The sequence below is a fragment of the Aequorivita marisscotiae genome, from assembly GCF_029814825.1.
Taxonomy (GTDB): Bacteria; Bacteroidota; Bacteroidia; order Flavobacteriales; family Flavobacteriaceae; genus Aequorivita; species Aequorivita marisscotiae.
The window spans coordinates 2,825,903-2,883,573 of sequence record NZ_CP122379.1; the positions used below are offsets into that span (position 1 = coordinate 2,825,903).

At 36.7% G+C, this 57,671-nt stretch carries 58 protein-coding genes and 1 other RNA gene (2 of these 59 running past the window's edge); 27 read left to right on the forward strand and 32 right to left on the reverse strand.

Annotated elements, in window-relative coordinates; all coding sequences use genetic code 11:
* The 7 genes from QCQ61_RS12655 to QCQ61_RS12685 form a co-directional block, all read right to left on the reverse strand.
* A protein-coding gene (locus tag QCQ61_RS12655; protein WP_279448017.1) for a nuclear transport factor 2 family protein crosses the window boundary here: on the reverse strand, positions 1-231 show its 5' portion. The gene continues 183 nt to the left of window position 1, outside the view; 231 of the gene's 414 nt are visible here — the first part of the coding sequence; the start codon lies at positions 229-231; its stop codon lies off the left edge, out of view.
* Positions 228-1,166, reverse strand: a complete 939-nt coding sequence (locus QCQ61_RS12660; protein ID WP_279448018.1) for a UDP-3-O-(3-hydroxymyristoyl)glucosamine N-acyltransferase — start codon at positions 1,164-1,166, stop codon at positions 228-230. Before QCQ61_RS12660 ends, QCQ61_RS12655 begins: the two co-directional genes overlap by 4 nt.
* 67 nt (positions 1,167-1,233) lie before the next feature.
* Complete coding sequence (gene efp / locus QCQ61_RS12665) at positions 1,234-1,800, reverse strand: elongation factor P (RefSeq protein WP_279448019.1); 567 nt, start codon at positions 1,798-1,800, stop codon at positions 1,234-1,236.
* Positions 1,801-1,833: 33 nt separating this feature from the next.
* Positions 1,834-2,619, reverse strand: a complete 786-nt coding sequence (gene lpxA / locus QCQ61_RS12670; protein WP_279448020.1) for an acyl-ACP--UDP-N-acetylglucosamine O-acyltransferase — start codon at positions 2,617-2,619, stop codon at positions 1,834-1,836.
* A gap of 84 nt (positions 2,620-2,703) precedes the next feature.
* Positions 2,704-4,110, reverse strand: a complete 1,407-nt coding sequence (locus QCQ61_RS12675) for a bifunctional UDP-3-O-[3-hydroxymyristoyl] N-acetylglucosamine deacetylase/3-hydroxyacyl-ACP dehydratase (protein WP_279448021.1) — start codon at positions 4,108-4,110, stop codon at positions 2,704-2,706.
* Entirely contained in the window at positions 4,103-5,128 is a 1,026-nt protein-coding gene (gene lpxD / locus QCQ61_RS12680) for a UDP-3-O-(3-hydroxymyristoyl)glucosamine N-acyltransferase (RefSeq protein WP_279448022.1), read from the reverse strand. Before lpxD ends, QCQ61_RS12675 begins: the two co-directional genes overlap by 8 nt.
* Before the next feature lie 120 nt (positions 5,129-5,248).
* A complete protein-coding gene (locus QCQ61_RS12685; RefSeq protein WP_279448023.1) occupies positions 5,249-6,493 on the reverse strand; it encodes an HD domain-containing protein in 1,245 nt (414 codons plus the stop codon).
* A gap of 155 nt (positions 6,494-6,648) precedes the next feature.
* Between QCQ61_RS12685 and porX the strand changes: the two genes are divergently transcribed.
* From porX to QCQ61_RS12720, 7 genes are all read left to right on the forward strand, one after another.
* Entirely contained in the window at positions 6,649-8,199 is a 1,551-nt protein-coding gene (porX, locus tag QCQ61_RS12690; RefSeq protein WP_279448024.1) for a T9SS response regulator signal transducer PorX, read from the forward strand.
* Positions 8,200-8,293: 94 nt separating this feature from the next.
* Positions 8,294-8,707, forward strand: coding sequence for a tRNA (adenosine(37)-N6)-threonylcarbamoyltransferase complex ATPase subunit type 1 TsaE (gene tsaE / locus QCQ61_RS12695; protein ID WP_279448025.1), 414 nt, complete (start codon positions 8,294-8,296; stop codon positions 8,705-8,707).
* 265 nt (positions 8,708-8,972) lie between these two features.
* Entirely contained in the window at positions 8,973-9,485 is a 513-nt protein-coding gene (locus QCQ61_RS12700; protein ID WP_279448026.1) for a hypothetical protein, read from the forward strand.
* Between the two features lie 374 nt (positions 9,486-9,859).
* Positions 9,860-10,000, forward strand: coding sequence for a hypothetical protein (locus tag QCQ61_RS12705; RefSeq protein WP_279448027.1), 141 nt, complete (start codon positions 9,860-9,862; stop codon positions 9,998-10,000).
* Positions 9,963-10,475, forward strand: coding sequence for a hypothetical protein (locus QCQ61_RS12710; protein WP_279448028.1), 513 nt, complete (start codon positions 9,963-9,965; stop codon positions 10,473-10,475). Before QCQ61_RS12705 ends, QCQ61_RS12710 begins: the two co-directional genes overlap by 38 nt.
* A 57-nt stretch (positions 10,476-10,532) precedes the next feature.
* Positions 10,533-11,732, forward strand: a complete 1,200-nt coding sequence (locus tag QCQ61_RS12715) for an alanine dehydrogenase (protein ID WP_279448029.1) — start codon at positions 10,533-10,535, stop codon at positions 11,730-11,732.
* 46 nt (positions 11,733-11,778) lie between these two features.
* The gene (locus tag QCQ61_RS12720; RefSeq protein WP_279448030.1) at positions 11,779-12,156 is read left to right on the forward strand and encodes a hypothetical protein; all 378 of its coding nucleotides are present in this window, start codon (positions 11,779-11,781) and stop codon (positions 12,154-12,156) included.
* Positions 12,157-12,161: 5 nt separating this feature from the next.
* Here QCQ61_RS12720 and QCQ61_RS12725 read toward each other — a convergent pair whose 3' ends face one another.
* The gene (locus QCQ61_RS12725) at positions 12,162-13,340 is read right to left on the reverse strand and encodes a proline dehydrogenase family protein (protein WP_279448031.1); all 1,179 of its coding nucleotides are present in this window, start codon (positions 13,338-13,340) and stop codon (positions 12,162-12,164) included.
* Between the two features lie 69 nt (positions 13,341-13,409).
* On the opposite strand from QCQ61_RS12725, the gene aroB reads away from it, so the two are divergent.
* On the forward strand, positions 13,410-14,480 hold the full coding sequence (gene aroB / locus QCQ61_RS12730; RefSeq protein ID WP_279448032.1) for a 3-dehydroquinate synthase: 1,071 nt from the start codon (positions 13,410-13,412) through the stop codon (positions 14,478-14,480).
* 77 nt (positions 14,481-14,557) lie between these two features.
* Positions 14,558-14,851, forward strand: a complete 294-nt coding sequence (locus QCQ61_RS12735) for a hypothetical protein (protein WP_279448033.1) — start codon at positions 14,558-14,560, stop codon at positions 14,849-14,851.
* A gap of 61 nt (positions 14,852-14,912) precedes the next feature.
* Here the strand turns inward: QCQ61_RS12735 and QCQ61_RS12740 are convergent, their stop codons facing one another.
* The 5 genes from QCQ61_RS12740 to QCQ61_RS12760 all read right to left on the reverse strand — a co-directional run bounded on the left by QCQ61_RS12740 (position 14,913) and on the right by QCQ61_RS12760 (position 18,795).
* On the reverse strand, positions 14,913-15,461 hold the full coding sequence (locus tag QCQ61_RS12740; RefSeq protein ID WP_279448034.1) for a type 1 glutamine amidotransferase domain-containing protein: 549 nt from the start codon (positions 15,459-15,461) through the stop codon (positions 14,913-14,915).
* A 108-nt stretch (positions 15,462-15,569) separates the two neighbouring features.
* The gene (locus QCQ61_RS12745) at positions 15,570-16,526 is read right to left on the reverse strand and encodes a YihY/virulence factor BrkB family protein (protein WP_279448035.1); all 957 of its coding nucleotides are present in this window, start codon (positions 16,524-16,526) and stop codon (positions 15,570-15,572) included.
* The gene (locus tag QCQ61_RS12750) at positions 16,527-17,042 is read right to left on the reverse strand and encodes a DinB family protein (RefSeq protein ID WP_279448036.1); all 516 of its coding nucleotides are present in this window, start codon (positions 17,040-17,042) and stop codon (positions 16,527-16,529) included. It abuts the gene before it with no gap.
* Between the two features lie 73 nt (positions 17,043-17,115).
* Positions 17,116-17,595: an Lrp/AsnC family transcriptional regulator gene (locus QCQ61_RS12755; protein WP_279448037.1), complete on the reverse strand. Its 480-nt coding sequence runs from the start codon at positions 17,593-17,595 to the stop codon at positions 17,116-17,118.
* A 33-nt stretch (positions 17,596-17,628) separates the two neighbouring features.
* Positions 17,629-18,795: a M14 family zinc carboxypeptidase gene (locus tag QCQ61_RS12760; RefSeq protein WP_279448038.1), complete on the reverse strand. Its 1,167-nt coding sequence runs from the start codon at positions 18,793-18,795 to the stop codon at positions 17,629-17,631.
* A gap of 292 nt (positions 18,796-19,087) precedes the next feature.
* On the opposite strand from QCQ61_RS12760, the gene QCQ61_RS12765 reads away from it, so the two are divergent.
* Together QCQ61_RS12765 and QCQ61_RS12770 are read left to right on the forward strand one after the other, a co-directional pair.
* The gene (locus tag QCQ61_RS12765; protein ID WP_279448039.1) at positions 19,088-19,504 is read left to right on the forward strand and encodes a helix-turn-helix transcriptional regulator; all 417 of its coding nucleotides are present in this window, start codon (positions 19,088-19,090) and stop codon (positions 19,502-19,504) included.
* Between the two features lie 43 nt (positions 19,505-19,547).
* Entirely contained in the window at positions 19,548-19,919 is a 372-nt protein-coding gene (locus QCQ61_RS12770) for a PH domain-containing protein (RefSeq protein ID WP_279448040.1), read from the forward strand.
* Between the two features lie 41 nt (positions 19,920-19,960).
* On the opposite strand, the gene QCQ61_RS12775 is transcribed toward QCQ61_RS12770, so the two are convergent.
* The 8 genes from QCQ61_RS12775 to QCQ61_RS12810 all read right to left on the reverse strand — a co-directional run bounded on the left by QCQ61_RS12775 (position 19,961) and on the right by QCQ61_RS12810 (position 31,032).
* Positions 19,961-22,018, reverse strand: coding sequence for a response regulator (locus QCQ61_RS12775; RefSeq protein WP_279448041.1), 2,058 nt, complete (start codon positions 22,016-22,018; stop codon positions 19,961-19,963).
* 47 nt (positions 22,019-22,065) lie between these two features.
* Positions 22,066-22,506, reverse strand: a complete 441-nt coding sequence (gene mscL, locus QCQ61_RS12780) for a large-conductance mechanosensitive channel protein MscL (RefSeq protein WP_279448042.1) — start codon at positions 22,504-22,506, stop codon at positions 22,066-22,068.
* 80 nt (positions 22,507-22,586) lie between these two features.
* Entirely contained in the window at positions 22,587-23,282 is a 696-nt protein-coding gene (cmk, locus tag QCQ61_RS12785) for a (d)CMP kinase (protein ID WP_279448043.1), read from the reverse strand.
* Complete coding sequence (gene porQ / locus QCQ61_RS12790) at positions 23,282-24,301, reverse strand: type IX secretion system protein PorQ (protein WP_279448044.1); 1,020 nt, start codon at positions 24,299-24,301, stop codon at positions 23,282-23,284. The genes cmk and porQ overlap by 1 nt, the downstream gene beginning before the upstream one ends.
* A 219-nt stretch (positions 24,302-24,520) precedes the next feature.
* Complete coding sequence (gene lon, locus QCQ61_RS12795) at positions 24,521-26,971, reverse strand: endopeptidase La (protein ID WP_279448045.1); 2,451 nt, start codon at positions 26,969-26,971, stop codon at positions 24,521-24,523.
* Between the two features lie 294 nt (positions 26,972-27,265).
* Positions 27,266-28,663 (reverse strand): DUF6252 domain-containing protein, encoded by a 1,398-nt coding sequence (locus QCQ61_RS12800; protein ID WP_279448046.1) that lies wholly within the window; start codon positions 28,661-28,663, stop codon positions 27,266-27,268.
* A gap of 135 nt (positions 28,664-28,798) precedes the next feature.
* Positions 28,799-30,118, reverse strand: a complete 1,320-nt coding sequence (locus tag QCQ61_RS12805; RefSeq protein ID WP_279448047.1) for an MFS transporter — start codon at positions 30,116-30,118, stop codon at positions 28,799-28,801.
* 95 nt (positions 30,119-30,213) lie between these two features.
* Positions 30,214-31,032, reverse strand: coding sequence for a M48 family metallopeptidase (locus QCQ61_RS12810; protein WP_279448048.1), 819 nt, complete (start codon positions 31,030-31,032; stop codon positions 30,214-30,216).
* Between the two features lie 216 nt (positions 31,033-31,248).
* Here QCQ61_RS12810 and QCQ61_RS12815 point away from each other — a divergent pair, with 216 nt between their 5' ends.
* From QCQ61_RS12815 to lpdA, 4 genes are all read left to right on the forward strand, one after another.
* Entirely contained in the window at positions 31,249-31,782 is a 534-nt protein-coding gene (locus tag QCQ61_RS12815) for a collagen-like protein (RefSeq protein WP_279448049.1), read from the forward strand.
* A gap of 1 nt (position 31,783) precedes the next feature.
* Positions 31,784-32,281, forward strand: coding sequence for a peptide-methionine (R)-S-oxide reductase MsrB (gene msrB / locus QCQ61_RS12820; RefSeq protein ID WP_279448050.1), 498 nt, complete (start codon positions 31,784-31,786; stop codon positions 32,279-32,281).
* A complete protein-coding gene (msrB, locus tag QCQ61_RS12825; RefSeq protein WP_279448051.1) occupies positions 32,265-32,669 on the forward strand; it encodes a peptide-methionine (R)-S-oxide reductase MsrB in 405 nt (134 codons plus the stop codon). The genes msrB (QCQ61_RS12820) and msrB (QCQ61_RS12825) overlap by 17 nt, the downstream gene beginning before the upstream one ends.
* A 190-nt stretch (positions 32,670-32,859) precedes the next feature.
* The gene (gene lpdA, locus QCQ61_RS12830; RefSeq protein WP_279448052.1) at positions 32,860-34,236 is read left to right on the forward strand and encodes a dihydrolipoyl dehydrogenase; all 1,377 of its coding nucleotides are present in this window, start codon (positions 32,860-32,862) and stop codon (positions 34,234-34,236) included.
* A 125-nt stretch (positions 34,237-34,361) separates the two neighbouring features.
* Here the strand turns inward: lpdA and aroQ are convergent, their stop codons facing one another.
* From aroQ to QCQ61_RS12845, 3 genes are all read right to left on the reverse strand, one after another.
* The gene (aroQ, locus tag QCQ61_RS12835; RefSeq protein ID WP_279448053.1) at positions 34,362-34,778 is read right to left on the reverse strand and encodes a type II 3-dehydroquinate dehydratase; all 417 of its coding nucleotides are present in this window, start codon (positions 34,776-34,778) and stop codon (positions 34,362-34,364) included.
* 70 nt (positions 34,779-34,848) lie between these two features.
* Positions 34,849-35,340 (reverse strand): hypothetical protein, encoded by a 492-nt coding sequence (locus QCQ61_RS12840; RefSeq protein ID WP_279448054.1) that lies wholly within the window; start codon positions 35,338-35,340, stop codon positions 34,849-34,851.
* Positions 35,341-35,536: 196 nt separating this feature from the next.
* Positions 35,537-36,079, reverse strand: a complete 543-nt coding sequence (locus QCQ61_RS12845; RefSeq protein ID WP_279448055.1) for a porin family protein — start codon at positions 36,077-36,079, stop codon at positions 35,537-35,539.
* A 112-nt stretch (positions 36,080-36,191) separates the two neighbouring features.
* On the opposite strand from QCQ61_RS12845, the gene xerD reads away from it, so the two are divergent.
* Both xerD and QCQ61_RS12855 read left to right on the forward strand, forming a co-directional pair.
* Entirely contained in the window at positions 36,192-37,088 is an 897-nt protein-coding gene (xerD, locus tag QCQ61_RS12850) for a site-specific tyrosine recombinase XerD (protein WP_279448056.1), read from the forward strand.
* A gap of 186 nt (positions 37,089-37,274) precedes the next feature.
* Positions 37,275-38,228: an aldo/keto reductase gene (locus QCQ61_RS12855; protein WP_279448057.1), complete on the forward strand. Its 954-nt coding sequence runs from the start codon at positions 37,275-37,277 to the stop codon at positions 38,226-38,228.
* Between the two features lie 127 nt (positions 38,229-38,355).
* On the opposite strand, the gene rny is transcribed toward QCQ61_RS12855, so the two are convergent.
* The 4 genes from rny to QCQ61_RS12875 form a co-directional block, all read right to left on the reverse strand.
* Complete coding sequence (gene rny, locus QCQ61_RS12860) at positions 38,356-39,918, reverse strand: ribonuclease Y (RefSeq protein ID WP_279448058.1); 1,563 nt, start codon at positions 39,916-39,918, stop codon at positions 38,356-38,358.
* A gap of 56 nt (positions 39,919-39,974) precedes the next feature.
* Positions 39,975-40,082, reverse strand: a non-coding RNA gene (gene ssrS / locus QCQ61_RS12865) — 6S RNA.
* A gap of 53 nt (positions 40,083-40,135) precedes the next feature.
* On the reverse strand, positions 40,136-40,426 hold the full coding sequence (locus QCQ61_RS12870) for a cell division protein ZapA (RefSeq protein ID WP_279448059.1): 291 nt from the start codon (positions 40,424-40,426) through the stop codon (positions 40,136-40,138).
* A 9-nt stretch (positions 40,427-40,435) separates the two neighbouring features.
* Entirely contained in the window at positions 40,436-40,726 is a 291-nt protein-coding gene (locus QCQ61_RS12875) for a hypothetical protein (protein WP_279448060.1), read from the reverse strand.
* A gap of 150 nt (positions 40,727-40,876) precedes the next feature.
* Between QCQ61_RS12875 and QCQ61_RS12880 the strand changes: the two genes are divergently transcribed.
* Both QCQ61_RS12880 and QCQ61_RS12885 read left to right on the forward strand, forming a co-directional pair.
* Entirely contained in the window at positions 40,877-42,568 is a 1,692-nt protein-coding gene (locus QCQ61_RS12880; protein ID WP_279448061.1) for a M23 family metallopeptidase, read from the forward strand.
* A gap of 9 nt (positions 42,569-42,577) precedes the next feature.
* Positions 42,578-45,037: a TonB-dependent receptor gene (locus QCQ61_RS12885; RefSeq protein WP_279448062.1), complete on the forward strand. Its 2,460-nt coding sequence runs from the start codon at positions 42,578-42,580 to the stop codon at positions 45,035-45,037.
* A gap of 64 nt (positions 45,038-45,101) precedes the next feature.
* On the opposite strand, the gene QCQ61_RS12890 is transcribed toward QCQ61_RS12885, so the two are convergent.
* The gene (locus QCQ61_RS12890; RefSeq protein ID WP_279448063.1) at positions 45,102-46,256 is read right to left on the reverse strand and encodes a cysteine desulfurase family protein; all 1,155 of its coding nucleotides are present in this window, start codon (positions 46,254-46,256) and stop codon (positions 45,102-45,104) included.
* A gap of 241 nt (positions 46,257-46,497) precedes the next feature.
* Between QCQ61_RS12890 and QCQ61_RS12895 the strand changes: the two genes are divergently transcribed.
* Positions 46,498-47,388: a hypothetical protein gene (locus tag QCQ61_RS12895; protein ID WP_279448064.1), complete on the forward strand. Its 891-nt coding sequence runs from the start codon at positions 46,498-46,500 to the stop codon at positions 47,386-47,388.
* A gap of 61 nt (positions 47,389-47,449) precedes the next feature.
* Positions 47,450-47,980, forward strand: a complete 531-nt coding sequence (locus QCQ61_RS12900) for a DUF6933 domain-containing protein (RefSeq protein WP_279448065.1) — start codon at positions 47,450-47,452, stop codon at positions 47,978-47,980.
* Between the two features lie 58 nt (positions 47,981-48,038).
* Here the strand turns inward: QCQ61_RS12900 and QCQ61_RS12905 are convergent, their stop codons facing one another.
* Positions 48,039-48,584, reverse strand: coding sequence for a DUF8465 domain-containing protein (locus QCQ61_RS12905; protein WP_279448066.1), 546 nt, complete (start codon positions 48,582-48,584; stop codon positions 48,039-48,041).
* Positions 48,585-48,764: 180 nt separating this feature from the next.
* On the opposite strand from QCQ61_RS12905, the gene QCQ61_RS12910 reads away from it, so the two are divergent.
* Positions 48,765-50,777, forward strand: coding sequence for a DUF8693 domain-containing protein (locus tag QCQ61_RS12910; protein WP_279448067.1), 2,013 nt, complete (start codon positions 48,765-48,767; stop codon positions 50,775-50,777).
* 118 nt (positions 50,778-50,895) lie between these two features.
* On the opposite strand, the gene rocD is transcribed toward QCQ61_RS12910, so the two are convergent.
* Complete coding sequence (rocD, locus tag QCQ61_RS12915) at positions 50,896-52,140, reverse strand: ornithine--oxo-acid transaminase (RefSeq protein WP_279448068.1); 1,245 nt, start codon at positions 52,138-52,140, stop codon at positions 50,896-50,898.
* Between the two features lie 232 nt (positions 52,141-52,372).
* On the opposite strand from rocD, the gene QCQ61_RS12920 reads away from it, so the two are divergent.
* From QCQ61_RS12920 to QCQ61_RS12940, 5 genes are all read left to right on the forward strand, one after another.
* Positions 52,373-54,229 carry a PAS domain-containing sensor histidine kinase gene (locus QCQ61_RS12920; RefSeq protein WP_279448069.1) on the forward strand — a complete coding sequence of 619 codons (1,857 nt, stop codon included), beginning with the start codon at positions 52,373-52,375 and terminating at the stop codon, positions 54,227-54,229.
* A gap of 11 nt (positions 54,230-54,240) precedes the next feature.
* The gene (locus tag QCQ61_RS12925) at positions 54,241-54,633 is read left to right on the forward strand and encodes a response regulator (protein ID WP_279448070.1); all 393 of its coding nucleotides are present in this window, start codon (positions 54,241-54,243) and stop codon (positions 54,631-54,633) included.
* Between the two features lie 77 nt (positions 54,634-54,710).
* Complete coding sequence (rlmD, locus tag QCQ61_RS12930) at positions 54,711-56,120, forward strand: 23S rRNA (uracil(1939)-C(5))-methyltransferase RlmD (protein ID WP_279448071.1); 1,410 nt, start codon at positions 54,711-54,713, stop codon at positions 56,118-56,120.
* Positions 56,121-56,147: 27 nt separating this feature from the next.
* On the forward strand, positions 56,148-56,645 hold the full coding sequence (locus QCQ61_RS12935) for a DUF6452 family protein (protein ID WP_279448072.1): 498 nt from the start codon (positions 56,148-56,150) through the stop codon (positions 56,643-56,645).
* Positions 56,608-57,348 (forward strand): DUF6048 family protein, encoded by a 741-nt coding sequence (locus tag QCQ61_RS12940; protein ID WP_279448073.1) that lies wholly within the window; start codon positions 56,608-56,610, stop codon positions 57,346-57,348. Before QCQ61_RS12935 ends, QCQ61_RS12940 begins: the two co-directional genes overlap by 38 nt.
* A gap of 19 nt (positions 57,349-57,367) precedes the next feature.
* Here the strand turns inward: QCQ61_RS12940 and QCQ61_RS12945 are convergent, their stop codons facing one another.
* Positions 57,368-57,671, reverse strand: the end of a protein-coding gene (locus tag QCQ61_RS12945) for a THUMP domain-containing class I SAM-dependent RNA methyltransferase (protein ID WP_279448074.1). The gene runs 854 nt beyond the window's last position; the window shows 304 of its 1,158 coding nt (coding positions 855-1,158); the start codon falls outside the window, past its right edge — the gene reads right to left on this strand; it ends in the stop codon at positions 57,368-57,370.

Consider the following 57,671-nt stretch of genomic DNA (forward strand, 5'->3'; position numbering starts at 1 on the left):
ATGATTGCCATCAGCGAGCAAATGGCTTATCTCTACCCGTAAGTCGTTATAAGATCGCCGCACTTCGCCAAAGAAATTTACAATATCGTCATAATTCATGATCGTAAGTCCGTTGGCACTGTTCCAGATTAGGGTTAATTCTGGATGAAAAAATCGCTCCATCACAGTTTCATCCCTCAATATATCTGACCTGTAGAAGTTTCTGACTATTTCTTTTGCTTTATTCTTCATGATAATTTATTCAATTTTTCTATAATTTCTGGAATAAGCCTAATTGAAGCCAATTCCTTATACTTTTTTCTGAATTCATCTGCCGGTGTTCCAAAATAAGACTGGTTGCCTGGCAAGGATTTACTTACGCCACTTTTGGCCGAAATAACTGCTTTTTCGCCAATTGTAATACCACTGGTTATACCCACCTGCCCCCAAATTGTTACAAAATCTTCAATCACCACACAACCGGCAATACCTACTTGTGAAGCAATTAAACAACGTTTACCAATAACCGTATCGTGACCAACCTGAACTTGATTGTCCAGCTTGGAACCTTCACCAATTGTGGTTGCGGCAGTAACTCCTTTATCTATGGTGCAAAGCGCGCCAAGATCTACATTGTCCTGAATTACAACATTGCCACCGCTTAAAAGTTTATCAAATTTTTCAGGCCGATTTTTATAATAAAATGCATCGCTACCCAATATTGTTCCGGCGTGTATGGTTACATTATTGCCAATTACGGTATTGTCGTAAATACAAACATTGGAATGAATTAAGCAATTATTTCCAATTTTTACATTATTCCCGATAAAAACATTGGGCTGAATAATGGTATCTACACCTATTTTGGCAGATTCTGAAATTGCACTCTTTGCACTTTCAAATGGTTTAAAATGTTGGGTTAATTTATTGAAATCACGAAAAGGATCATCAGAAATAAGCAAAGCCTTGCCAGCGGGACAATCAACTTTTTTATTGATTAGGATAACCGTTGCCTGCGATTGTAGGGCTTTATCATAATACTTCGGATGGTCCACAAATACTATATCTCCCGGTTGCACTACATGAATTTCATTCATCCCCAAAACAGGAAATGCAGGTTCCCCTACATAATCGGAACCGATTATAACAGCTATATTTTCAAGGGTTTGGGGAGCAGGAAATTTCAAAATAAATAGTAAATATTAAGTGATTTTTTAAGACTTATAAACCCGAATTGGCAGGGCTACGCTTTTGTTATTCTTTAATTCTTTCTTGATACTGACCTTTATCGGTATCTATTCTAATTTTATCGCCTTCGTTTATAAACAGCGGGACGTTAATTTCGGCTCCTGTTTCTACAATGGCGGGTTTTGTGGCATTTGTAGCAGTATTGCCCTTTACACCTGGTTCGGTTGAAGTTACCTCCAAGATTACGTGAGCTGGCATTTCAACAGAAAGAGGGGCATTGTCTTCGGTATTTATAAGTACGGTAACTATTTCGCCTTCTTTCATTAACTCTGGTGTGTCAAGAATATCCTTCATTAACTGAATCTGTGAATAATCCTCGGTATTCATAAAATGATACATTTGGCCCTCGCTGTACAAATATTGGAATTTATGGGTTTCAACACGTACATCGTCTATTTTATGACCTGCCGAAAAGGTATTATCAATGGTTTTTCCAGTAGTAACACTTTTCATTTTTGTACGGACAAATGCCGGCCCCTTACCTGGTTTTACGTGAAGGAATTCAATAATTTTATAAATGTCGTTGTTATAGCGGATACAAAGTCCTTTTCTAATATCTGATGAAGTGGCCATTATTTATGTTTACGTTGAATTAATAATTAGTTTTTAATTTGAATTGAAATAGCCTTTCATAATTCCTCTTTTGGAATTTTTGATAAACTGAAGTATTTCATCGCGCTCAGGAGTGGCTTCCATTTCGGCCTCGATAATTTCAGTGGCTTGTGTAGTATTGTAATTTTTTTGATAGAGGAGTCTGTAAATATTCTGTATTTCGGTAATTTTTTGCGAACTGAAACCTCTTCTTCTTAACCCAATAGAATTTATCCCTACATAACTTAGGGGCTCGCGAGCGGCTTTTACAAATGGAGGAACATCTTTCCGCACTAAGGAGCCACCAGTAACGAAGGCGTGGTTACCAATCATACAAAACTGGTGAACCGCCGTCATACCGGCCAAGATAACAAAATCTCCAACAGTTACATGGCCTGCCAAGGTACTGTTATTGCTAAAAATACAGTTATCACCAACGATGCAATCGTGGGCTATATGACAATAAGCCATAATCCAACAGTTTTTACCAATAACCGTTTTGCCTCTATCTACCGTACCGCGGTTTATGGTTACATATTCTCGAATAGTTGTTCCATCACCTATTTCTGCTGTAGTTTCTTCATCCTTAAATTTTAAATCTTGTGGAATGGCCGAAATAACAGCACCGGGAAAAATGTTACAATTTTTACCAATGCGAGCTCCTTCCATAATTGTAACATTGCTCCCGATCCAAGTTCCTTCCCCAATAACAACATTATTGTGAATGGTTGTAAAAGGTTCAATAACAACGTTTTTGGCTATTTTTGCGCCCGGATGGACGTATGCAAGTGGTTGATTCATTTCTCTCGTTTAATGTTTTTTACAGTTAAAAAATTGCGGTATCGGTTTTTGAATTAAAAACGAATATTTCACGCTAACTTTTAACTATAAATTTTTTGTTTTTACCATTTGGGCCATTAATTCGGCCTCAGTCACCAATTTGCCATTCGCGTATGCATTTCCGTGCATGTGAACAATTCCACGACGAATAGGTGACATTAATTCAAGTTTAAAAATAAGGGTATCGCCCGGATTTACTTGTTGTTTAAATTTAACGTTGTTTATTTTCATAAAGTACGTTAAATAATTTTCGGGATCGGGAACGGTACTCAATGCGAGGATTCCTCCCGTTTGCGCCATTGCTTCAACAATTAAAACCCCAGGCATTACCGGTGCTCCTGGAAAGTGACCAACAAAAAATGGTTCGTTCATGGTAACGTTTTTAAGTCCCACGACACTTGTATCGGTCATTTCCATAATTTTATCTACCAGTAAGAAAGGCGGTCTATGCGGTAGCATTGCCATAATTTCGTTTACATCCTTTACTGGTGGAAGGTTAATATCGAATTTTGGAATATTGTTACGTGCCTCCATCTTAATAATACGCGAAAGTTTTTTCGCGAATTGCGTATTTACGTGATGGCCGGGTTTATTGGCAATTACTCTACCGCGAATCCGTGTTCCAACCAAAGCCAAATCGCCAATTACATCCAGTAACTTGTGTCTTGCCGCTTCGTTTGGATAATGAAGGGTTAAATTGTCTAGAATCCCATTGGGTTTTACCGAAATAGAATCTTTTCCGAAAGCAGTACGAAGTTTATCCATTGTGCTTTGCGAAAGTTCTTTATCTACATAAACTATTGCGTTGTTTAAATCGCCTCCCTTTATAAGGCCGTGCTCCAACAGCATTTCAATTTCGTGCAAAAAGCTAAAGGTACGCGCATTGGCTATTTCATCTTTAAAATTTGAAATACGATTTAAAGAGGCATTTTGCGTTCCTAAAACCTTGGTGCCAAAATCTACCATGGTAGTTACTTGGTATTCGTCAGCAGGCATAACAATAATTTCACTTCCAGAATCTTCATCTGTGTATGAAATAACTTCCTTTACTATGTATTCTGTTCTTTCAGCATCTTGTTCTACAATACCAGCTTTTTCGAGCGCTTCAACAAAAAATTTTGAGGAACCATCCATAATTGGAGGTTCTGAAGCATTTAATTCCATTAAGCAGTTGTCTATCTCTAGACCCACCAATGCGGCCAGCACGTGTTCGGAAGTTTGAATTTTAACTCCGTTTTTCTCCAGGTTAGTACCACGTTGGGTGTTTACCACATAGATTGCGTCTGCCTCTACTTCGGGACTCCCCTCCAAATCTATTCTCACGAATTTATATCCGTGATTTTCCGGTGCTGGTTTAAAGGTAATTGTAACTTCTTTGCCCGTGTGCAAACCTACTCCTGTAAGCGATATATCCTTACCAATAGTGCGCTGTTTTACCAAACTTTCATTCATTATCAAGCTTTTTTTCAACTACATTAAACCTCTCCATAATTTTGGGAAGGTTTTTAAAATAAACATAACTTTTATTAAAATCACTATAACTTAAAGCTGGAGACCCTTGTAGGGTTTCATTGTCTTTTACGTTTCTGCCAATACCACTTTGGGCCTGAATTTTTACGTTATCGCCAATTATAATATGTCCGGCAATGCCCACTTGCCCGCCGATCATACAATTTTTACCTATTTTGGTTGAACCCGCAACTCCTGTTTGAGCGGCAATAACGGTGTTTTCGCCAATTGTAACATTATGTGCAATCTGAATTTGATTGTCTAATTTCACTCCCTTTTTAATTAAGGTTGATCCCAAGGTTGCTCGATCTATAGTTGTGCCTGGCCCTACATCAACATTGTCTTCCAAAATTACATTTCCAGTTTGGGGCACTTTAATATACTCGCCATCTTTATTGGGAGTAAAACCAAAACCATCGGCGCCAATAACAGCCCCACTATTTATAACACAAGATTTCCCTATTACAGTTTCGGAATAAATTTTTGCTCCGGTGAATAAAATGGAATTATCATCAATCGTTACATTATCACCAATGTAAACATTGGGATAAATTTTTACATTATCGCCAATTTTTACGTTTTCACCTATATATGAAAAAGCGCCTAAATACATATTTTCACCGTATTGGGCACTTTTTGAAATAAAGACCGGCTCTTCAATTCCGGTCTTGTTCATTTTTACCTGATTGTAATATTCCAGCAATTGTGAAAATGCATTGTAAGCATTATCTACCCGAATCAACGTGGTATTAAAAGTATGTTCCGGAACAAAATCATTATTTACAATTGTAATAGACGCCTTTGTGGTATATATGTGCGGCGTATATTTTGGATTGGACAAAAAAGTAAGTGTACCACCATCTGCCTCTTCAATTTTTGCCAGTTGCGAAACCTCTGCGCCCTCATCACCCTCTACGGTGCCATTGAGTAATCCTGCTATTTGGGCTGCTGTAAATTTCATTATAGGTTTCGAATTTTAATAACTAACGACCATATTTGTACCGCCTGCAAAGTAGCACATTTTAATTGAATGGATTTTTGGACGTTCAATTTCATTCTTGCAAAAATAGAAAAAAAGGACTTAGTTGCTATAGCTATCTTTATTGTTTTTTGGATAGCACATATAGTATTTTACTACAGATTTGGAAAGCGCTTCTAAATTTAACTGGTCGCTCGCTTTTGCAACTTCTATTGTCCTACCGTTTTTCTTCAATAAATTAATGGTATCTTTTTCCATGCTGTACGCTTGATTTTCTAGCTTTCCTGTGAAAACAAAATACGCCGCTTCTTCTTCCGAAATACGGAAAGCATCCATTAAAAACTTTTGCTTTTGCTTTAATTTTTGAAGTGGAAAAACCTGCGATTTTACTTTAATTTTCAGTAAATCCCGATTTAAAAGCATTTTTGAAAGGTTCTTCAAAACAAAATCCTCGTTATTTACCCACATTTTCATAGCCGAAATAATATCGTAATCGTCCAATTTTGAAAACGTATTGAGCACTTCATCCGAAAAGTCGTTAGAATTTATAGTATGCGTTAAAAAAAACTTTAGCCCATCGCTCGCCGGAAGATCTTTACCGCTGGCCGCAAGCTGTTTGGCGCGTTTTAGAACACGAACCAGTAACTGCTCTGCAACGATTCCAGTTTTATGAAGATATACCTGCCAATACATTAACCGGCGGGCAACGAGAAAGTTTTCTACCGAATAAATACCTTTTTCTTCCACCACCAAGGAATCGTTTTTTACATTCAGCATTGCTATTAAACGTTGGGCGTTTACGGTTCCCTCTGGCACGCCGGTGTAAAAGCTGTCGCGTTTTAGGTAGTCCAACCTATCCATATCTAGCTGCCCCGAAACTAACTGGTGAAGGAACTTTCGCGGGTACTGGTCTTTAAAAATTTCAATGGCAAGCGTTAATTGCTTGTTAAACTTCCTATTTAAAGCTTCCATAAAAAATAGTGAAATTTGCTCATGGCTAACGTTTTCAACAATGCTATTTTCCATAGCATGCGAAAAAGGACCGTGGCCAATATCGTGCAAAAGTATGGCCATATAAAGGGCTTCTTCCTCCTTTGCAGAAATTTTAACTCCCTTATATTTAAGCACCTGCACAGCTTTTTGCATTAAAAACATAGCGCCTAAGGCATGGTGAAAACGGGTGTGGTGCGCACCAGGATAAACAATGTACGAAAAGCCCATTTGCGAAATTCTCCGAAGTCTTTGGAAATATTTATGCTCCATTAAATCGAAAACCAGCTGGCTGGGTATGGTAATAAAACCATAGATAGGATCGTTTATAGTTTTGTGCTTGGGAAGGGTTTTCAAACTTTAACTTTAAATTAGTAGCTTCAATAATTGTTTGCGAAAATTCAGCTTTATTTTTGAAGAAGATTCTTCTAAGCGATTAGAATTATTCACAAATTTAAAAATAACCAAACTCCAATACCAAAGGTAGGGAGTAGAAAGACAAATATACATATATGAGCAACATAAAAGTACTTTGGGTAGATGACGAAATAGATTTGCTTAAACCACACATCCTTTTTCTTGAAAATAAAAATTATAGTGTTACTACAGCACAAAGTGGATCGGAGGCTTTAGACGAAATAAAAAAAGAAAATTTCGATATTGTTTTTTTGGATGAGAACATGCCAGGCCTCACAGGGCTCGAAACGCTTGCCGAGATTAAGGAATTTCAAGCCTCTATTCCAGTAGTAATGATAACTAAGAGTGAAGAGGAATATATAATGGAAGAAGCCATAGGCTCTAAAATTGCCGATTATCTTATTAAACCGGTGAATCCAAATCAAATTCTATTGAGTTTAAAAAAGAATTTGGACCACAGCAGATTGATTTCGGAAAAAACAACGTCAAATTACCAGCAGGAATTCCGAAAAATAGCAATGGATCTATCTATGGTAAATAGCTTTGAGGAATGGAAAGATCTGTACACAAAATTGGTTTATTGGGAGCTGGAGTTGGAAGACATTGAAGATTCAGGAATGTTCGAGATTTTGGAATCTCAAAAAACCGAGGCAAATAGCCAGTTTTGTAAATTTATAGATAAAAATTATCCACAGTGGTTTGAGGATGTTACCGAAGCGCCAATCATGTCGCACACCCTGTTTAAAGAAAAAATCCAGCCGCAGCTACAACAAGGCACTCCTACCCTATTGGTGGTAATAGATAATTTACGTTTTGATCAATGGAAGGCATTTGAGCCCACGGTGGCCAATATTTATAAAAAAACCAACGAAGAGCTTTTCTGCAGTATTCTGCCTACGGCAACCCAATACGCTCGAAATGCAATTTTTTCGGGCCTAATGCCAAGCGATATGGAAAAATTACACCCCGATCTTTGGTTGAACGATACCGAAGAGGGCGGAAAAAACATGAAGGAACAAGAATTTATGGAAGCACAACTCAAGCGCCTGGGATTAAGGCTAAACTGGAGTTACCATAAAATTTCAAGCTTAAAACAAGGAAAAAAACTTGTTGAAAATTTTAAAAGCCACAAGGACGAAGATTTAACGGTGGTGGTTTACAATTTTGTAGATATGTTATCGCATTCAAAAACCGAAATGGAAGTTATAAAAGAATTAGCCTCTAACGATAAATCGTACCGATCGCTTACACAAAGTTGGTTTAAAAATTCGCCTTTGTTAGAAATTATTCAGCAGGCTGCCCGATTAGGATTTAAATTAATTATAACAACGGACCACGGAACAATTAATGTGAAAAATCCTTCAAAAGTAATTGGCGATAAAAACACAAGTTTAAACCTTCGTTACAAAACTGGAAAGAGTTTAACCTATGAAGATAAAGAGGTTTTAGCCGCAAAAGACCCAAAATCCATCCACCTGCCAACCATTAATATGAGCAGCTCCTTTATTTTTGCAAAAGGCGATTACTTTTTTGCCTACCCAAACAATTACAATCACTACGTTAGTTATTACCGAAATACGTACCAGCACGGGGGCGTTTCGTTAGAAGAAATGATAATTCCTTTTTCAGTTTTTACACCCAAGTAAAATATTTTTTAACAAAGGTGTTATAATACTTTCTAGATTTTAGGGATAATTTCTATAATAGGCTATAATTGGCTATATTCGCATTTCTTATTATATGGAATTGACATATACCGAAAATGAAATTAGTGAAGTTGCTACCAAGGTTTTAAAACATTCAGCATCAAAAATATTTCTTTTTTATGGTGAAATGGGAGTTGGTAAAACAACTTTAATTAATGAAATTGTAAAGCAACTTGGAGTTTTACAACCTGCAAGCAGCCCTTCCTTTGCTATCGTAAATGAATACGATTTGCGAGAAGGCACAGCATATCATTTTGATTTTTACAGAATAAACAACTTAACCGAAGCTTTCGATATTGGTTTTGAAGACTATTTATACAGCGGCAATTATATTTTTATAGAATGGCCCGAGAAGATAGACCCGCTCTTGCCAAAAGACGCCACAAAAATTTATATTAAAACAAACCCTAACAGAAGTAGAAACATAAAAATTATGCCTATGAGATAAAATTGTAACGAGATATTAAATATTTTAAATTACTTTTTAGTTGTTTGCCCCAAATCGCAAAAATTATAGAGCTGGGATATTAATGAAGAAAAAATTTATAAATATAGGGGAAAAATAGTTGGATTTTTTAGCTTTTTTCGTGGTAGGTTTGAAGTATTAAGAGCCTCACAAAAACTATATATTATGAAAACTCTAAAGTATTTATTTATCGCAACAATTTTCTCTCTTGGAACCTTAGCTTCTTGTACCCCAGAAAGCATTCAAGATGAACAAACACCACAACAAATCAAAAAAAGCGACATCATCATACCTAGTAACGGGTAGTATAATTGCCCTAATCATAGCGGCAAGTCCTTATATCTTTTATTCATACACAAGTTTCCCACAAGTTAAAACGTGGGAAACTTTTTTGTTTACTTACGAGGCCAATTGGTATCAAAAAGTTCAAGTATCGGCATGGACAATGATGGGAAAATTTGTTCCTCTTTTTTTGTTAGCGATTTGGTTTATAACTTGTAAACATTGGTGGTATCACGTGATTTTAATACCCATTGGCATGTTTGCTTTTCAATTATTTAGCGTTATAAATGATGATGTAGGTATTACCGATGAGGTAGAAATATGGTGGCTCTTTCCTATTATGCTCATAATAATTCCCTTTGTATATTTAATTAGAGCTCAGTTGGCTAACAACCTAGTTCATAAAGACCTGAAAACATTTGAAGAGGAACTAAGTCAAAAGAAATCTTTTTGGGATCAGATCAAAGATCTCTTTTAATAGGGAGGTTAATTATACCATCAAATTTTATATCTTAGCGTTCGTATTTACTATTCTATTTGGAGTATCTCTCACTAAATACTGATAAGTGATAGTTTTAAAACACAAGTTTAGGACAATTTTTCAATATTATTAAACCAAAATTTAGTTTTTCATTTTCAATAAATATCTATAAAAGCTACTGTTAGCCACAGAAATATTAAATTTATAGATTTTAACATTTATCGCTAAATATACCTTATTATGCACCTTTAAACGTATTTTGTTGAATTTAAGCGTGATAAAACTTGTAAATATACAATTAACATAGTTATTAAAAATAAGTTTTTTGGGTGTAGGTTTGTTACATATTAACCTCACAAAAACTTATTATTATGAAAAACTTAAAACTTATTTTTGTAGCCGCAATTTTTGCCGCAGGATTATTTGCCTCATGTACCCCAGAAGGAATTCAAGATGAACAAACCACACAACAAATTGACGCGAGAACGGTTAAGGTTCCGCCAGCCGGATAAAAAAAGCTTAATACAAGGCGGCATTATTGTATTTATAATAGGGTGTACTCCCTTACTATATTATGCCTATGAAAGTTTTCCAAGCGATACTCAAGTTTGGAAAACTTTCTTATTTACATTCACAACCGAATTTCCTTCAATATATCAATACGCTTGGTTTTTAACTGGAAAAATAATACCAGTTATTCTCTTACTCATTTGGTTCTTTACCTGCAAACATTGGTGGCACTGGATTATACTAGTACCGCTTTCTATGTATGTTTTTCAATTGTTCAATCTTATAAAACAAAATTTTGGAGTAGATGAAGTTGAAATTATCTATGTCATTCCCATTATGATGGTTGTAATCCCCTTTGTCTATTTAATAAGAGCCAAACTCTTTAGCCAAATGCGACAAGACGACCTAAAATCTTTTGAAAAGGAATTGCTGGAAAAACAATCCATCTGGCAGCAGATTAAAGAACTCTTTCGTTAAATCATTCATTAGGATTCTAAAAATTATTCCGTAAATTGAGACTGCCAAATTAGTGCCATGTCAAAACCAAAATCACCCTTCACCAGGGCTCAATTACTTCCGCAGGAGGAAACGCTCGAAATATCCAAACAAAAAGGAGAACTATTTATCGGTATTCCTAAAGAAGCGTATTTTCAAGAAAAACGAATTTGCTTAACCCCAGATGCTGTTAATGCCATAGTGAATAATGGCCATCGGGTGCTTATTGAAAATGGTGCAGGTATTGAAGCCGGTTTTGCCGATACCGAATATTCGGAAGCCGGCGCCGAAATGACCACCGATAAAAAGAAGGTATTTGGATGCCCTATGGTTTTAAAAGTAGAGCCCCCCACTCTCGACGAATTAGAATTAATTAATCCCAAAACGGTTCTTATTTCTGCCCTTCAATTAAAAACAAGGCAGAAATCATATTTTGAGGCACTGGCTAAAAAGAAAATTACGGCCTTAGCTTTTGAGTTTATTAAAGATGAAGACCACAGCTACCCCGCCGTAAAGGCATTAAGTGAAATTGCAGGAACGGCCTCTGTGCTTATCGCTGCCGAATTAATGGTAAACGCAAAAAAAGGAAACGGCTTGCTTTTTGGCAATATTAGTGGAGTTCCACCGGTAGAGGTAGTTGTAATTGGTGCTGGTACCGTGGGTGAGTTTGCCACACGATCTGCATTGGGCCTGGGAGCAAATGTAAAAGTTTTTGATAGTTCAATAACCAAACTAAGAACAATTCAGACGCACGTGGGTAGGATTTTATACACTTCTACAATCCAGCCTAAAAATCTTATGAAAGCATTACGACGCTGTGATGTTGCAATTGGTGCTGTTCGCGGTCATAACCGCGCTCCCATTATTGTAACTGAAGAAATGGTGCGCAATATGAAAAAAGGCGCTGTGGTTATTGATGTTTGTGTAGACATGGGCGGCTGTTTTGAAACCACCGAAATGACCAGTCATGACCAACCAACTTTTAAAAAACACGACGTTATCCATTACGGGGTACCAAATATTCCAGCGCGATATCCTAAAACGGCATCTATTTCTATCAGTAATATCTTCACTCCCTATATTTTAGAAATTGCCGAAGGTGGCGGACTCGAAAACGCCATTCGCTTTGACAATGGTTTAAAAAATGGTTTGTACTTTTACCGCGGAATTTTAACAAGCAAAGCAGTTGCAGATTGGTTCGATATGCCATATAGCGATATTAACTTGTTAATTTTTTAAAAATTAGTTCGAATTTGTTTCGAATTAATAACCAAATTTCCTAAAAATGAGATTAGCTTATAGATTGGTTTATTTTTCCGGTGGTTTTTTAATAGGAATAGCTCTGCTGTTTTTTATTCTCAGCGGAAAAAAAACATCCTGCGCTTACGGCCCCGAATCAAGAACCCTAAAAAATATTCGTTTAAAGGAACGCGCCTTTTCCGAAGAAACCCTCCGAGCATTACAGGAAAATAGTTTGGATACTTCGGCGATTTCAACACTTTTGGTAGAAGGCGATGTGCTTTTTTCAGAAAGTAACACCCAATTAGATTCTTGTAGAATTTATGTTATTGAAGGTGAAATTTCAGAAAAAAACCTAAAGTTAACTATTGAAAACTGTGAGGAACTGGCAACTGTATTAAAGGCAAATATTAGTACTCAATAATCTTTTTAATTACTCAACTTTCTTCGCTCCCGCTCTTTTTTCAGAAGTGTGAGCTCGCGGCTTGTTTGTCCCGCCACAGACGTGTTTTCCTCTGCCCGACGAATTAAATAGGGCATTACATCTTTAACCGGACCAAAAGGAATGTATTTAGACACATTATATCCTTCCGCACCAAGATTAAAGGTTATATGGTCGCTCATCCCGAAAAGTTGTCCGAACCAAATACGTTCATCACTTCGCGAAATTCCCTTCGCTTCCATCATATCCATAGCCAAATATGTGCTCAGTTCGTTATGGGTACCAATGTACAACTCAATATCGTCTAAGTTGTCCATTATGTATTTCATGATTTCGTTAAAATTATCGTCAGTGGCTTTTTTGCTTTCGCAGATTGGAGATTTATAATTACCGGCTACAGCGCGCTCATTTTCCTTTTCCAAATAGGCACCACGAACAATTTTAAACCCTAATTTATATCCTTTATCAAGCGCCTTTTTGTGTTGCTGTTTTAAATAATCTAAACGGTCCCATCTATAACATTGCAAGGTATTAAATATTATGGGGCGTTCTTTGTTATACTTTTCCATCATCCGTTCGCATAATTCGTCGGCGGCACCTTGCATCCAATATTCTTCGGCATCTATCAATAAACTAATGCCACAATCATAAGCCGTTTTTGAAACGCTCTCGTAACGGGCTTCAATATTGCGCCATTGCTGCATTTCAACATCGGTTAAAGTTTGTTTGTTTGTTACCTTTTTAAAAACAGAATATCTGCCAAACCCAGTTGGTTTAAATACTGAAAATGGCATCGCTTTTTTATTCTTTGCAAATTCCGTTAGCTCGTTTACTTTGGCTGCAGTGGCATCAAATTGTGCGTCTTCTTCCTTTCCTTCAACCGAAAAATCTAAAATGGAGCATACCCCAACATCAGACAGCCTATCAACCGTAGTCATACAGTCAGTTTCGCTTACACCTCCACAAAAATGGTCAAACACTGTTGATCGTATTAGTCCCTCCACCGGCAGATTTACGTTTAACGCAAATTTTGTTACAGCAGTTCCTATTTTCACCAATGGCTCCTTTGAAATCATTTTAAAAAGGAAATAAGCTCTTTCCAGTTCAGAATCGCTCTTTAGCCGAAAAGCTGTTTCAGTATTATCAAAAAGAGAATTTGAATTCATAAAGTTTATTATAAAGTGCACAAATATAGTTAGATTTGACTTCTGATTATATGATAAAATCAATATTTAATGGAAATTAATTTACCTGAAAAAGGACAAGTTTACCACGACCATCAATCGTGGAACGCTGTATCAAAATACATTGACAATCAAGTAGATGCAAAAATATTTGTATTAGTAGATAAAAATACAGCTACCCATTGCCTACCCTATTTTTTAAAAAAATACGAAGGCGAAAAAAAAATTCACACAATAACCATAGCGGTAGGCGAAATACATAAAAATATTACTACTTGTTTAAATGTTTGGAACACACTTTCCAATAGCGGTGCAGACCGTAATAGTATAATTATTAATCTTGGCGGTGGTGTAGTTACCGATCTGGGAGGCTTTGTGGCTTCTACCTTTAAACGGGGATTGCGATTTATAAATATCCCAACAACTTTATTAGCAATGGTTGATGCCTCGGTTGGCGGAAAAAATGGAGTAGATTTAGGACATCTAAAAAATCAAATAGGCGTAATAACCCAGCCCGAAATGGTTATTCTAGACACTAACTTTTTACAAACCTTGCCCAAAGTGCATATAACATCCGGACTTGCCGAAATGTTAAAACACGGTTTAATTTATAGTGAAGATTATTGGGAAAGATTAAAGAAAATTACCATTGACAATAAGCGTGAGTTTGATGAATTGCTTATAGAATCGGTTGAAATAAAAAATAAAATAGTAACTGAAGATCCATTTGAAAAAAATCTTCGGAAAACACTAAATTACGGGCATACCCTCGGCCACGCAATTGAATCGTATCTCTTAAAAAACAAAAACAAACAACCTCTACTTCACGGCGAAGCTGTAGCAATTGGTCTAATTTTGGCAACGTATATTTCTGCTGAAAGTATAGGATTCCCCAAAGAAAAGTTGGATGATGTTGCCACTACTATTTTGGCATATTTTCCAAAAGTAGATTTTACCACAAACGATATTGATGAAGTTATAAAACTACTTGTCTTCGATAAAAAAAACAGCAATGGAGAGGTTCGCTTTGTACTTTTAGAGAATATTGGCCACCCACGAACAAATTGCACCGTAAGCAACAAATTGATTTTCAACGCATTTAACTATTATAAAAATTTCTAAAAATTATCTCGAAAAGATTTTTATCTCTTCTATTTTTGAATAGTTTTATAACCTCAAATTAAAGATTGAAAATTAAAATGAAGCGAATTATTGTAGATTATCGAAAGCTAACCCCAGAAATACTTTCACTATTGGTTGATAAATATCCTGACGGATACGATGACGATCATGTTATAACATTCAAAAACGCTAAAAATGAGACAGTTGAAGCTGTTGAGGTTAGAACAGAAGACACCATTTATTTGGTTAAAGTGAGTTCTCGTCTGGAAATTTCAATGGCTAATTTTGACGAAGATGACTATGAAGATGCAGATTTCAATGAGCCAATAAGCGAAATGCCAGAGCGAAAAAAAATGGACGAAGAGGAATAAACTTCCACACAATAAAAAAAGAGGCTTTTCAGCCTCTTTTTTTTTACATTCATTTTAGGCATTACGCATGTTGTAATTCGTGCTTACCTTCTTTTACCTCTTCAATTAGTTTGGAATTAAAAGCTGGCAGGTCGTCCGGATTTCTACTGGTTACAAACCCTTCATCTACTACTACTTCTTCATCTACCCAATTGGCGCCGGCATTAATTAAATCGTCTTTAATTGAACTAAACGAAGTCATTTTTCTACCTTTTACCACATTGGCCGAAATTAAAATTTGCGGTCCGTGGCATATAGCAGCCACAGGTTTTTTTTGTTCAAAAAAATGTTGAACAAATTTAAGCGCTTTATCATTTCGCCTTAATTTATCGGGATTTATAACGCCACCTGGTAAAACCAAAGCATTAAAATCTGTCGCAGATGCAGAATCCAACGTTTGATCAACATTGTACTCATTGCTCCAGTTACCATCTGCCCAGCCTTTTATTGTTCCTTCTTTTTCACTAATAATCTCCACGTTAAAACCTTCCTTTTCCATCGCCTCTTTCGGTGATTTCAATTCAGATTCTTCAAATCCGTCAGTTGCTAATATTGCAATTCTCTTTTTCATATTCTTCTCTTTTTTAAGTTAAACAATTAATTAAGACCAATATACTATGGAGTTGGCGGTATATCAATTTTACGATAATAATGTTTTATTAATCTTTGTTAAGAAATACTAAGGTTTGGTGTTACTCTTTAAGATTTCGGCTTTTTTTTTATCTTCTTCTACCTTCCTTTTATACGCGCGCAGCTCCTCCATTTCGCGTTCATATGAAAGTGTAGCATTACTGGAAGGTTCTATTTTAATATTTCTAAAAAGGGCCCAATTAACCGTAAGTTCAGCTCCAAAAAACAGAATAAGACAGGTGTAATAAACCCAAAGAAGGATAAGCACCAAACTGCCCGCTGCACCATAGACCGAAGCCGGATCTGATGCCGAAAAATAAAAACCAATTAAATATTTACCCACCAAAAATAGAAGTGCTGTAATGGAAGCCCCAATAAGGTTAGTTTTCCATTTTATTTTTACATCGGGGAGCAAAGTGAAAATTGTGGCAAATAAGGCGGTTATTATTATTTGCGAAAAAACAAAATTTAAAATCTGGACTACTTGCGACGAAAGATCGGTATAGTAATTTCCAATTAAGTCGCTTAAAGCATTTATTGCACTGGTAATAACCAATGAAATTAACAACAATAACCCAATTGCCAGTACCATGCCAAAAGAGATTGCTCTACGCTTAAGCGTATCTATAAACGTGTTTTTTTTGGCACGGACGCTCCAAATATCATTAAGCGCCTTTTGCAACTGAAAAAACACTCCCGTAGCTCCAAATATTAGTACACCAATCCCAAAAATTATAAATAACAGCGAGCTTTCTGACAAAGTAGAATTAATTATCATGGTCTGTACCAGCTCTGCGCTTCCCTTACCTATAAGCCCACTAATTTCACCGGTAATTCTTCCTTCAACTGCTTCCCTACCAAAAAATACTCCTGCAAAATGTACTGATATTATTAATAATGAAGGCAATGAAAATAGAGCATAATAGGCAATAACCGCACTTTTGGCCCACGGATCATTTTTGTCCCAACTTAAGTAAGTGTTTTTTAAAAGTTTTAAAAATTTCATTTATAAATAGCGTTCATTAATAATATTTCTATGATGAATTTCATGACCGCAGATTATAAATCCGGCAGCAGCCACAGATAATACGCTGTTATTGGCTTTACCGCAACGCCTTAGTTGCATCGTGCTAAAACCGCTATATAAACTAATGGTAGCGTTACGAACAGCGCTATACTCCTTTAGGAGAGCATCGGCAGTTTTAAGATTTGCCAAAGCATTTTCAGCAAAAAGATTTTCATCAAAACCATCTAAATTTGCTTCATCCACGCGTGAAAAGTATAAAGCTCTATATACAAATACACGTTCTGTATCTATTATGTGCTGTAAGATATCTTTTGGCGTCCATTTATTTTCTTTGTATCGATACTCCCATAAGGAAGTTTCTAGATTTTCAAAATAGTTTTCCGTTTCTACCTGTCCCCTTTGCAGAGCTTCGAGTAGCGGTTTATCACCAACTAAGTTTAAGTATTTTTGATAATATGAATTATAAGTTGATTTGTCAAGATCCGTTAGGGTCATAGTTTTATTTTAAAGATAAAAAAAACCTTTGCTGTTTGGCAAAGGTTTAATGAATATTAATTTTTGAAAAAAATTATATTTCTTTAAAAATTGAATGCAACAAACGTTTTTTGTCGTTTATACTTTCTTCCATAGAAATCATAGTTTCAGTACGGCTAACGCCTTCAATATCGTCAATTTGGTAAATCACATCTTTGGCGTGCGCTGTATCGCGTGCTCTAATCTTACAGAAAATATTAAATTTTCCAGTAGTTACGTGAGCTACGGTTACAAACGGAATTTCACTAATGCGTTCCAGAACAAATTGGGTTTGCGAAGTTTTAAAAATAAATACACCTACATATGCTATAAAGGCATATCCAAGTTTTTTATAATCAACTTGAAGTGAGGATCCGGTGATAATACCCGCCTCTTCCATTTTTTTTACTCTAACGTGAATTGTTCCTGCGGAAATCTCTAATTTTTTAGCAATATCGGTAAAGGGGATTCGCGTATTGTCAATTAATAGATCTAGAATTTTGTGGTCTGTTTCGTCTAATTTAAATTTTGGCATGTTTTCTAAATTTTTTTGCAAAACTATGAAGTTTTACTCTAAAATAGAATTGTTTTTATGAAAAAATGTTACCGATTTATTCGATTTATCAATAATTTTTGAAATATTCGTTCCAACTGTTAAATTTTCTTGCGAATCTGTTAAAATTTCCGCGCCGTTTGCATTTTTTTCAATATATCCGAAACATTTTTTTAGACTTCCTATCTCGTCAATAAAAGGTTCAAAGTTTACGATACCGTTCTGCAATATTTCTCGATATTGAATGGCAACGGATACCGTTTTGGAGTCGCCCTCCAATTTCACATTTCTCAAAATAAAATCTTTATGGTTTTTTAGATTTTCGGGAATATCAAAATATTCTTTATAATCTACCTTCTCTCCACTTTTACCAATTATCCCAAAAACCGTTAATAGCGAATAAAATATATACTCTCTCGTTTTTTCCCTGGAGTAATCCTGTGCAATGTGGCCTGCTTCAAAGAGCAGTGTTGGCACGCCGTTTTTTTGAAAAGTATCGCCCACGCAAGCCTCGTTAAAACTATCATCATACCTGCCAACTTGCCCGGGAATATGGGCCATAAGCGTTTTATTTATTCTAACAATATGTTCCATAGCAACTATTCTGGCTTGGGTAATAGTTCTTTTTTTATCGGCTGCCGGCGACAGAAAAGAAACAACGGCAGGATTTCCATTCTTAAAACCATAAATTGAACGCTGGTCGTGCAGATTTAAGCACAGATTTGGCTTAATTGTATCAAAAATACCGCGTAGTACTTGACTCTCCCTTTGCGACAACGCTTGGGCATCGCGATTTAAATCAATACCATTTGCATTTTCGCGGGTGTAATTGCAAGCCCCGTCTGGATTGAGCATTGGGAAAACATAAAAGGTAAAATGCTCCAAAAATGTTTTAATCTCAGTCTGAAAATATTGTTTCTGATTTATAAATTTTAAAAAGTCGAAAATTGCCTTCGTGGTCGTAGATTCGTTACCGTGCATTTGAGACCATCCCAATACAATGTTTCTGCCATGACCAATTTTTATAAAAGGAATATCTTGGCCCATTTCTGATTTGCCTGGGACCGTAATTTCAAAATTCTTTTTATAGCTGTTTACAATTGGGTACACAGTGGTTAAACTAATGTACCTTCCTTGTAACGACGATTCAAAATGATCCTTATACCATTGCTCTATTTTCATACGTAAAATTATAGTTTACAAAGTTAAACAATGGCTTGTTTACAATTGTAACACTAAAAAACATTGGTTTTAGATTACATCAGTAAACAAAACTATCCTGATTTAGCTACTGAATTGAAAAAATATAATTACTTCCACATAAACAGGGCTGAATAAACTTAATATCAAACAGTTAAACTGTATTAAATGAAGTGTGTATTTAACAATAGCAAGTTCAAATATTAAATATTTTTGTAGTTGATTAAATATAATTTACATTTGTAATCGCTTAATCTTCGAAAACTATGTTACAATGGTAAACGGTTCTGATTTTACAAAACGACTTGAAAAAATACTGGAATATTACAGTTTAACGGCTGCAGCATTTGCGGAAGAAATAGATTTTAACCGCTCTACTATTTCACATTTATTGTCGGGAAGAAATAAACCAAGTTTGGAATTTGTAATGAAACTTTATAAAAAATTTCCAGAGGTTGATATGGACTGGTTACTTTTTGGGAAAGGCACTTTTCCCACTTCCGTACAAAAAGAACCAAAGGAAAAAATAGAAACCCAAACTCCTACTTCAGATAAAAAGGTAATGGATCTTTTTTCAGATGAAAATAGTATGAAGCAAACATTGAGAAGACCAATAACAAATTCTGAAAAACAGATTGAAAAAATAGTGATCTTTTATTCTGACGGAACTTTTAATCTCTATGAAAATTGAGCCTTTTACAGTTATTTTTCGGAAATTCGCATAAAAATTAAATATGCGTTTTCTTTTAGTTTTATTGGGTAGTTTTCTTTTCACGGGCTGTTACGAGGCAGAGCGAAATTGTGCTAATTTCAGAACAGGCACTTTCGAATTTGAAGCATTATCAGGCACCGAAGTATTTAAAACCACCATTACACGCAACGATTCTATCGAAGTAGATTACTATCAGGGTAAAACTGACTCATCCTCTATTAGATGGATCAATGATTGCGAATATGTGCTTAAAAAAATAAACCCTAAAAATCAGGCCGAAAAAAAAGCCATTCTTATAAAAATACTAACTACCAATAAAGACGAGTACACCTTTGAATTTAGTGAAGTGGGTAAAACAAAGAAAAGTAAAGCTACCGCAAAGAAGGTTAAGTAATACTGTGCGCTTATAAATCTTCGCAATTTACAAGACGCCGATTATAAGAAATATCTACCCAAAATTGTAAATAGCGTTTCCTGCTCAATTGGTTTGGTAAGGTAATCGTTCATACCCGATTTAATGCCGCGTTCTACCGCCTCTCTGGTGGCATCTGCAGAAAATCCTAAAATAATAGCCTTATTACCTATTTTTCTTAAGTACTGAACAATTTCAAAGCCATCGCGCCCCGGCATATGAACATCCATAAAGATAAGATCGTATTGCCGTGAAAGACATTCAAGCAATGCTGCGTCGCCATCCTTTGCAATATCTGGCTTTATATTCTTTTTAGATAGAATTTTTTCTAAAATCCTACAATTCAACATATTGTCATCTACGATTAAAACGTTTAAGTGACTCAGACTTCGATATTTTCTGTTATTTTCAATTCTATCTTCTTTCGCAACTATGGGAAATTGCAGAGAAACCTTAAAGGTTGTTCCTTTACCCAATTTACTTTCTACCTTAATATTCCCCTGCATAAAATCTATGAGCATTTTGGTTATTGCAAGCCCTAAACCACTTCCTTGGTGTTTTTTAGTGATTCCAAAATCTAACTGTTTGAATCTTTCAAAAATGGCTTCTTTTTGTGAAGGATCAATTCCGATGCCCGTATCGGTCACGTCAAAATTAATATATAGTTGGCCAGCTACTTCTTTTTCTTCATAAAAAACTTTAATAAACCCTGCGTTTGTAAATTTCACGGCATTGCTTATAAGGTTTGTAAAAATTTGCTCCGTTCGCGAAACATCGCCAGTAACCACTTTTGATTTTTTGATTTCATTAAAATTTGAATGCACTTCGAGCCCCTTCATTTTAGCAGCTTGAGAGTATATTTCTAAAATTTGCTTTAGGGTAATAAACGGGTTAAAAACTTCTTCGGAAAGTTCCATTTTTCCCGATTCAATTTTATCTATATGGAGAATATTATTTACCAAGTTTAACAAGGTTCGAGAGGAATTTTGCATTAATTTTAAAAATTCCTTTTCGCTCGCCAACAGCTTTTTGCCTTCTAAAATTTCTGAAATACTTAAAATAGCACTTAACGGAGTTCTAATTTCATGGCTCATATGCGAAAGAAACTGTGTTTTGGCCATGGATGCATCTTCTGCTCGCTGTCTTTCTAATTTGAGCTCCTCGTTGAGTGCATTAAGTTTATGGTTTATGAGTTTATCCTTTTTAATCTGACTTTTGCCCAATAAAAAGAAATACCCCAACAACCCTATTAATAAAGAGCCAAAAATACTCAGTGCAAGAATAATATTTTGTAGCGGTGTAGCATATAATTCACTTTTAGAATTATACATAAATTCAAACTTCCAGGCGCCATTCACTCTGTCTGCAAAGGGCTTTAATTTTCTTTCGAATATCTGTTTTTCGTTAAAGTCCGCTCTATTAGGTGTATTATAACTATAAAATGTCTTGCCTGTTTCGTCTTTAATCAAAACACTAAAAATGTTTTGTTTGGAGCTGATATTGTCAAATTGACTTTTAAAATCCATTCCTGCTGAAACAGTTCCCTGAAAAGTATTGTTGTAATACACAGGAACATCAACCAAAAAAGCTTTTCCGCTTTGGGTAAGATCTAGCCACGGTGTTATATTTGTTAAAGTATCTTTAGAATTTGCCAACCATCCCGGGTAGCGATAAATTAACTTAGAGATATCTAGATTGAGTGCTTTTCTGTTAGCCTCAAGAGGGGTTACAAAATTTATTATACCCGTACTATCAACGAAAAATACAAATTTAATAGACTGATTTTGTTTAATAATACGTTCCGAATCAGATTTAATATAATCTTGAAACCTGCCATCACTCTCCACGATCCGGTCTCTTAAACCTTCCAAAGAGTGAATATTGTGATAAATTATTTTTCGAAAATCTTGATAAGTTAAACTACCTACAATGTCTAATTGTTTCAGTTTGAAGTCTCTCTGTTCATTAATTATCGTATAATAACCAATTAAACTTATAGTGGTAAAAAATAAAAAGATGAGCAGTGAATATGTGCCAATTTTGTAATTCCGAATGAATGAAAAAGGTTTGGTTGTCAGCATTTTTAAAGTTACTAAAAAAATATTTTTATATAATAACTTGCTGAGTTCTATTTTTTAGCTGGACTTTTATCTTTTAGCAACGTATTTTGCTCTTCCATAAGTTTTTCAATATTGGCTAAAAGCTGAATATTTTTAGGTGTTTCGACGGTTTTGTTATGAGGATCTTCAGATTTTTTCTTGAAACGGTTAATGAATTTTATAACCATAAAAATGGTAAATGCTATAATAAAAAAGTCGATTAATACTTCCAGCAATTCGCCATATCCCACCGCCACCTCCTCAGCGGTGTCTGTTGCCTTGCGAAGTATATACTTTTTATTGGAAAGATTTACTCCATCTGTAAGCATAGAAAGCGGAGGCATGACCACCTTTTTTACAATAGTACTAATAACATTATTGAAGGCCGTACCGATTACGATACCCACCGCCATATCTATCATATTGCCTTTAATGGCAAAGTTTTTAAATTCTTGAAAAAAAGTAGCCATCGTATTAATTCGGGTTTTTATGAATATACAAGTTTAGCAAACATTATATAATTAGAAAAGTAAAAATAATATGCAGTAGCTTAGATACGGCCTGCAATACGATCTTTCGCCAATTGAAGAACCGTATGAAATTGATCTTCTAGATTCATTTCAGAATTATCAATTTCTATGGCGTCTGCGGCTTTTCGAAGGGGGGAATCGGTACGGGTAGTATCTATATGGTCGCGTTCCTGAATATTGCTTAAAACCGCCTGAAAGTCAATATTATCACCACGAGCCACAAGTTCTTTATACCTGCGTTGTGCACGTTCATTGGCCGAGGCATTCATAAATATTTTAAGTTCAGCTTTTGGAAAAACAACTGTACCAATATCTCGTCCGTCCATTACTACACCTTTATCCAAGCCCATTTTTTGTTGCTGAGCAACTAATTTAGCCCGTACTTCGTGTACTGTTGCAATTGGACTTACGAACGCCGAAACTTCCAAATTACGGATTAGTTCTTCAACATCCTTTCCATTTAAAAAAATATGAGCTTTGGCCCAACTTGCGTCTTTTTCAAATTTTAAGTCGATTGAATTGAGGGATTCTTTAAGTTTTTCAACATTAAAATTATCTTTTGAAATTATACCTTCTTGCATGGCATACAAAGTTACCGCACGGTACATGGCTCCGCTATCTACATATACATATCCCAAATAATCGGCCAGTTGTTTAGCCACCGTACTTTTTCCTGTGGAAGAATAACCGTCAATTGCAATGGTAATTTTTTTCATTATTGAAAATCGATATTTAATCCAAAAAAACTGGAGGTTGCCGCCGTGCTATATTTTGAATAGGAATAGCTCAATCTCATTTTATTGAGCTTAATGGCAAAACCGGCACTAAGACCGGCAAATGCACGTTTTTCTGCAATACGGAGTTCTTCTCCCCTTCTAAAATTATAACCTAACCTTATATTAAACCCGCTTTCGGGAAAAAGTTCAATGCCCACAATGGCGTGCCTAAAGGTATTGTCTATAAAATTAATATTTTCCTTTTTTACGTTGCCCTCCAAATCGGTTTCTTCTCTTGAGGGATTGGAAAAAGCAACATTCCAAATTTGCATATTTTCCATTGTAAAATGCCACCGAATTGGAACGTTTTGCAACGTCTGCGAAATTCCGAAAATAAGTTCAAACGGCAAGGGTTCATATGTTTCGTGATACGGAGTAAACTGGGTTCCCAAATTTCTTGCAACCCCTGTTATGTGTAAATCCCAATCTTCATAAACGTACATAATCCCTATATCTAAGGCGCCTCCAAGGGAAGAGTAATTTTCTAAAGTTGAAGAAATAAGTTTTAGGTTTACCCCGATGTGAAAGTTGGTAAACGCAATATTTCTGGCGTGCCCCATGGAAAGTGCTACTTCACCTCCACTAAAGCTGCTCGTGGGGTTTCCTGTTTCGTCATAACCATCAAATTTACCATAATTAACATACGTTACTCCAGCGTGTAAAACCTGGGTTCTTCTGTCCCACAAATAGGCATAGGCCGCGGTGCCGTAGTTTACGTCGCCTATATAATTTGTGTAGTTTAATGATAGTTGATTATCCATCGCCCAATTAATACTAGCCGGATTAAACAAGGCTTGAGTGGGGTCATAATCGTAGTTTGTTACCACTTTTCCTCCCAAGGCGGCCATTCGAGGGCTATTAACCAAGTTTAAAAATTGGTACGTTGCCCTGCCTCCTACCTGTGCCATTAATAGCTGAGAGGTAATGAGCGAAAAAATTAAGAAAATCCTTTGGGACATAAACGCGTGTTGACGTAACTAAAAGCTAAACGAATGTAAGTATAATTTATTTTCACAAAGGAAAGAAACATCCGTGAATAATCTTTAAAATTAAAAGGAAATCACAACGATTTTTAATATGAAAACTAAAGAAACAGCCTATATTCTACTAAAATGATTAAGGGCCGTGGCGTAGTTGCAGCGCAACTATACCTCAACCCTTAATTTTATATAATATATCTAAAGTTCTTTAGCGTCTTTTACCTTTTCTTTTGAGAGCGCTAAATTAATTACATCGCTCATCTCCTTAACATAATGGAAGGTTAAACCTTTTAAATACTCTGGTTTTATTTCGTCAATATCTCTTTTATTGTCTTCACAAAGTAAGATTTCTTTGATACGGGCGCGTTTAGCTGCTAGAATTTTTTCTTTTATTCCACCCACGGGCAGCACCTTTCCACGAAGTGTTATTTCACCTGTCATTGCGATAGATTTTTTTACTTTCCTTTGAGTGAAAAGCGACACTAGCGAAGTTAGCATAGTAATCCCTGCACTTGGACCATCTTTTGGAGTTGCTCCTTCCGGCACGTGAATATGTACATTGTATTTATCGAAAATATCGGGATTAATCCCAAGTTTTTCAGCATTAGATTTAATATATTCTAAAGCAATGGTGGCAGATTCCTTCATTACCTTACCAAGGTTACCCGTCATATTTAAGGTGCCTTTTCCCTTAGATAATGTAGATTCTATAAAGAGTATATCGCCACCCACTTTTGTCCAGGCCAAACCGGTAACCACACCGGCAACATCGTTGTTTTCGTATTTATCGCGCTCCATTTTTGGCGCTCCAAGAACTTCGACAATTACATCGTTGGATATTTTTACCTCGTACTCCTCCTCCATCGCAATTTTCATTGCGGCGTAGCGAACCATTTTTGCAATTTGTTTTTCCAAACCACGTACACCGCTTTCGCGGGTATAACCTTCCACAATTTTTTCGAGTTGTGGTTTAGCTATCTTTAACGAGTCGCTATTTAATCCGTGTTCTTTTAATTGTTTAGGGAGCAAATGGCGTTTTGCTATTTCTACCTTTTCTTCAATTGTATAACCGGTAACGTTGATAATTTCCATTCTATCGCGCAAAGCGGGTTGAATGGTACTTAAACTGTTTGAAGTAGCAATAAACATAACTTTAGAAAGATCGTAACCCAATTCTAAAAAGTTATCGTAAAAAGCGTGATTTTGCTCCGGATCCAACACCTCTAGCATAGCCGAGGAAGGATCGCCCTGATTGCTCACCGAAATTTTATCTATTTCGTCTAAAACAAAAACCGGATTACTGGTTTCAGCTTTTTTAATACTTTGTACAATACGTCCGGGCATTGCGCCAATGTAAGTTTTTCTGTGCCCGCGAATTTCCGCCTCGTCACGTAATCCACCCAAACTCATTCTAACGTATTTTCTACCTAAGGCTTCTGCAATAGATTTTCCCAAAGAGGTTTTCCCTACTCCTGGAGGTCCGTAAAGACAGAGAATTGGCGATTTCATATCGTTCCGAAGTTTTAAAACAGCCAAGTATTCAATAATTCGCTGCTTAACATCGTCTAGCCCATAATGGTCGCGGTCTAAAATTTTTCGTGCGCGTTTTAAATCAAATTTATCCTTACTGTATTTGTTCCACGGAAGATCTAAAAGAAGATCTAAATAGTTCCGTTGAATACTAAATTCGGCAACCTGCGGATTCATGCGTTGCATTTTTGCCAATTCTTTCTGGAAATGCTTTTCAACTTCCTTGCTCCACTTTTTAGTTTTGGAACGTTCGCGCATTTCTTCAATTTCTTCTTCCATAGACGAACCTCCCAATTCTTGTTGGATGGTTTTCATTTGCTGTTGAAGAAAATACTCACGTTGTTGCTGGTTAATGTCGCTTTGTACCTTAGATTGAATATCATTGCGAAGCGATAATTTCTGAATTTCCATATTCATATACCGAAGCGTTTCCAGCGCGCGATCTTTCAGGTTGTTTATTTCTAAAAGAGCCTGTTTTTGTTCTACTTCAATATTTAAATTTGAAGAAACAAAATTTATCAGAAAACTAGAGCTTTCAATATTTTTAATAGCAAAAGCAGCTTCCGAAGGAATATTCGGGCTCTCTTTTATAATTTTAAGCGCCATTTCCTTAATAGATTCAATAATGGCTAAAAACTCTTCGCTCTCCTTTTCCGGACGTGCCTCTGCAACTTCTTTAATGGTTGCGGTCATGTACGGTTCGGTAGTAATTACCTCCGAAACCTCAAAACGTTTTTTACCTTGAATAATTACGGTTGTATTGCCGTCAGGCATTTTTAGTACACGAAGAATTTGTGCCACCGTGCCAACGGTATTAATATCGCCAATACCCGGTTCTTCCTCATCTTCGTCTTTTTGCGAAACAACACCAATAACTTTATTTCCTTTATTGGTTTCATTAATTAACTTAATAGATTTGTCGCGCCCAGCGGTAATAGGAATAACCACTCCCGGAAACAATACAGTGTTCCGTAAGGGTAAAATTGGTAGTATTTCGGGAAGATCTTCTTTGCTCATCGCGTCCTCATCCTCTGCGGACATAAGCGGAATAAATTCAGCATCTTCTTTTAAATCTTGAAATGACAACTTGTCTAATGTTGTAAGTTTTGAATTGCCCATAAATATGATTAAGACATTGTGTCACAAATGTAGTATTCACAATGTACTGATTTTTAAATTTTAAGTTTTTATTAATAAAAAAACACTGGCTTTCAAGTGGTTTATAGTGTCTTCTCTAATATGATTCAAGAGTTATGCCAGTTATACCTAACAATGCAACAAGTAGCGATTAATGGATAAATATTAAACCGAAGCCAAGTTTTGAATATTTGTAAGATTTAATTTGAAGTGTGAAAAATAAAAAGCCATTTCTAGAGTTTCTAAAAATGGCTTTTTAAATAATTAAGTTTCTGGTTATGGTAATACAGCTAAAAATTCACCAGCTGTAATTTGATATACCGTTGGGTCTTGACCCGTAGCATCTACAGCACTAAAGTTAAAGGTTCCTTCAATTATACCATTGTCCATATCGTAATTGGTAATATTAATAGTTCCAGGATTTGAAACATATGTAATTGATGTACCAACTATTGGTGTGTAATATCCAACAATTTCATCGCCTTCAATTACTTCGGTACTCATTTCAAAACTGCCTTCGGTAATAGTGGCTGGAAATGTAAGTTTCATACTTTGCCCATCTACAGTTGCCGTTAAGGTAATTGTAGGATATTGGTTGAAAACATCGGTAGTAATAGTAAATTCATCTGGATTAAATGCCGTGCCATCTACATTGGCTTTAAAGATATTATTGGCACCTGGAACACCTTCAAAAAACACTGTAAAATTACCTTCGGTCACTTCAACTACTTCTGGATCTTGGTTTAAGGGATCTGTGCCGGTAAAGGCAAAAGTTGCTTTTAAAACTCCAGCTTCTAGATCAAATTCTGAAATAGTAATTGTTCCAGGATTCGAAGTTAAATTTTCACCCCCAATTCCATCGTTATAAAGCGCAATTAGGTCTGTACCGTCTGATATACTTACCATATTAAAAGTACCCACTCCTAAGGAGCGTGGAATGTCTAATCGCAATAATTCACCCGTAGCGCTTTGCGCTTCGATTTTAATCATATGAACATCGCCAATAACTGGCTCAGAAACGGTGAGCGTTTCCGCTTCAAAATCTATATCGTTTACCTTGGCAAAAAATTCGTTATCTGGATCACCGCCACCTGTGCCCCCGCCTCCAGTGTCGTCTAACAGGTAAGGTATTTCGTTAAATGCACCTTCAGTGATTGATATCTGTTCCAAAACGGGTTCACCATTGCCATCGAGAATCGGGTTTCCGTCCCCATCTACTTTTGCACGCGTTCCCACGAAGCTAAAAGTTCCGGTAACCGTTTGCGCGGTAACATCTAGCGCCGTAATATTCATAAGACCATAGCCTCCAAGAGCTTCTGCCGAAATATACGGAAGAAGGTTTATAGAGCCATCAAAATACGATCCTGAATTTTGATTGGCGCCGCCATACGTTAAATTAAACGAACCCACGGCAGCATCTACAATGGCTAGGGTAATATTTTCTCCCCCTGTTTTAGAACCTGTAATAACTAGTTGGTTTTCTGTATTCAGCGTTGCAGTAACCGAGCTCGCAATATATTCTTCACCTTCAATTTTGGCAATAAATTGTCCTTCTTCAGCTTCGTTTTGTTCTTCTTGAACAAATTCACCAGTGAGGGGCTCGTTTTCACAGGAATAAAATTGAAAGGCCAGAAATGCCAGAAGCATTCCCTTTAAAAAATACATTTTTTTCATCTGTATAAAATATTTGATAAAGTGGAAGATGGAACGCCCAAAGTATTCATCTTCGCTTGGTTGTTAATTAGTAAAGGGCATTTCATATATAAGTAAGTTGGGTAGGTAATAAACGCAAACTTAAATAAAAATTGTTTAATGCTTTCTATTTCTTGGCACTCTTAGCAATAAAAATACGCCAGTTATAAAAAAGATTACTAGAAATAATATTGAATTGCGCATACTTCCTGTTATTTGGTCAATAAATCCGTAAATAAGCATTCCGATAACAATGCCTATTTTTTCGGCCACATCATAAAAGCTGAAATATGAAGTAGTATCTTTAGTATCGGGTAAAAATTTTGAATACGTAGAACGCGAAAGCGATTGAATTCCGCCCATAACCAGTCCAACTACTCCGGCAGTTAAATAAAACTGAATAGGTGCTTCAATAAAAAATGCAACAATACATATACCCACCCACACAATATTTATTACTATAAGTACGGGAATATTGCCGAATTTCTCCGAACAACGCGATGTAATGATAGCTCCTGCCACAGCCACCAATTGTATTATAAGTATGCTAACAATTAACCCGATTAATTTAGCGTCATCGCTTCCCCATCCAATTTCCTGCTCACCAAAATAAGTAGCTACGAGCATTACTGTTTGTACCGCCATACTATAAACAAAAAACGCAGCCAAGTATCGTTTTAATTGTATATTTTCTGAAAGTGAATTATAAACACCTTTTAATTCCCTAAAACCGTTTAACAATATTTTCGTGCTAACTTTTTTTCCACTTTTGTTTCCTTTCGGAAGAAAATAGAATGAATATTGGCTAAAAACAATCCACCAAATTCCGACGGTAACAAAAGACCAACGCATTGCCTTTACGCCCGCTTCTCCTCCTTGGCCAAACCCAAAAGATTCTGGAAACATTACCATTGCCAAATTAAAAAGCAACAATACAACACTACCTATATATCCTAATGAATATCCCCGCGCACTAACTCTATCTTGCTGTTCGGGAAAAGCCACATCGGGCAAATACGAATTGTAAAAAACAAGACTTCCCCAAAATCCTATTAAACCGAAGAAATAAAAGAGAAGGCTACTATGAATATTTTCAATGCTGAAAAAATAAAGACCCATACACGAAATGGCCCCCAAGTAGCAGAAAAATTTCATGAAATATTTTTTATTCCCAACGTAATCTGCAATACCTGAAAGTAATGGCGAAATAAATGCAACAAGCAAGAATGCTGCTGCCGTAGTGTAACTTATAAGTGGAGTACTTCTAATTGTACCGCCAAATACCACGACGGTAGTAACACCAGCCGATTTAAATAGTGCTTGATAAAAAATAGGAAATATTGCCGAAGCAATTACAAGGCTGTAAACTGAATTTGCCCAATCATAAAAAGCCCAAGCATTTAGCAATTTTTTACTTCCTTTAGCAAGATTGGGCATGGTGCGTTTTGTATTTTTCGGATACTAAACTAATAAAAAATCCTGCATAAAGCAGGATTTTAAAAATTTTCATTTCGAAAAAATTGTAAGCTATTTTATCGTCTAAAATTGGTTACTCCAAATTTTCTAGCTTCCGCCTTTGCTTCGGTTACCCAAGACTGAATATTCTGGATTCTTGTGCTGCTCGCTGGGTGAGTACTTAAAAATTCTGGTGGTGCTCCACTTTCTTGAGCTTGCATACGTTGCCAAAGTTCTGCAGCTACAGCTGGTTCATAGCCTGCAATGGCCATTAGTGTTAACCCTATACGGTCTGCTTCCGTTTCGTGGCTTCTGCTAAATGGTAGCATTACTCCCAAATTTGAGCCCAAACCGTAAGCTGTATTAAAAATTTGCTGATTTTCCGCATCTCCCGCTAGAGCAATATTTCCAGCAACTGCTCCCAATTGTTGTAATTGTGCGGCGCTCATACGTTGTTGTCCGTGATTGGCCAATGCGTGGGCTACCTCGTGCCCCATAACTGCCGCCAAACCTGCTTCATTTTTTGTAATTGGCAAAATACCTGTATATACCACTATTTTTCCTCCAGGCATACACCAAGCATTTATATCAGGACTTTGTACCAAATTGTATTCCCATCGATAATCTTTAAGATATCCTGCATATCCGTTAGCATTTAAATAGCGTTCTGCCGCCGTGGCTATTCTTTGGCCAACACTTTTTACCATTTTGGCATCAGAGGTATTATTAACAACCTTGTGCTCAGATAAAAATTCATTGTATTGTTGAAAAGCCATAGGAAGAATTTGCGAATTTGGCACCAAAGCCAAAGTCTGTTTTCCCGTAAATGGATTGGTGCTACACGCAACCACAACCATTCCTATAATTAATATTGCAATAGATTTTTTAAATTTCATAATGATGGTTTCGTTTGAAAGTTAAAATTAGAGATATAAAAATTGTATTCTCCCAAAATTATTCTAAAATTTATTTTTCAATTATTATACCAGAGATACTAAATTTAATGTTTCTTTAATACTGAAATGCAAACCCACCCTTTAAATTTACATGTATTTAAAAGTTGGAACGACTTTTGAATTAATTAAACCGTAATCTTAAAAATACCTATATATATGAAAAATATACTCCTTTTTTTAGCCCTTGCATCAACCGTAATATTTACTTCTTGTGAAGGCGACCCAGGGCCTCCCGGACAAGATGGCGGTTTGGTTTATGCCCAAGTTTTTGAAGTTAATGTAAATAGCTATCAGTACGATGCAGCCAACAACACTTTATTTTCTTCATTTTACGGTTATCCATTTACCGTTTATGAAAGCGATGTAGTTTTGGCTTACCGTTATGAAGGTCAAGACGATATTGGCAACGGCGAAACGGCAGATATCTGGACGCAATTGCCGCAAAATATTTTTTACAATGACGGTACTGGCGATTTTTTTCAATACAATTTCAATAACACTTTCGTAGATGTTCAATTTACCATTGAAGGAAATTTCGATTTAACAAATATAGATCCCATTCACGATACAAATCAAATATTCAGAATCGCAGTAGTTCCTGCTGAATTTGCCAAGACCAACCCTTCTATGGAAGACGTTTTGGAGGTAATGCGAACAAATGATAATCTAATTGAAAAGATAGAACAATAATATGAAGATATTTAGCGCATTAATTATAGTAAGTGCATTGTTTTTTAGCTGTAATTCACCTGCACAAAAAGGTATTAAAGCTGTACAACAACAATATCCAGTTCTTAAAACCGATGCCGAATGGAAAGCTCAACTTTCGTCAGAAGCCTATCAGGTATTGCGGCACGAAGGTACGGAACCTGCATTTTCTAGTCCTTTAAACAACAATCACAAAGAAGGAACCTACGTATGTGCAGGTTGTGGAAACCCAGTTTTTAAAAGTGAACACAAGTTTGATAGTGGCACCGGATGGCCTAGCTTTGATAGAGAAATTGACGGCAATGTAGCGTTTTCAACAGACAATAAACTTGGTTATACGCGCACAGAAGAACATTGCGCCAAATGTGGCGGACACTTAGGCCATGTTTTTAACGACGGTCCTAAAGAAACTACAGGAAAGCGTCATTGTGTAAACGGTGTTGCACTTAAATTTATTCCCGACAATGGAAAAACCAAATAAATATCCCATTTCAAAATCTGAAGCCGAATGGCGCGAAGAATTGGGCGAAAAACGCTATCATATTTTGCGTGAAAAAGGAACTGAGTTCCCCAGAACCGGCGAATACAATCTTACCTTCGAGAAAGGTACATACGTTTGCGGGGCGTGCCACACACCTTTGTTTGAAAGCAACAATAAGTTTGAAAGCAATTGTGGCTGGCCCTCGTTTGACGATTCTATTGAAGGCGCCGTAGAATACGTGAAAGATACTACCCACGGCATGATTCGTACAGAAATACTTTGCTCCAATTGCGGTAGTCATTTGGGTCATATTTTTAATGACGGCCCTACTAAAACTGGCCAGCGATATTGCGTAAATTCACTTTCATTAAATTTTCAAAAACAATAAAGCTCAGCCTTAAAATAAATTAATGATAAAGATCAAATTTTGAAGGACTACTTCTTCGAAATTTGGTCTTTTCATTTTTAAAAAATCTATTTTTTGGGGTTTATTTGTTATTTGGGATTTGTTATTTGAGTTTTTTCCTTTAGTATTCGTAAATTCGTGGCTTCAAAAGATATATACATAAAATTAAGAAATGAGCAAATACGACGTAATAGTTTTAGGAAGTGGTCCGGGCGGATATGTTGCTGCCATAAGGGCTTCACAATTAGGATTAAAGACTGCAATTATTGAAAAAGAAAGCCTCGGTGGGGTGTGTTTAAATTGGGGATGTATCCCAACAAAAGCTCTTTTAAAGAGCGCACAGGTGTTTGATTATCTTAAACACGCAGACAGTTATGGCCTTACTGTAAAGGAATTTGATAAAGACTTCGGAAAAGTTGTGGACAGAAGTCGCAATGTTGCCGAAGGCATGAGCAAAGGCGTTCAGTTTTTAATGAAAAAGAATAAAATTGAAGTGATAAACGGCTTCGGAAAACTAAAAGCTGGAAAAAAAGTAGATGTTGACGGAAAAGAATATACTGCAGATCATATAATTATTGCAACTGGCGCCCGTTCTCGCGAATTGCCAAACCTAAAACAGGACGGTAAAAAAGTAATTGGCTATCGCGAAGCAATGTCACTTAAAAAACAGCCGAAAAGTATGATTGTGGTTGGTAGTGGTGCTATAGGCGTTGAGTTTGCTCATTTCTACAATTCTATGGGAACGGAAGTAACAATTGTTGAATTTTTACCAAATCTCGTTCCTTTGGAAGACGAAGATGTTTCAAAGCAATTTGAGCGTTCTTTCAAAAAAGCTGGGATTAAAGTAATGACTAATTCTTCAGTTGAAAAATTAGATACTTCCGGAAAACTGGTTAAAGCTACGGTAAAGACTAAAAAAGGCGAAGAAACACTCGAAGCCGAGGTTGTACTTTCTGCCGTTGGAATTGCTTCAAATTTAGAAGGAATTGGTCTTGAAGATGTTGGCATTGTTACCGATAAAGGTAAAATTATGGTAAACGATTTTTACCAAACCAACATTCCTGGTTACTACGCCATTGGCGATGTTGTTCCTGGCCCTGCCCTAGCGCACGTTGCTTCTGCCGAAGGAATAACTTGTGTTGAAAAAATTGCTGGTATGAATGTGGAACCTATAGACTACGGGAACATTCCGGGTTGTACGTACGCTTCACCAGAAATTGCAAGTGTTGGAATGACGGAAAAACAAGCCAAGGAAGCCGGATATGAATTAAAAGTTGGAAAATTCCCTTTCTCAGCAAGTGGAAAGGCAAGTGCCTCCGGCGAAAAGGATGGTTTTGTAAAAGTAATTTTTGATGCTAAATACGGCGAATGGTTAGGTTGCCATATGATTGGCGCTGGGGTGACCGATATGATAGCTGAAGCTGTTTTAGGAAGAAAACTGGAAACCACCGGCCACGAAGTATTAAAAGCGATCCATCCGCATCCAACAATGAGCGAAGCCGTTATGGAAGCCGTTGCCGATGCATACGGAGAAGTGATTCACTTATAGATGTTAGATATTCGAAACTAAAAAAACCGCACATATGTTGCGGTTTTTTAGTTTTATTTAATCACGGGGTTTTCCTTCAAACTTATTTCACTTAGTCTAGTTTCTTTTTAATCGTGGATCGGGGTTCATTTTAAAAAACTCTGTAGCGCCAATTCGTAACTTTGCAGCCCAAATCCTACAATAACTCCCTTTGCGTTGGGCGCAATGTAGCTTTTATGCCTAAAGTCTTCTCTCGAAAATGTATTGGAAATATGTACCTCTACCACAGGAGCAGGGATAGCTTTTGCAGCATCTGCAATGCCAACGGAAGTATGTGTATATGCAGCAGCATTCAAAATAATACCGTCGTAACTATAACCGATTTCCTGAATTTTATCTATTAATTCACCTTCAATATTAGATTGAAACTGTGATAATTCCACCTTGGGAAACTTCAGTTGTAATTTTTCAAAAAAATCGTTAAACGTTTCATCGCCATAAATATCGTTTTCACGCTTACCGAGAAGGTTTAGGTTTGGCCCATTTATGATAATTATTTTCATAGCGTAAATATATAAAATTAAAAAAGCAGGAACATCGTCCCTGCTTTTATAAATTCTATTTTTAAAATTATTAGAGTCCAAATTCAACGCCCACATTCACAGAGCTAAATGTTCCGCCATCTACGGAAACTCCGGAATATGAAAGAATAGCCGCTACCGTTCCAAAACTGTAGCCCACTTTTGGTCTATAGAAGAAGCCACCGTCATTGCCGTCTGGGCTAATGCCAATGCCGTATCCTAAATCTGCTCCAAAAAAGAATTCTTCAAGCATAAATCTTGCGGAACCTCCAATTGGCAGAAACACTGCAGAGTCAACTTCAAAAGTACCTATTGGTGTGTCTATTTCATCTCCGTTGTAATAAAGCATACTGGCCATGGGACCCACGTAAAATGAATCGTTAATGTCAAATAGATACGAAAAATCTAATTGGGCACCAAATGTGTATCCATCAGCACTGTCCCCAACGGGCAATGATCCGCTTACGCCAATATTAAAATTTTGTGATTGTGCAGTTGTAAAAGATAATACAACAAGTGCAATTAATAATAGTAGTTTTTTCATAATTAAAAAGGTTTTAAGATTAGTGCATTAAAAATAGGTAAAACTTTTAAATAGAGCAAATTAGTCTTAAATAGAAAATGCTTAAAAAAGAAACTTGTTAATATCTTATTCTTTTACCTACTGTTATAAACAATTACGGAATTAAAATAAGGAAGCTTTATTTCTTAAAACCCAGTCTTTAATTGAAAATGGTTCTTTATAGGAAGGAGTATCCCAAAGCCACAGAAAATACGTTATTCTTGTTTTTTCCATCTAAATCTTTTGACACGTCCGATAGCCCAAAATTATAGCGTGCATCTACGCGTATGCCAAAAGGAAAGTCATACCCGGCACCAACAATTCCAGAAACGTCTGATTTTTCGGCTTCGTATATATTTCCCAAAACATCCTTAATCTGGTCGTCAACAATAAATCCGAATTGTGGCCCAGCCTGAATATTCAAGCCTTTTACCAGATAATATTTTAAAACAACGGGTACGTTTACATAGGTTAAATCGAATTCTCCAGCATCAAACTCAGCTCCTTGCTGAGAATATAGCAAGTCTGCCTGAATTCCTACGTTTTCAGTAAATTTTATTCCTGTAAAAATACCGGCCTGAAAACCCGTTTTATTGGAAAGCGAGGAAGCGTCCGAAATATTAGCAAAGTTAGCACCTGCCTTTATACCGAGATCAAGTTCTTGCGAAAATGCTGTTGTGCCTATAAAAAGCGTCAATGCTACTACAATTAATTTTTTCATAATGATGTTTTTTTTAAGTTTCAAAATTAAAACGCAAATATATCCCTAATCTTATGCCTTAAAATACATTTAGTTTTTTGTTAACTATTGTTTTTAGTGGTAATATAGCAGTATGAAGTGGCATCAAGGATTAAAAGATTACCAAAATTATTTACGATTGGAGCGCGGACTTTCTCATAATTCCATCGTTAATTATTCATTAGATATAAAAAAGTTGATGCGATGGCTGGAAACCAATAAAATAGAGGCCTCTCCTATTTCAATTTCTGAAGAAACGCTGCAACAATTTATATACGAAGTGGCAAAAAAGATAAATCCACGTACCCAGAACCGCTTAATTTCTGGATTAAAAGGTTTTTTTAATTATTTAATATTTGAAGATTACAGGCAGACCAATCCGTTAGAATTAATTGAAGCTCCCAAACTTGGAAGAAAACTTCCCGATACGCTCGCCATTGAAGAAATTGACGCACTTATAAGCGCTATTGATTTAAGTAAAAAACAAGGCGAACGCAACCGTGCTATACTTGAAACTCTTTACGGTTGTGGTCTTCGGGTATCTGAACTTACCAACTTAAAAATTTCAGATTTATATTTTGAAGAAGGATTTATTAAAGTAACCGGAAAAGGCGATAAGCAGCGCCTGGTACCAATTAGTCCTATTGCCGAAAAATACATCACCATTTACAGAAAGGAAATTCGGGTACATAAAAATATTGACCCAAGCGCCAAGGACACACTTTTTTTAAACCAACACGGACGTCAATTAACGCGAGCTATGATTTTTACGATTGTAAAACAACTTGCCGAAAAAGCCGGAATTCGCAAAACCATAAGTCCGCATACATTTCGCCATTCATTCGCCACCCATCTTTTGGAAAATGGCGCCGATCTACGAGCCATTCAGCAAATGCTGGGACACGAAAGTATTACCACCACCGAAATCTACACCCATATTGATCGCAAGCACTTAACTGAGGTGATCAATCAATTTCACCCAAGAAAGTGAGAAAACTTTCTTTAGTTGCAAAAGCATAAAAGGTTTTTAATTCCTGAAAATTTTAGCTGTTTAATTTAAGTTCCATTGCTACTATTCGGTTAAAAAAAACCCAAACTTCCCTAAATTCTTGAGTCTGGCCGTACAGTTTTGTATTTTCAGAATAAATTTTAAAATTGAAAATTAAAAATCGAAATAATGAAAACACTTAAATTTCAAAATGGCGATACAATGCACGCCATTGGATTAGGAACGTGGAAAGCATCAGGAAACGAATTAAAAAAGACGATTAAGGATGCAGTTTATGCCGGTTATAGGCATATTGATACCGCAAAAAATTATGATAATGAAGAAATTATAGGCGAGGCTTTAGCCGAAATATTTGCAGAAGGAGAAATTTTTCGTGAAGATTTATTTATCACCTCAAAACTTTGGAACGACTCGCATGCCGAAGGCCAAGTAATACCAGCGTTACAGCAATCGTTAAAAAAATTAAAGCTCAATTACCTCGACTTATATTTAATTCATTGGCCTGTTGCATTTAGACACGGAGTTGATTTTCCCAAAAAACCAGAAGATTATCTAACTCCAACGGAAGCACCCATTATTGGTACTTGGATACAGATGGAAAAAGCAAAAAATGACGGTTTGGCCAAACACATTGGCGTATCAAATTTTAGTGAAAAAAAGCTAAAAGATTTAATTTCAAAGGCATCAATAAAACCTGAAATGAATCAAGTAGAGCTACACCCATTGTTACAGCAAAACGATTTGATTGCATATTGCAAAAGCGAGGATATTTTAATTACCGCTTATTCGCCTTTAGGCTCCGGAGATCGGAATAAAGCAATGAAGGCGAGCGATGAACCCAATATGATGGATATTGATATATTAAAGGAAATAGCCAGAGACCGCAGTGCTACGGTGGCACAAGTATTAATTGCGTGGCACAATCATCGCGACTGCGCGGCAATACCGAAATCTACAACCAAAGAACATATAATTTCTAATTTTAAAGCAGCTGATGTTCCCCTAACCGATGCCGATATGAAAAAAATTGCAGCATTAGACCGCCATTACAGATATATAAATGGTAAATTTTTTGAAGAGCCATCAAAAGGGTACAACAATCTTTATGACGAAGACCGCTAGCCGCAGATGTTAGCATACAGCCATTATTCCCAAAAAAAGGAACTTACACTTAAACTCACTAAAAAAAGCTCCAAAAGGAACTTTTTTTATTTATAACAAATGAATTTTATCTTTAGGCTCGGGACGCTTACTTCGCAATATTTACGGCGCGTGTTTCACGAATAACCGTAACTTTTACTTGGCCGGGATAGGTCATATCCGTTTGTATTTTCTGTGATATTTCAAACGAAAGTTGTGCGGCTTTTTCGTCGCTTACCTTTTCACTTTCAACCATTACACGCAATTCCCGCCCCGCTTGAATGGCATAAGCTTTATTAACGCCGCCAAAGCCAAATGCAATATCTTCCAAATCTTTTAAACGCTGTATATACGAGTCTAAAACCTGTCGTCGTGCTCCCGGTCTTGCCCCGCTAATAGCATCGCACACTTGAACAATTGGCGATAACAATCCGGTCATTTCAATTTCGTCGTGGTGGGCACCAATAGCGTTGCATACTTCTGGTTTTTCACCGTATTTTTCGGCCCACTGCATCCCTAAAAGGGCGTGAGGCATCTCGGTTTCCATTTCAGGAACTTTTCCAATATCGTGCAGCAAACCGGCTCTTTTAGCTAGTTTTGCGTTTAAGCCAAGTTCGGCAGCCATTACGCCGCAAAGTCTGGCTACTTCACGGGAGTGATGCAACAAATTCTGTCCGTACGAAGAGCGGTATTTCATACGTCCCACAGCTTTAATAAGCTCTGGATGCAGGCCGTGGATTCCCAAATCTATTACGGTACGTTTTCCTACTTCAATAATTTCTTCTTCAATTTGTTTGGTAGTTTTTTCAACTACTTCTTCAATACGTGCGGGATGAATACGGCCATCGGTGACCAATTTGTGAAGTGACAATCTGGCTATTTCACGACGTACGGAATCAAAACACGAAAGTATAATTGCTTCCGGCGTATCGTCCACAATAATCTCAACCCCGGTGGCAGCTTCAATAGCGCGAATATTTCTACCTTCGCGACCAATAATTCTACCTTTAACGTCGTCGCTTTCAAGATTAAAAACAGAAACGCAATTTTCTACGGCCTCTTCGGTACCGATACGTTGTATTGTGTTAATAATTATCTTTTTAGCCTCCTGTTGGGCAGTCATTTTGGCCTCTTCCATAGAAGTTTGCACAAATGCCATAGACTGTGTTTTTGCTTCGTCCTTAAGGCTTTCAATTAACTGCCGTTTGGCTTCTTCAGCAGAAAGGCTGCTAATTACCTCCAATTGCTCAATTTGGCTTTTATGCGCCTTATCTACATCGTTTTGTTTTTTCTCAAGAACTGCGATTCGTTCAACGTAATCGGCTTTTTTATTTTCCAGTTCGGCGTTTAACTTTTTATTCTTAGCGAGTTCGCTAGAAACTACCGATTCCTTGTCGCGCGTTCTTTTTTCTGCTTCTGAGATCTTTTTATCTCGGCTCAATATAACCTTTTCATGTTCCGATTTAAGCTCCAAAAATTTCTCTTTCGCTTGTAATATTTTATCTTTTTTTATTGCTTCAGCTTCAGATTTTGCTTCCTTTAGTATTGCTGATGCACTTTTTTTTGCTCGTAGAATAAGTTGAGATGCGTTGTTGCGCTCAAGTATTTTTGCAATTAAAAAGCCAAGTGCAATACCAACGATGGCACTGATTACTATAGTTATGATGTCCATTATTTCGTTGAATTATAAATATAAAAAAAGCCTACATCAATATATTTATTTTGAATAAACTCCTTTAAAACATGTTTAGGGCTAACAAGCTGGTCAAGTATCCGCTCGAAGACGGCTCGCTTTTACAACTTCAACTCACCCTTTTTAAAGAAATCGTGTTGAGTTTACCAAAAAATTGTATTAATGTAGGCAGTTACCTTATTTAATTTAAAGAACGTTATGATAATTGCTCCTGCAATAAACGGTTTAAAGCGCTGAGCTTTTCTTCCATTTCTTGCGTATCGCTAGAATTATCAATTTGTTTTTGCTCCACCTGAGCTGCAAACTGGAGGGCACACATGGCCAAAACATCCTGTTTGTCGCGAACGGCGTAACTTTGCTCGAACTGTTTAATCATTTTTTCTATCTTCTTAGCTGCCAATCGCAATCCTTCTTCCTGCGAAGGGTTGATCGTTAAAGGGTAAACCCTGTCTGCTATTGATAGTTTTATTTTTAATGGTTCGGCCATTGTTATATTTTATTCAGAAAGCTGACTTATACAATGGTCAATTTCCCGAATTAGAGCGTTTATCTTGAGTTTAGTTTCTCGTTTATGCTGGTCGCTGCCGAGCATTGAATTTGCCAATTTTAACGAGTTACATTTTTCGGTCCAAACTTCAATTTCTTCTTGAAATTGTTGCTGTTTCGATTGTAAATCTTTTACCTCTTCCTCTAATGCTACCTTGGCTTTTAATAAATTTTCGTGCCTTTTTAGCAACTCGCCAATTCTATTTTCAAGAGAATCAACTATTTCAGAAAGATTACTCATTAAAATCTGTGTTCAATACTTCTATCACAAAGTTAGCATACCATCGCTAATACGCAAACAGTTTTTCATTATTTTTTGTAATATTGAAAAATAGTTATAAAATCCTGCCTTGCTTCATCTTTAATCAACGCGTATTCTTACTTTTGTACAATGAAGAAATTTTTATCTATGCTCCTGCTTTTTGGCGGGCTGGCTTACGGACAGAACGACATTCCTACAGACTATTTTTCAAATCCCTTAGATATTAAATTGGTGTTATCGGGCAATTTTGGCGAAATGCGCTCCAATCATTTTCACAGTGGTTTGGATATTAAAACCGAACAGCGCGAAGGCTTGCCCGTGTACGCACCCGCTGATGGATATGTAAGTCGAATAAATGTGCAGCATTACGGATACGGTAAAGCACTTTACATACTTCATCCAAATGGTTACACCACTGTTTATGGGCATTTAAGAAGCTTTGCAGGCGAGATTGAAAAGCATGTAAAAGATTTACAATACACCAAAGAAACCTTTGAATTGGAACTTTTTCCAGAAAAAACCTTGCTACCTGTAAAAAAGGGCGATTTAATAGCATACACAGGTAATACGGGTGGTAGCGGCGGTCCGCATTTACATTTTGAAATACGCGATTCGTCGCAGCGACCAATGAACCCGCTACTTTTTGGAATAGAAATTCCCGATACTAAAAACCCAATTGTAAGTGCTGTATTTGCATACCCGGTGGGCGAAGATGCGCACGTAAATCAGGGGCAAAACCGAACAAAACTTCGTTTAATAAAACAAAAAGACGGTAATTATAAAGCGGAAAACGTGACGGCCTTCGGTAAAATTGGCTTTGGAATAACTACGTACGATCAGCAAAATGGAGCTTCCAATAAAAACGGAGCTTACCGAATTGAAACTCGGTTTAACGGAACTGAAAAATTTGAAGTGCTCTTTAATAAATTTGCATTTGCCGAAACACGCTATTTAAATAGATACACCGACTATAACTATTACAAAACCAATAGAAGTATGGTCCAAAAGCTTTTCCGCGAAACTAACAATCCGCTGAGCATAATTACTAAAGAGGACGAAAACGGATTTATAACCGTAAAAGATAGCCTACAACATATCTATGCAATAGAGGTTAACGATTTTAAAGGCAATAGAATGTATATCTCCATCCCTATAGAAGGTGCAAAACTTGAAATATTGGACCCCAAAAATATCGAGAAAACAGACGATTATATTTACGCAGATCACGCAACATCAATCACCAAGGGTAAGTTTAGCATATATATTCCTGCAAATAGTCTGTATGAAGATACGTACTTAGACATTAAAGATGAAGGTGATGTTTTAAAGTTTCACGACGATGTTGTACCCATACATAGTAACATTTCCATAACGGCCGATATTTCTTCGTATAAAGAAGAAGACAAGGACAAATTGTATATAGGCAGACTAAATTACAAAGGGTTGCCTTATTATACATCTACTACAAGAAGCGGCGATAAACTCACTGCCAGAACCCGCACTTTTGGAAGTTATACCGTAGCTTCAGACACCACCCCGCCAAAGATAAAGCCTGTAAATTTTTCTGAAGGAAAATGGATCAGCGATCAAAATTTTCTAAAATTAAAAATTACGGACGATTTAAGTGGTATAAGTTCCTACCGCGCCACCATCAATAATAAATTTATTTTGATGGAATATGATTATAAAAAAGACGTTATAACTTATAATTTCAATGATAATGTAAATCTGGAAACAGAAAATAATTTGAAAGTTATTGTAATAGATAATGTTGGAAATAGTGCTACATTTGAAGCTCAATTTTTCAGAAAACAACCTTAAGTCTTGCTTTTGAAAACAATAAAACTACCGCTCACACTGCTTTTCGTTTGCTTCGCAACCGTAATTTTTGCTCAAAAAGCAGTTATTAAAGGAATTATTATTGATGAAAACAACGTGCCCGTTTCCGGCGCCAATGTTACCTATAAAGACACTGGAACAATTTCAGACTTTAATGGGTTTTACTTATTGGAGATTCCTTCGGAGGAAGATGTTGTTATTACCTTTTCGCACCTTACCCACGAAAAAATACAGATTACCGTAAATCTTTCGCCTGCCGAAGATTATCAGTTAAATCCTGTAATGAGCACAAGTGTTGAACAAATAAGTGAAGTGGTAATTACAGGTCGTGAAAATCGGCGCATAGAAGGGGTATTAACAATTTCTCCCAGACTCGCCCAAAAAATGGTGGGTGCAAATGCCGGAGTAGAAAATTTATTGGCTACCCTGCCGGGTGTTAATAAAACCGACGAGTTAAGCACCCAATATGCCGTGCGTGGCGGAAACTACGACGAAAATTTAGTTTATGTAAACGAAATTGAAGTTTACAGGCCTTTTTTAATTAGAAGCGGGCAACAAGAAGGTTTAAGCTTTGTTAATAGCGATTTAACCAGCAACGTTGATTTTTCTGCCGGTGGGTTTCAGGCAAAATATGGCGACAAACTTTCGTCCGTTTTAGATATTACCTATCGCCGTCCGGTAGATTTCGGCGCTTCGGTAGATCTTAGTCTTTTGGGTGCAAGCGGCTCTGTGGAAGGCATTTCAAAAAATGGTCGTCTTTCGGGAATATTAGGGATTCGTTATCGCGATAACAGTCTGCTTGTAGATGCAAAACAAACCGAAACCAATTACCGGCCAAAATTTGCCGATGCCCAAACGTATTTTACTTATAAATTCACCAATAAATTTGAGTTGAGTTTCTTGGGGAATGTTTCCATAAACGAATATAATTACAGACCGCTTACGCGACAAACCAATTTTGGTACTATTACAGATCCCATTGCTTTACTCGTGTTTTATGAAGGTCGTGAAGAAGATAGATATAACACCTATTTTGGAGCGTTAAAATCTACTTGGGTAGTTTCAGATAATTATACGGCAAAATTTATCGGGTCGCTATACCAAACCACCGAACAGGAATATTTTGATATACTTGCCGAATATCGTTTAGGTGAAGTAAACACAGAAATTGGTGGGGAAAATTTAGGTGAAGTAACCTTTACACGAGGAATTGGCGGCCAACTTACCCACGCCCGAAACGATTTAGATGCCTTAATCCTCAATGTAGAACACAAAGGAAATCTCGCTATCGAAGATAACACGATTGAATACGGTATTAAATACACACGTGAAGATATTCGAGACCGTGTTCAGGAATATGAAATTATAGACTCGGCTGGTTTTTCCATCCGTCCACCTATATTTCCACCGAGCGACCAACCGTACCAACCGTACACCTCTCCTATTGAGCCATACACAGATGTAAGAGCTCTTAACGACACCCAAATAGACCGGATTTCGGGCTATGCACAGTGGAGTAGAAAAACAAGCGTTGGCAATAGCGATCTTTGGATGAATGCTGGCGTTCGCGCCCATAATTGGACCGTGAGCGGGAAGAATATTACCAGCACAACACAAACAGTTTTCAGTCCCCGTGCACAGGTTTCCCTAAAACCAGATTGGGAGATGGATATGCTTTTTAGAGTGTCGGGAGGAGTTTATCATCAACCTCCTTTCTATAGAGAATTGCGCGACTCGTCGGGAACAGTTCGTCCGGGAGTTAAGGCACAGCGCTCCATTCACCTTGTTTTAGGTAACGATTATAGTTTTAAAATGTGGGACCGTGCTTTTAGATTAAATTCTGAATTGTATTATAAACATCTAACCGATGTAAATCCTTATACTTTGGAAAATGTGCGCATCCGTTACCGCGCTAACAATAATGCTATTGCTTACGCATACGGACTCGATTTGCGTTTGGCAGGCGAATTTGTTCCTGGAACGGAAAGCTGGTTAAGCCTTGGATATCTAAAAACAGAAGAAAATATTGACGATCGCGGTTATATTTTCCGGCCAACAGATCAACGTTTAAAAATAGGAATGCTTTTTCAGGATTATGTAAAAGTAATTCCTTCGCTTAAAATGTACCTTAATTTAACGTATAATACCGGGTTACCGGGAGGCTCACCAAGCTACGCCGACCCATACAAATACCAAATTAGGCTGCCCGATTACAAGCGTGCCGATCTCGGAGTAAGTTATGTGATAGTAGACGACACGAAATTAAGAGATAGCGGTTGGTTAAAGCCATTTAAGGAATTCGCGATAGGTGCCGAAATTTTCAACATTTTTGATGTTCAAAACTCTATTACCAATACATTTGTTCGTGATGTTTATACCAAGGTTCAATATTCAATCCCCAATTATTTAACCCCTCGTGTATTCAATGTTAAAATGACAGCGAAGTTTTAATTTGAAGTAGGCTTTTAAGCTAAGCGGTAGTCACTCAAGCGAGCATTGAAAATAATTGAAAGCTTTACATCGCGCCTTCAACAAATTCTTTTAGTACATTAATTACATAATCTACTTCTTCCCTTTTATTAAAACTGGAAAATGAAAAGCGAATGGAAGGTTTGCCTAAATCTTCGTCGGAAAGAATTTCGTTTAAAACGTGCGAACCGCCTTCGCTCCCGCTTTGGCAGGCGCTACCTTTGCTGCAGGCAATTCCTTTTAAATCTAATTGAAATAAAAGCAACATTGCCTTTTCTTCAGAAATTGGCAAACAAACATTGAGCAACGTATAGGTACTTCGTTCGTTATCACCACAGTTTCCATTAAATTTAACCCCCGGGAATGCGGTAATCAATTCGTTTTTAAAATAATTTTTTATACCGGCAATATAGTTACGTTCCTTTTCAAGTTTACGATACGATAATTTTAGTGCTTCGGCCATACCCGCAATTGCGTAAACGGCTTCGGTACCGGCACGCATTCCGCGTTCTTGTTCGCCACCGTGAATTAGAGGTTTTAAGCCCGAGTTTTTTCGTATAAACGCAAAGCCTGCACCTTTTGGTCCGTGAAATTTATGTGCGGCAGCCGCAGCAAAATCAATTGGGATTTCCTTAAAATCTAGCTCAAAATGCCCAACGGACTGTACCGTATCGCTATGAAACAGCGTTTTATACGTTTTACAGAGATCTGCAACTTTTTTTAAATTGAGAATATTTCCTATCTCGTTGTTAACGTGCATTAAGCTAACCAATGTTTTTTGGGAAGAATCTGCCAACAAACTTTCTAAGTTTTCAAAATCTATTTGTCCACATTCATCTAAATTCACAAATTCTACCTGAATATTGTATTCTTTTTTAAGCCATTCCACCGTATGTAAAACAGCGTGATGCTCTATTTTACTAGTAATAATTCGTTTTACACCCAAGTCGCGAACGGCGCTATTCAAAATTAAATTATCGGCTTCAGTACCTCCCGAAGTAAAAATTATTTCACTTGCAGATACATTTAAAAGCTTAGCGATTTCTTTACGAGCATTTTCGAGTAATGATTTAGAAGAACGGCCGTAAGAATGTGTAGATGAAGGGTTTCCGTATTCAGTTTGTAACACTTCAGAAATACAGGTTATTACATCGTCGCGCAATTGGGTAGTTGCTGCGCTATCAAAATATACTTTTTTCATTGCGATTATTTTTTGCCGTAAAAACAGTTTTTACACTATTTTTATTAAATCTCGGGAGCGATATATGTCCTTTAATTCAGTTTGCAAAAATACATATTAAAACAGTTTTGCCGGCATTTCAGTTAAAAAGAAATGCGTTACTTTGTGGTGCGTATTTTTTATCGAAATACTGAGTATTTAAATTTAAGCGCACTGAATTTTTAACCTTAACTATGCAAAAGACGGCTTCAAAATTATAAATATGAATAAATTTCTCGCATTTCTTTTTTTCGTTTCATTATTACTACAAAGCTGTGATGACGGTGATATTATTATTACTTCCTTTAATTTTGACGATGCCGAACTTAAAACCTGCGGCACTGCCGGCAATCATGTTTTTTATAAAGTAAACGAGCAAGCTTTGGAAAGTCTTTCGCTACGTTTGGGCGTTACAGACAGTCTTTATAAAACCGAAGGCACAAAAATATACATCCTAAACGGCACGAGCAATTTTGTAAACTATCGCACTTACGATGGAGCTTTGGGAGCCAATTACTTTTGCAGTAGCATCCCGCCCACTTCGCCAGGAGTAACAGTAAATTATTTTGCAGCTTCGGGCACAGCTGAATTTACAACTACATTTTATTATGACGATAACGATGGTGTGCCCGTAGATAAAGAATTTGAAGGCGACACCGATGGCGATGGTATTCCAGATATTTACGACGAGGACGACGATGGCGACAATGTGCCAACGGCTCGGGAACTGGACGTACAAAATGAAGATGGCGATAACAATCCGCTAACAAACCCACTAGACACCGATGGCGACGGAATACCAGATTATTTAGATAACGACGATGACAATGATGGCGTACTTAGCCGTCACGAAGATAAAAATATGGATTTAAACCCCAGAAATGACGTTACCGATCCAAACGTTGGTGCAGATTACTTAAACCCCGCAGTGGCCAACACTTATGAAGTAAACGAATATTATGAGCACAAATACACAATTACCAAAAGTGTAAAAATAGTGTTGAAGAATTTGGTTTTAATAAGCGGAGAAGAAGAAATAACAATAGAAACGCTAACTATGGGGGTTTTGGAAAATGTTGAAACACTTCAAAAAACCAAAAAACCGACATTTTAAAGTGTTTATTAAGTTGGGATTGGGAATTTACTTATGCTAAAAATTCTTACATAAAAATATCGTGCAAACTCATATTTATACTTCGAAAAAGCTTGAAAAATTAATTAAAAAGTTAATACAAACCAATGAAGGCGATACTTCGGGCATACTCGGAAAATGGAATGCAACGGTATTTTATGTAAATAGAAAAAAATGCTGGCTCATCTCCAATGCAAAAACCCAATATTCAGTTATTTTAACAGACATTAAAGCAGCCGATCTAAGTAATATTGAGCAACTATTTAAAAATGCTTTTTTCGCGCAATTAATATACGACGGTATTCTCGTAGATTATGGCGTGTTAAGTGCCCAGATTGGCACACTTGCTTTTCATCCAACGGACAACGATAAAAGAACAACTGGATTTCAAAATCAGCGGCTTCAAACTTTTCAATATTGGATTGAGCAATTTGGAAGTATCGAAAATATGCCCATTAAGGAATTGGCAAACAGGCTTAATTCAGAGTTAATTCACGTCGGGAAAGACCGCAAGATGTCTGATTACACTACTTCAATCAAAGAGATAAAAAAAGTACTGGCTACTTTAGCATAGAACTGGCAGGAACTTTAAGCAGCGCCGAACTGTTATAAAATTTCAAAATATAAAATTGCTATTTCAAGTTTTGAAAAATATAAACCTCGGTAGCTCCGCGCCCGTATTTTTGGTAATCGGCATCGTAAAACTTTAGGTTTTCGTAGCGATTTAACAAATATTCCAGTTCGGTTCGGAGTACGCCCTCCCCCACGCCGTGAATAAAAACCACTTTTTGAATGCGTTTTGAAATAGCAAAGTCCAATTGTCTTTTTGCAGTATCTAGTTGAATGGTTAACATTTCATAATTGTCCATGCCGCGGGTTTTTGGCACTAATTGATTAATGTGAAGATCTACAACCATTGGCGGTAAGCTGCGTTCCTTGGGTTTTATGCGTTTGGTTTTTCCAGGTTTTTTGCTTTCTTTTTCTGAAAGCACTTCCGAAACATCCATCTGCGCTAATTTTCTTTTTGAAAGCGAGCCATCCATAACAATAAGTTCGTGTTTAAAAAAATCTAATTCGAAGCCATCTGTGGTTATAATTGTTACTTCGTTGCCTTTAACGGCAGTAACCACGCCCGAAATGGCATCGTCTAATACTGAAACTTTATCGTGTACTTTCATATAATTTTAAACAACTTCCTACTTCAAAATAACAGATTTTAAAAAAGCCTAAACCCCTCTTATCGAAAATATTACGTATTTTGCAGCGTTTTACGGATTATGTTGTATATTATTTTTAAATTTAACCCGTGAAAAGAAGTCTTTGATGACCCACACCAAAGCTTTTAAAAATGCAAAAATATGAAAAACCTACTACTCTTTTCTATATTCCTTTTAACAACTGTTAGTGTTTTTGCGCAACTGACTGTGAAGCCCAATGGCACCACAGATTCATATATTTATGTGAAGGATCAAGTGTTATTTGTTAAAAATGAAGTTAACTTAACTAGAAACATTAGTTTAGCTAACGGCACAACCGATAGTAAAGAAGCTAGCATTTATTTGCGTGATAATGGGCAATTGATACAAGGTAACGATGCCGATAATAAAGGAAACGGTCAAATTTCAGTACAACAGAAAACAGACCCTACAAATGCTTGGGCATACTATTACTGGTGCTCACCTGTGGGTAATCCTGGTTCAAGGAGTGCAGCTACACCCGATGGAAGTCAAAATTTTGGAGTTGGTTTATTTTATGAGCCACTGCCAAACACGAGTGTAACCGCAGCTAGACAAGTTGAGACTACTACAGGTCTTAATGGTTATACCGTTCCGCAACTTACAATTTCTACGCGATGGCTTTATACGCTCCCTGATCCAGGAACTGAAGCAGAAGGAAACTATCAAGGTATGGGTAGTAATTATGCTGCTCCAGCAGGATTTGGTTTTACAATGAAAGGTGTAAATGATGATACTGGTTCAGGCACCTCTGGCACTAACCACGATCAAATATACGAATTCAGAGGAAGACCCAATAATGGCGATTTTAGCATACCTGTTCAAGGGCCTGCACAACCTCAAGGAACTAATGATCCTTTTCTAGTAAATGCAAGGATGACCTTAACGGGTAATCCATACCCATCTGCCTTGGATTTAAACCGTGTATTTTTCGAACCTGGGAATGAAGCTCTCACTGCATTTTATTTTTATGATGAAGATCGAACAGTAGACTCACATTATTACAGTCAAAAACCTTTTGGTTATGGCGTATATCTGCCTATGGTCGATAATCCAAATGGGGATCCTTCAGACCCTGTAAACACTTCGTTCGAATCTGGAAATTATGTAAAGGCACCGTTTTATATCTGGAATGCCAACGGTGGAGCAACCGGAACTTCTGGCAGTGGAAATACTGTACTATCTCATCGTTTTGCCCCTATAGGTCAAGGACTTATGTTTGTTGGACGAAATGCGAATATTGATTACGTTAAAATTAAAAACTCTCACAGAAGATATATTAAAGAAGGGGCTAGTAATCATTCTATATTCCACAGACCCGAAAATAACACGAATGATGCAACAGATAACGAAAACAATGCGGATAGAAATACTAATCTTTCTCCCGGAGCTATAGCAGACTTAGATTATAGAATGCCTCAAATGAGATTATATGCAGTTTTCGATAAAAAGGTTACAAGAGATTTGTTGATAGTATTTTCAGACCAAGCAACAGATGGTTACGACCGAGGTATGGATGGCTTAAGCCCCACTGGCTTAGCAACTGATGCTTTCTTCCCCATTGGCCCAGATAACGCTCGCCTTCCCTACGTAATTAACGGCACAAACTATGTGCCCGAAAAATATATACCAATTGCTTTTAAAATTAGAAATACCAGCTTAATAGAGTTAAGGTTAGTTGAAGAAATAAATCAGCCGTACGAGCGTGCGTATCTTTACGATAGTCAAGAAAACACCTATAAGCAACTCAATGGGGCTACGCTCGCAAGAGTTACGCTAACCTTGCCTCCGGGAACCTATGACAACAGATTTTTTATATTCTTCCGTGGTACTAATAGACCTGGCGGGAAAACTGAAACAGAACTAGACATTAAAAGTTCAATCGCCGAAAATGTGAGCTTTTTTCAAAACAATAAAAGTCGCCAATTAGAAGTACGGAACCCAGAAGGATACGTTATAAAATCTGCTTCGGTCTTTGATATGAGCGGAAAGCTAATAATAAACGAGAAAAATTTAGGCAGCAAATCGCAGTACAGTTTTTACACCGGTAACTTAAGCAGTGGTGTGTATTTGGTTAAGTTAGTTACAGACGGTGATGTAGCTATAGACTATAAAGCAGTAGTCCACAACGATTAACCACCAAATAGAAATTGCAAAATAAAAACGGCTTCGAAAATTTTCGAAGCCGTTTTGTTTTTCTGTCTCTGATTATCTTTTCAAAAGTATAGTTGCCTTTTGAAAAATTTAATTGAAATTACTTTTCAAAGGTTTTGAGTGTTTCGGTAATAATAGAAACGCACTGCATTAATTGTTCCTCATTCATTACCAAAGGCGGCGCAAAACGAATAATATTACCGTGTGTAGGTTTTGCCAACAATCCGTTATCGCGAAGTTTTAAACAGATATTCCAAGCGGTATCGCTATCTTCAGAATCGTTAATTACTATTGCATTTAGCAAACCTTTTCCGCGAACCAATTTGGTAATCGTGCTAGTTTCAATGTATTTATTCAATTCACTTCGGAATAGTTTTCCAAGATTTTCAGCATTTTCGGCTAAGTTCTCGTCTTTAACTACACTTAACGCAGCCATCGCTACTGCAGCGGCAACTGGATTTCCACCAAAGGTAGAACCGTGGTTTCCGGGCCGAATAACATCCATAATTTCATCATTTGCCAAAACCGCAGACACTGGATAGGCGCCACCGCTTAATGCCTTGCCCAAAACTAAAAGATCTGGTTTTACATTTTCATGGTCAACGGCAAGAAGTTTTCCAGTACGAGCAATACCCGTTTGCACTTCATCGGCGATAAAAAGTACGTTGTGTTTTTCGCACAAAGCTTTTGCTTTACTCAAATAACCCTCAGAAGGCACATAAACGCCAGCTTCACCTTGAATAGGTTCTACCAAGAATCCAGCAATATTTTTATTGGATTCCAAATGTTTTTCGAGCTGTTCATGATTGTTGTATTCAATTTTTATAAAGCCTTTGGTGTAGGGGCCAAAATTCTTTCTGGCAACAGGGTCGTTGCTAAAAGAAATTATAGTGGTGGTTCTACCGTGAAAATTATTTTCGCAAACAATAATTTCGGCTTCATTTTCGTCTATTCCCTTTTTTTCGTAGGCCCACTTTCTACAGATTTTTAAAGCGGTTTCTACAGCTTCGGCACCTGTATTCATTGGCAATAACTTATCGAAGTTAAAAAACTCGCAAGCAAATTTTTCGTATTTCCCAAGCATATCGTTGTGAAAGGCACGCGATGTAAGTGCAAGTGTTTTTGCTTGTTGGGTCATTGCATCCACAATTTTTGGATGGCAATGTCCTTGATTTACCGCAGAATAGGCCGAAAGGAAATCGAAATATTTCTTGCCTTCCACATCCCAAACATACACACCTTCTCCCCTGCTTAAAACTACAGGTAAGGGATGGTAATTGTGGGCTCCGTATTTATTTTCTAAATCGATGGCTTTCTGTGAAGCTGTTTGCTCTAAAACTGACATAAAATTGTAATATTTTGAAGTAAAAAAGTTGCGATTCCTACTTTATGGAGAGAAATCATCCTTGAATTTGCAAAATTAACGATTATTATCTTTAATCGAAGGATAGGCCGTGTTTTTTGCAAAATTTGAATAAAGAAAGATTGCTTAGTTCGCCAAATATTGAATATTTTAGCCAAAATCATTGTTTAAAATTGCTTCTATTTATACATAGTAGCCCTTACCTTCAACTATTATGAAGCATTATCCTCATATTTTAGAAGATCTAGAAATTGGTATTTGGGAATACAATATTCAAACTAAGGAAATAGCTTGCAACGAAAACTGGGCTTCGCTTTTAGGCTACACCCGCAAGGAGTTAGAGCCCATTACCGAAGAAACCTGGACCAATTTATTTCATCCAAAATATTCGGGAAAATCTGGAAAATTATTTAAAGCACATCTTAAAGGAGAAACCAAACAATACAAATGCAAAATTAGATTAAAACATAAGGACGGGCATTCGGTTTGGGTTTTAACCCAAGGAAAGGTAGTTGAATGGGACGCAAAAGGAGCGCCGCTTTTAATGGTAGGTTTTAACAAGGATATAAGCAAAGAAATACACGACCAATTAAGCTTAAAGAAATATAAGGATATATCGGAAATTGCCAGTAATGTGGCACAAACAGGGTATTGGGAATTGGATTATATTACAAATTCGTTTTACTGGAGCCCCATGACCAAGGAAATTTATGGCGAAGCATCAGATTTTACTCCCAAAGCCGATGATGTTTTAAAGTATTTTTCCGAAGGCGAACACAGAGAAACCATTGCACAATCAATAAAAGATGCTGTTTTAAGCAGAAAGAATATTGACCAAGAGGTACAAATTTATACCAAAAACAATTCCTTAAAGTGGATACGGATAATTGGAATTGCCGAATTTAAAAATGCGAAATGTATTCGTTTGTACGGCATTGTTCAAGATATTGATACGTTAAAAAAAATTCAGTTAAAGACTGCAATTCAGGAGGAACAGTTTAGACAGACCTTCGAGCACGCCACCATTGGAATGGCCTTAGTTGGCTTAGACGGCGCTTGGTTAAAGGTAAATGAAGGAATATGCGAGTTTTTGGGATATACAAAAAAAGAACTCTATAAACTAACATTTAAAGATATTACCCATCCGGCAGATCTTGATAAGGATATGAAATACCTTGTGGAGTTGCTAAATAATAAGCGCAAAAACTATGAAATGGAAAAACGCTATATCTGTAAAAATGGCGAAATAGTTTGGGCGCATTTATCGGTTTCTTTGGTTAGGGACGACCGTGGTAAGGCCTTGCATTTTGTATCGCAAATATTAGATATAAATGAAAATAAATTGTTGAACGATGCCATGCAAGAACAAAATAACAGGCTTATTAACTTTGCATATATCGTGTCTCATAATTTAAGATCGCACACGGGCAATATTGCAATGCTGTTGGAACTATTGGCTTCAGAAGACCCAAAATTAGCAGAAAACGAATTTCTTGTTCACCTTAAATCTGCTTCCGATAATCTTAATGAAACTGTAAAGCACCTTAACGAAGTTGTTGTAATTAATACCAAAATTTACGATAATTTAGAACCCTTAAACCTGCACCAATTTATTGAAAAAGCTTTGCTGAATATTCAAGGGTTAATAGCATCTACCGATAGTGTTATTGTTAATAATTGCAGTCCAGATATTTATATTGCAGGAATTCCGGCTTATTTAGATAGTATTCTGCTCAATTTTTTAACCAATGCCATTAAATACCGTTCCCCAGATCGCATCCCCAACATTGAAATTTCAACAGAAAACACAATACGTTTTGTTGTATTAAAAATAAAAGACAACGGCTCCGGTATAAATTTAAAACGAGATGGCGCCAAGTTATTTGGAATGTATAAAACCTTTCACGATAACGAAGATTCTCGCGGTATCGGACTATTTATAACCAAAAACCAAGTAGAAGTCCTAGGCGGAAAAATTGAAGTAAAGAGTGAAGTAGGCAAAGGCACTGAGTTTAGCATCTATTTCTTAAAATCAAAAAAAAAAAGCAAATCCTTAACCCCAATTAAATAAAAGAAACTAGTATGAAAAAGATAAATTTAGCATGTATTATAGACGACGACCCTATTTTTGTGTTTGGAGCAAAAAAAGTAATGCAATTGGCCAACTTTTGCCAAAGTTTTATGGTGTTTCCAAATGGAAAGGAGGCATTGGTCAAATTAAAGGCAATTATAGAGAGTGGTGAAAATTTACCCGAAATTATGTTGCTCGATTTAAATATGCCCGTTATGGACGGGTGGCAGTTTTTAGAAGAATTTACGTCTATCCCAACTCCTAAAAAAATTCAGATTTATATTGTGAGTTCTTCTTTGGATCCTGAAGATATAGAACGTGCCAAAGACTTTAAGAGCGTAAACGATTATATTATAAAACCTATTGCAATAGAGAACATTATCGATATAACCAAAGATATTTAAAGACTCATTTCTTAAAATAAATTAATGATATTCTCAAAGTTTCGGTTTAATGCTAAAAACATTCTATTTTTGCGCCTATGGCAAGAAAAGATAAGAGGGTGATTTTAGAAAATCTAGAAGTTATAGATGCTGGCGCAAAAGGAAAAGCTGTTGCTAAAGCACCAGATGGCAGGGTTGTTTTTATAGATAATGCCGTGCCAGGCGATGTGGTTGCTGTACAAACCCATAAAAAGCGCAAGGCTTACTACGAAGGCTCTGCTATTTCCATTTCAAAATATTCCGAAAAAAGAACCGAACCTGTTTGTCCGCACTTCGGTACCTGTGGCGGATGTAAATGGCAAAACATGGCGTACGAGCATCAGTTGTTTTACAAGCAAAAGGAAGTTACCCAAAATTTAACACGGATCGCGAAAGTGGCTTTACCGCCCATTGACCCAATTCTTGGCTCAGAAAAACAATATTTTTATCGGAACAAAATGGAATTTTCTTTTAGCGATAGCAAATGGCTAACGCTCGAGGAAATTAAAAGCGATAAAATTATTGATAACCGAAATGCTTTGGGCTTCCATATTCCGGGGATGTGGGATAAAATTTTGGATCTTGATATTTGCTATCTGCAGGCCGACCCAAGCAATGCCATTCGCGATTTTGTAAAGGCGAAAGCTGAAGAATTAAAACTATCGTTCTTCAACACCAGAAATCAGGAAGGATTTTTACGCACTTTAATGATTCGTACGTCTTCAACTGGAGAAACTATGATCTTGTTGCAATTTTTTCACGAAGATGAAGAGAATAGAAAACTTCTTTTAAACGCTATTGCTGAAGAATTTCCACAGACAACTTCACTTTTATACGTAATTAATTCCAAAGGAAACGATACGCTCTACGATCAAAAAATTGAGCTTTTCTATGGAAGGGATCATATTTTTGAAGAAATGGAAGGTTTAAAGTTTAAGATAAATGCCAAATCTTTTTACCAAACCAATAGCGAACAAGCATATCAATTATATAAAATAACGCGCAACTTTGCAGACCTGAGTGGCACTGAATTGGTGTACGATCTTTACACCGGAACTGGAACCATTGCCCAGTTTGTGGCCAAAAAAGCAAAACGAGTAATTGGTGTAGAATCTGTACCGGACGCCATTGAAGCCGCAAAGGCAAATGCAAAGTTAAACAATATTGAAAACGTAGAATTTTACGTCGGTGATATGAAAAAGGTCTTTAATGAAGAGTTCACCAACAAACACGGAAAACCTGATGTGGTAATTACAGATCCACCGCGAGACGGTATGCACGCAGACGTTGTTGCGCAACTTCTTAATTTAGGTTCAGAAAAAATTGTATATGTAAGTTGCAATAGCGCAACCCAAGCGCGCGATTTGGCGTTACTGGATTTAAAATATAAAGTTACCAAAGTGCAGCCAGTAGATATGTTTCCGCAAACCCATCACGTTGAAAATGTTGTACTTTTGGAAAAGCGTTGATTTTTTTCTAAAAAACACGAATCATAAATGATTAAAAAAATATTTCTATTCGCACTTATTGTTTTTGCCTTTAAAGGCTGTACAAAGGACGACATCTGCCCCGAAGGAACTGCAACCACGGCTAAATTGGTAATTACTTTTAACGATATTGCAAATCCGGTAAATGAAAAAAAGGTGAATGTTTTAAGTGTAAAAACAGATTATGAAGACAGTGTTGAAGTAATATCGCTAACCGAAACCGGGGAAATTGCAATACCGCTCAGTACAACCTCAGATACAACAAAGTACCAATTTATTAAAACCACTTATACATCAACCGACACTATTACCAATACAGACAGAGTTATGTTTGTTTACCAAAGACGTATTGGTTACGTAAACCGTGCCTGCGGATTTAATACTGAATATTTTAATCTAGAGCCAGTTTTAGAACCTGAAGGAAACGATAACTGGATACAGGAAATAATTGTAAAACGAGATACTGTTAATGACGAAAATAGCGCCCACATTACTATGCTGCATTAGTCTTTTTTGCAGCACCCAATTTCTGGTGGCGCAAAAAAAGAGTGAAGTTGCTGCCGACACAGTGCCAAAAATTGAAAAATTTGGGCTACGTGTGGGAGTTGATTTGGCAAAACCCTTGCGAACACTAATTGAAGACGGTTATTCCGGATTTGAAATTGTTGGCGATTTTCGGGTAACCAAAAAGTTTTACGCAGCTGTTGAACTCGGCAACGAAAATAAAGATTGGAACGAACCTTATATTTCTGCAAATACAAGCGGAAGTTATGCTAAAATTGGTTTTGATTACAATGCATACGAAAACTGGCTGGGGATGGAAAATGCCATTACTCTTGGTATGCGGTATGGAATTTCGACTTTTACTCAAAAATTAATCAGTTATCGCATCTACACAGACAACCCTGCATTTCCGACCGAAACTATTTACGATCCTCAAGTATTTAGCGGGCTTTCGGCTCATTGGGCAGAAGTAATTATAAGTGTTAAAACCGAAATCCTAAACAATCTATACTTGTCTCTAAACGTTCAATTGAAACGGAAAATTTCAGAAACAGAACCGGATAATTTTGCGAATTTATACATTCCCGGCTTCAATAGAACCTACGATTATAGCCAATTTGGTGTTGGTTATGGATATTCACTTTCGTATTTGATTCCAATTTTTAAGAAAACTGAACTTTCGCAAAAGGAAAGTCCGGCGCCATAACCTATTCTGATATAAATAATTATTTTTTACTAGCTTTCCTACTACCCTCATACATTTCATAACGCACAAGTTTAGCCTCCAGCTTTCCGTTAAAAAGTTTTATTTTTCTTGAAGGTCGAAGCCCCACATATTTTAACGCTTCCAAGTTTGAAGTAATCATCCAAGCCTGTGTGCCGGGGTAGTTGCGCTTTAACGTATTGCCAATAGCACTGTAAAACTCCTCCACATCCTTCACTGAAATTCGTTCATCGTAGGGTGGATTAAAAACCATATAAAGTGCTTTGTCTCCCTCCTTTTCACTTTCAAAAAAATCTTGCTTTTTT

Excerpts from the sequence above, each read along its gene's own strand:
- efp (WP_279448019.1), bottom strand. The coding sequence starts at position 1,800 with ATGGCCACTTCATCAGATATTAGAAAAGGACTTTGTATCCGCTATAAC.
- lpxA (WP_279448020.1), bottom strand. The coding sequence starts at position 2,619 with ATGAATCAACCACTTGCATACGTCCATCCGGGCGCAAAAATAGCCAAA.
- QCQ61_RS12675 (WP_279448021.1), bottom strand. The coding sequence starts at position 4,110 with ATGAATGAAAGTTTGGTAAAACAGCGCACTATTGGTAAGGATATATCG.
- lpxD (WP_279448022.1), bottom strand. The coding sequence starts at position 5,128 with ATGAAATTTACAGCAGCCCAAATAGCAGGATTACTCAATGGCACCGTA.
- porX (WP_279448024.1), top strand. The coding sequence starts at position 6,649 with ATGAGCAACATAAAAGTACTTTGGGTAGATGACGAAATAGATTTGCTT.
- tsaE (WP_279448025.1), top strand. The coding sequence starts at position 8,294 with ATGGAATTGACATATACCGAAAATGAAATTAGTGAAGTTGCTACCAAG.
- QCQ61_RS12700 (WP_279448026.1), top strand. The coding sequence starts at position 8,973 with ATGAACAAACACCACAACAAATCAAAAAAAGCGACATCATCATACCTA.
- QCQ61_RS12705 (WP_279448027.1), top strand. The coding sequence starts at position 9,860 with ATGAAAAACTTAAAACTTATTTTTGTAGCCGCAATTTTTGCCGCAGGA.
- QCQ61_RS12715 (WP_279448029.1), top strand. The coding sequence starts at position 10,533 with ATGTCAAAACCAAAATCACCCTTCACCAGGGCTCAATTACTTCCGCAG.
- QCQ61_RS12720 (WP_279448030.1), top strand. The coding sequence starts at position 11,779 with ATGAGATTAGCTTATAGATTGGTTTATTTTTCCGGTGGTTTTTTAATA.
- QCQ61_RS12725 (WP_279448031.1), bottom strand. The coding sequence starts at position 13,340 with ATGAATTCAAATTCTCTTTTTGATAATACTGAAACAGCTTTTCGGCTA.
- aroB (WP_279448032.1), top strand. The coding sequence starts at position 13,410 with ATGGAAATTAATTTACCTGAAAAAGGACAAGTTTACCACGACCATCAA.
- QCQ61_RS12735 (WP_279448033.1), top strand. The coding sequence starts at position 14,558 with ATGAAGCGAATTATTGTAGATTATCGAAAGCTAACCCCAGAAATACTT.
- QCQ61_RS12740 (WP_279448034.1), bottom strand. The coding sequence starts at position 15,461 with ATGAAAAAGAGAATTGCAATATTAGCAACTGACGGATTTGAAGAATCT.
- QCQ61_RS12745 (WP_279448035.1), bottom strand. The coding sequence starts at position 16,526 with ATGAAATTTTTAAAACTTTTAAAAAACACTTACTTAAGTTGGGACAAA.
- QCQ61_RS12750 (WP_279448036.1), bottom strand. The coding sequence starts at position 17,042 with ATGACCCTAACGGATCTTGACAAATCAACTTATAATTCATATTATCAA.
- QCQ61_RS12755 (WP_279448037.1), bottom strand. The coding sequence starts at position 17,595 with ATGCCAAAATTTAAATTAGACGAAACAGACCACAAAATTCTAGATCTA.
- QCQ61_RS12760 (WP_279448038.1), bottom strand. The coding sequence starts at position 18,795 with ATGAAAATAGAGCAATGGTATAAGGATCATTTTGAATCGTCGTTACAA.
- QCQ61_RS12765 (WP_279448039.1), top strand. The coding sequence starts at position 19,088 with ATGGTAAACGGTTCTGATTTTACAAAACGACTTGAAAAAATACTGGAA.
- QCQ61_RS12770 (WP_279448040.1), top strand. The coding sequence starts at position 19,548 with ATGCGTTTTCTTTTAGTTTTATTGGGTAGTTTTCTTTTCACGGGCTGT.
- QCQ61_RS12775 (WP_279448041.1), bottom strand. The coding sequence starts at position 22,018 with ATGCTGACAACCAAACCTTTTTCATTCATTCGGAATTACAAAATTGGC.
- mscL (WP_279448042.1), bottom strand. The coding sequence starts at position 22,506 with ATGGCTACTTTTTTTCAAGAATTTAAAAACTTTGCCATTAAAGGCAAT.
- cmk (WP_279448043.1), bottom strand. The coding sequence starts at position 23,282 with ATGAAAAAAATTACCATTGCAATTGACGGTTATTCTTCCACAGGAAAA.
- porQ (WP_279448044.1), bottom strand. The coding sequence starts at position 24,301 with ATGTCCCAAAGGATTTTCTTAATTTTTTCGCTCATTACCTCTCAGCTA.
- lon (WP_279448045.1), bottom strand. The coding sequence starts at position 26,971 with ATGGGCAATTCAAAACTTACAACATTAGACAAGTTGTCATTTCAAGAT.
- QCQ61_RS12800 (WP_279448046.1), bottom strand. The coding sequence starts at position 28,663 with ATGAAAAAAATGTATTTTTTAAAGGGAATGCTTCTGGCATTTCTGGCC.
- QCQ61_RS12805 (WP_279448047.1), bottom strand. The coding sequence starts at position 30,118 with ATGCCCAATCTTGCTAAAGGAAGTAAAAAATTGCTAAATGCTTGGGCT.
- QCQ61_RS12810 (WP_279448048.1), bottom strand. The coding sequence starts at position 31,032 with ATGAAATTTAAAAAATCTATTGCAATATTAATTATAGGAATGGTTGTG.
- QCQ61_RS12815 (WP_279448049.1), top strand. The coding sequence starts at position 31,249 with ATGAAAAATATACTCCTTTTTTTAGCCCTTGCATCAACCGTAATATTT.
- msrB (WP_279448050.1), top strand. The coding sequence starts at position 31,784 with ATGAAGATATTTAGCGCATTAATTATAGTAAGTGCATTGTTTTTTAGC.
- msrB (WP_279448051.1), top strand. The coding sequence starts at position 32,265 with ATGGAAAAACCAAATAAATATCCCATTTCAAAATCTGAAGCCGAATGG.
- lpdA (WP_279448052.1), top strand. The coding sequence starts at position 32,860 with ATGAGCAAATACGACGTAATAGTTTTAGGAAGTGGTCCGGGCGGATAT.
- aroQ (WP_279448053.1), bottom strand. The coding sequence starts at position 34,778 with ATGAAAATAATTATCATAAATGGGCCAAACCTAAACCTTCTCGGTAAG.
- QCQ61_RS12840 (WP_279448054.1), bottom strand. The coding sequence starts at position 35,340 with ATGAAAAAACTACTATTATTAATTGCACTTGTTGTATTATCTTTTACA.
- QCQ61_RS12845 (WP_279448055.1), bottom strand. The coding sequence starts at position 36,079 with ATGAAAAAATTAATTGTAGTAGCATTGACGCTTTTTATAGGCACAACA.
- xerD (WP_279448056.1), top strand. The coding sequence starts at position 36,192 with ATGAAGTGGCATCAAGGATTAAAAGATTACCAAAATTATTTACGATTG.
- QCQ61_RS12855 (WP_279448057.1), top strand. The coding sequence starts at position 37,275 with ATGAAAACACTTAAATTTCAAAATGGCGATACAATGCACGCCATTGGA.
- rny (WP_279448058.1), bottom strand. The coding sequence starts at position 39,918 with ATGGACATCATAACTATAGTAATCAGTGCCATCGTTGGTATTGCACTT.
- QCQ61_RS12870 (WP_279448059.1), bottom strand. The coding sequence starts at position 40,426 with ATGGCCGAACCATTAAAAATAAAACTATCAATAGCAGACAGGGTTTAC.
- QCQ61_RS12875 (WP_279448060.1), bottom strand. The coding sequence starts at position 40,726 with ATGAGTAATCTTTCTGAAATAGTTGATTCTCTTGAAAATAGAATTGGC.
- QCQ61_RS12880 (WP_279448061.1), top strand. The coding sequence starts at position 40,877 with ATGAAGAAATTTTTATCTATGCTCCTGCTTTTTGGCGGGCTGGCTTAC.
- QCQ61_RS12890 (WP_279448063.1), bottom strand. The coding sequence starts at position 46,256 with ATGAAAAAAGTATATTTTGATAGCGCAGCAACTACCCAATTGCGCGAC.
- QCQ61_RS12895 (WP_279448064.1), top strand. The coding sequence starts at position 46,498 with ATGAATAAATTTCTCGCATTTCTTTTTTTCGTTTCATTATTACTACAA.
- QCQ61_RS12905 (WP_279448066.1), bottom strand. The coding sequence starts at position 48,584 with ATGAAAGTACACGATAAAGTTTCAGTATTAGACGATGCCATTTCGGGC.
- QCQ61_RS12910 (WP_279448067.1), top strand. The coding sequence starts at position 48,765 with ATGAAAAACCTACTACTCTTTTCTATATTCCTTTTAACAACTGTTAGT.
- rocD (WP_279448068.1), bottom strand. The coding sequence starts at position 52,140 with ATGTCAGTTTTAGAGCAAACAGCTTCACAGAAAGCCATCGATTTAGAA.
- QCQ61_RS12920 (WP_279448069.1), top strand. The coding sequence starts at position 52,373 with ATGAAGCATTATCCTCATATTTTAGAAGATCTAGAAATTGGTATTTGG.
- QCQ61_RS12925 (WP_279448070.1), top strand. The coding sequence starts at position 54,241 with ATGAAAAAGATAAATTTAGCATGTATTATAGACGACGACCCTATTTTT.
- rlmD (WP_279448071.1), top strand. The coding sequence starts at position 54,711 with ATGGCAAGAAAAGATAAGAGGGTGATTTTAGAAAATCTAGAAGTTATA.
- QCQ61_RS12935 (WP_279448072.1), top strand. The coding sequence starts at position 56,148 with ATGATTAAAAAAATATTTCTATTCGCACTTATTGTTTTTGCCTTTAAA.
- QCQ61_RS12940 (WP_279448073.1), top strand. The coding sequence starts at position 56,608 with ATGACGAAAATAGCGCCCACATTACTATGCTGCATTAGTCTTTTTTGC.